Genomic DNA, 55,835 nt, shown 5'->3' on the forward strand with positions numbered 1-55,835 from the left:
CGGAGTGAATATTCGCTCGCGGGTTCCGTCCGGGTGCTGCGAGGATCGTTGGATGGGTGGGGATCTCGAAGAGCTGATCATTCGTCGCACGTGCCGTCTGCCCGCGGTCGAAGGGCCGGCGGGCGAGGGAGCGACGGCGGCGCGGCAACCGGATACGCGCTACCCGATCGCCCCGGAGTTGGTGGATCTGGTGCGGGAGATGATCGATCTCGAGATCACCCGACGTCTGCCGGTCGGTGGCCGCCTGGTCGTCGATCCCGACATCCTGGAGGTCGCGCTGCCCCTGAGCGGTAAGGGAATCGGCGGTGGCTTCGGCGTTTTGCCGCGCGGTTCCATTACCCGGGTGGAGGGTGAGCTCCTGCGCTTCTTCGTGTACTGGAAGGAGCGGGCGCGGCGCACCGACTTCGATCTCTCCGCGGTAATGCTGGACGGCACGTTCAAGGCGTGCGGGTGGCTGTCGTACACCAATCTCACCGCGATGGGCGGTGTGCACTCCGGTGATATCACCGAAGCGCCGAACGGTGCGTCGGAGTTCATCGATATCCGGCTCGACGGTGTACCGGCGCAGATGGTGCTGCCGCAGGTGAATGTCTACTCCGGGGAGGGCTTCGAGGAGGTCCTCGAATCGTTCTTCGGCTATATGGCGCGCGATGCGTATCAGCGTGGTCAGCCGTTCGAGCCGCGGACGGTGCGGGCGAAGTCGGAGTTGCGCGGTGCGGGCCGAATCGCCCTGCCGCTGGTGTTCTTCCGGGGCGCGGACGGCTGGCGGGTGAAATGGTTGCACCTGTACCTGTCCGGTGCGCCGGACTTCAATCGGGTGGAGTCCAATCATGTGACCGCCTCGATGCTGGCGCGCGCGGTGGTCGAGCGGGAGTACCTGCACGTCGGCTATCTGGTCGGCCTGATGTCGGCCGGTACGGAGTCGGCGCTGTGGGACGGCGGCCCGATCACCGAGCCGGTGACCTTCATCGGCCTGTCCCGGCCCGAGGGATTGCCCGCCGGTTCGCAGGTCATCACGCCGGAAAATCTGAGTGACTTGATCCCCGCCTGACTGTTACGGTGGCACGCGGTGAGGCCATGGAGATGCTTCCTTCTACTCTCTCTCAAAGAATCCAGTGTCTCCGCTTTCCTCACCGCTCAACGTTTTTCGCACCGCACGGGTGCGAGCCAGGGAAGGGAGCCGGATATGCGTGTCACGCGCATCGTCGCTGCCCGCCCTCGCTTCGAGGTGATCCTGGTGTCCTCGCCGGCTCGGTGCCGGCTGCGCGGCCGGTACTGAGTTACCCGGGCGACCCCGCTGTATTTCCTGTCGTTCGGGAATCGCGCTGTTCTGTTGACAAGACCAGCACGAAGGACCAAAGACCGTGCGTACCAATACTTTCCGACAGTCTCTCGACCATGTCCGCAATCTCGGCATTCTCGCGCACGTGGACGCGGGCAAGACGACGGTCCGAGCGGATGCTCTTCCTCGCCGATATGACGCATAGGACCGGTGAGGTGCACGACGGCACGACCGTCACCGATTTCGATCCGCAGGAGCGCGAGCGCGGGATCACCATCTTCGCGGCGGCGGTGGCGTGTGAGTGGAACGGTCATCGGTTCACGGTGATCGATACCCCCGGGCACGTGGACTTCTCCGATGAGGTCGAGCGGTCGCTGCGCGTACTCGACGGTGCGATAGCGGTTTTCGATGTTGTTGCGGGCGTGGAGTCGCAGAGTGAATCGGTCTGGCGGCGGGCGGACCGGTATGGCGTACCGCGGATCGCGTTCGTGAACAAGATGGATCGGGTCGGAGCCGACTTCGGGGCGGCGGTCGATTCGATCCGGGATCGATTGCATCCGGCGGGAGTCCCGATTCAGCTGCCGATCGGCATGGCGGACGGGTTCACCGGCGTGGTGGAACTTGTTCGCATGCGGGCACTCACGTGGGCGGCGGGTACGTCGACGGCCGGTGTGATTCCGGACGGGCTCGCCGAGCTGCTCGCCAGGCGCGTGTCGAGCTGGAAGAAGCTGTGGCCGAACGTCATTCGGCCGCACTCGATGAGTTCTCCGCGCGCTCGGGGCTCTCCGGCGCGACGCTCGCGCGGGCGCTGCGCGACCTCACCCTGACCGGTGCGGTGGTGCCGGTGCTGTGCGGTGCGGCGTACCGGAATATCGGTGTCGAGCCGGTGCTGGACGCTGTCGTGGACTATCTGCCCTCGCCGCTGGATCGGCCTCCGGTGCGCGGTGACGGCTTCGAGTTGGCGGCGGATCCGGCGGAATCGCTTGCGGCACTGGTGTTCAAGGTAGCGACTGCGCGAGCAGTTGCGACCCATTGCCGCACACCGGATTCCGGAGTGAATCACTTCACCAGGATGGCTCGGGTGTAGAGCAGGGAGAAGCCGCGGCGCTGGGCGTTCTGCTGGGATTTGGAGCCGGGCTGGGTGGTGATGGTGGCGATATCGCAGCCCGCCGCGGCGGCGATGGTGAGGCGGTAGGACAGCAGTGCGGATTGGATGCCTTGTCTGCGGTGGGCGGGAAGGGTGGTGGCGCCGGTGAGTTGGGCTATCCCCTGGGAGATGCGCATGCTCGCGACGCCCGCTATGGCATCGCGGCGGATGGCGGCATAGCGCTGTACTCCGGCGGCGGCGGTGAGGTCGCGCATGGCGTCGGCGAGGATCTCGCGCGGGAACTGCTCGTGCGAGACGACGCCCTGGGTGTCCGGATGTGCGAATCCGTCGGTGACGATATCGAGCCAGACCTCGAATTCCGCTGCCCCACTGGGCCTTATCTCGATGTCCTGTGCGGTGCTGGGTTCCAGCGGTGCGGTCAGGTCGAGTCCGAGGACATTCTCGTAGGAGATGAGCCGATATCCGCGCCCGGTGAGGAGTTCGGCGATTCCGGGATCGCCGAGGTGCGCGAGTTCGACCTGAACCGGGGCGTCACGGACGGCGTACTGCTTCTCCAACGACTCGAATTCGGCCGTCTCGGGGACGCCGTCGAAACCGAGTCCGGCGATCTTGTTGAGCGGGGAGCCCATGGCGGCGAAGGAGGCCACACCGCCGCCGATGGGGATGACGAATCCCGCTTCGTCGCCGAGGCGGTCGGCGGCGGCCGCACTGCCGGTGGTGATCAATTCCGTCTCGACCCGCTCGATGCGCGCGCCGAGCTCGACGCTACAGAACAGGGGACCGCGCTCGCTTGCCATGCGACCGAGCCTAGTTCGCCGGTCAACGCCTTTTCGGAGCCGAAAAAGCGGCGCTGTGTCGCGAACCGTAGGGTCGTGGCGTGGCCTTTGATCAAGTGGGCGGTGGCCCGAACGGACTGGTCGTCGGGTTCGACCTGGATATGACGCTGATCGATTCCCGCCCCGGCATTGCCGCGGTCTGGGACGCGGTCGCCGCCGAGACCGGGGTGCCGATCGACTCCGAGCTGGTGGTGTCCCGGTTGGGTCCGCCGCTGGCGGTGGAGGCGGCCGAATGGTTCCCGGAGGCGCGGGTGCCCGATGTGGTGGCGCTGTACCGCAGGCTGTATCCGGGATTGGCGATCACGCCGAGCGATGACCTGCCCGGGGTGGTGGAGTCCCTGGCGGCCGTGCACGCGGCGGGCGGCAAGGTGCTGGTGATCACGGCCAAGAACGGTCCGCACGCGCGGCTGCATCTCGATCATCTCGGCCTCGAGGTCGATGATCTGGTGGGCGGCGCATGGGCCGAGGAGAAGGGTGTGGTGCTGCGCGAGCACGGCGCGTCCATCTATGTCGGTGATCATCTCGGTGATGTGCGCGCGGCCAAGGTCGCCGATGCGGTGTCGGTCGCGGTGACCACCGGTCCCTATGCGGCCGAGGAGCTTTCGGCCGAGGGCGCGGATGTGGTGCTGGCCGATCTCACCGAGTTCCCGGCCTGGTTGCGGGCCCACTTGGATTCATCCCATCTTTGATTTCACGCTGATTAGAATGGTGTTCGCGCACCGCTGACCTCGATACCTTTGCGCTTCCACGCCCGGCAGCGGCGTCGGTGAGTGCAGAGGAATCAGATGAGCGAGCAGTGGTCCGGGTCGCGTCGGCTTCGGGTTGTGGTGGGTGTCGCGTCCGCGGCCATGGTGGCGGGGTTGGTGTCCGCGTGTGGGGGATCCGCCGAGAACAGCGGTGACACGGTGTACTTCGGTGTCTCCGGGCCGAAGTCCGGGACGTCGGCGGAATACGGGCGGCTCTGGCAGCAGGGCTTCGACCTGGCCCTGGACGAGATCAACGCCGCGGGCGGCATCAATGGCAAGAAGGTCGAATTGAAGTGGGAGGATTCGCAATCCGACCCGAAGCAGACCGTGCCGATCGCCACCAAGTTCGTCGGCGACAAGTCCATTATCGCCGAGCTCGGCGACTTCTCCTCGCCCGCGTCGATCGCCGCGTCGCCGGTGTACAACCGGGGCAAGCTGGTGCAGTACGGCTTCACCAATTCGGCGGTGGATTTCACCAAGGGCGGCGACTATTCGTGGAGTCCGTCCATCACCACGGACGTGTACCAGGAGCGCAATGCGCAGTGGGTGCTGGCCAAGGCCAAGAAGGTTTCCGTGGTCTACCTCGAAACCGACTGGGGTAAGCAGTCTTTCAAGTTCTTCGAGCAGTTCGCGCGGGAGAAGGGCATCGAGATCGCCTACTCCTCGGCGATCCTGCCGGATTCGCAGGACTTCCGGCCGGTGCTGATCAAGGGCCGCGATGCGAATCCGGAGGCGTTCGTGCACCTGGGTTACGGCCCGGACGGCGCGCTGATCGTCAAACAGTTGCGTGATGTCGGGTACGACGGTCCGTTCTTCGGCGGTCAGAACACCCCGCAGTTCATTCAGCTGGCGGGCACCTCCGCCGAGGGCGACATTGTGAACGGCATCTACTCGCCGTCGGATACCACGCCGAAGGTGCAGAGCTTCACGACCAAGTTCCGGGATAAGTTCAAGACCGATCCGGGCGATTTCAACGTGTACGCCTATGACGCGCTCAATGTGCTGGTGAAGGCCGCGAAGTACGGCGGCGCCACCCGCGAGGGCGTGCTGAAGGGGCTGCGCGAGGTCAAGGATTTCGACGGAATCGGCTTGGGCACCTTCGCATTCGACCAGCAGACGCGACGGCCGAGCGGAGTCAAGCCGATCGAACTGGTGTTGAAGAACGGCTCATTCGTGCCGACCGGCAATAAGTAGCCGGGATGTTCGACACGCTCATCGCGGGTCTGGTGCACGGCAATGCGTACGCGCTCGTCGCCGTGGGCATCACCCTCATCTTCGGGGTCGGCAATGTCATCAACTTCGCGCACGGTGCGATTTTCGCGTTCGGTTCGGTGCTGGGCTGGTGGCTGATCGCCCAGCACGGGGTGCCGCTGTGGGCGGCGCTCATCGCGGTGGTCGGCGTGACGGCGCTGGTCGGGGTCGGCATCGATGTGCTGGCGGTGCGTCCGCTGCGGCGCGCCCCGGCCATCGCGGCCCTGTTGGCCACGGTGGCCGTCGGCCTGATCATCGAGAACGTGGTGGCGCTGGTGTTCGGGCCGGATACCCGGCCGTTCCCGCAGGTGCTGTCCACCAATAACTTTCAGGTCGGCGGGGTGCGGTTCGGCACTTCCGATGTGGTCATGTTCGGCATTACCGTCTTGGTGATGGCCGGGCTGTGGGCCTTCCTGCGCTTCGGCCGCTACGGTCTCGCCATTCGCGCCACCGCGCAGGATCCCGATGCCGCCGCGCAAATGGGCATCAGCGTCGGGCGGATTCAATCGCTGGCGTTCGCCATCGCGTCCGGGCTGGGCGGGCTGGCGGGTATCTTCGTCGGGCTGTACAACTCGAATATCTCCCCGACCAGCGGCGGAGTCGTCGGTATGACCGGATTCGTCGCGGCCACCATCGGTGGGCTGGGGTCGATTCCCGGTGCGGTGCTTGGTGGTTTCGTGCTCGGCCTGGTGGAGGCGTTCGGCGTCTACACCTTCGGTGACGGTTACCGGGATCTGATCACCTTCGGCCTGCTGGTGGTGTTCCTGGTGCTGCGCCCCGGTGGCCTGCTGGCGCGGCCGCCCGCCATCGAATCCGAGCCGTTGACCGGGACCTTCCTGGGTTCCGGGCGGCAGTGGAATATCCGATGGTGGCAGGCGCTGATCGCGTTCTCCGTGGTGGGACTGCTCATTCCGGCTGTCTCGAACGACTACGGCATTTCGGTGGGCACGCAGATCGTGGCGTACGCCATCATCGCGGTGTCGATGACGCTGGTCGCCGGATCGGCGGGGCAATTGGCCATCGGTCAGGCCGGGCCGATCGCCATCGGCGCGTATACCTCCGCGGTGCTGACGGTTTCGCACGGCTGGGCCTTCCTGCCCGCGATTATCGTGGCGGGAATCGTCGCGGCCGTGGTGTCCTCGGTGCTCGCCGCGCCGCTCTGGCGACTCGGCGGGCATTACGTGGCCATCGCCACCCTGGGCATCGGCATTGTGACGGTGGCGTTGATCCGCAATTGGGAATCGGTGACGCGCGGGAGCTACGGGATCTTCGGGATTCCGGCGCCCGAACTGTTCGGCTTCGAATTCACCACGCACACACAGATTTTCCAGCTGGAGCTGGTGGTATTGGGTATCACCCTGGCCGTGATTCTCGGGGTGCAGCGCTCGCGCTTGGGCACCGCCATCCGGGCCATCGGCGCGGACGAGGTGGCGGCGCGTTCGGCCGGTGTGCCGGTGCGCGATTACAAGGCGCTGGCCTTCGCGCTGGCGGCGTTCTTCTCCGGAATCGGCGGTGCGCTGCTGGCGCACCAGTATTCGTATATCGATCCGACGGTATTCAATCTGCCGATGTCATTGCTGGTGGTGACGATTCTGGTGCTCGGCGGGACCGCATCGCCCTACGGTGCGGTACTCGGCGCGGCGGTGCTGATCGGGGTTCCGGAGGCGTTGCGGCTCGCGCCGGAACTGCGAATCGTGCTCTACGGCTTGGTTTTGCTGCTGGTCGTGCGGTTCCGGCCGCAGGGCATTCTGGTGAGGAGGGAACGTGTCCGAGTCACAGCCTGAGCCGGTCTTGACGGTCAAGGGTCTGCGACGTTCGTTCGGTGGTGTGAAAGCTGTGGATGGATTCGAAATCGCCATCGCGGCGGGCGAATTCGTCTCGATCATCGGACCCAATGGTTCCGGGAAATCGACCACGGTCAATCTGATCTCCGGGGTGCTGAAGCCGGACGGCGGCGAGATTCTGGTGCGGGGCAGGCGGATTCGCGCCGGACGCCCGGAGGCGGCGGCCGCGGCGGGGATCGCGCGCACCTTCCAGAACGGCCGGGTGTTCGGCAATATGACCGTCCGCGAGAATGTGGATGTCGGTTTGCAGACCACCCTGCGGGCGTCGCGCCCGCTGCGTGCGCTGGCGGGAATTCCCCTGCTGCGCTGGGTCTCGCTGCTCGCGGAGCTGTTCGTCGCGCTCGTCCCGACGCGGGCCGTGCGCGCCGAGCGCGTGGACTCGTCCGCGCGCATCGATGCGCAGATCACCCGCTTTCAGGAGCGGCTCGGCCCGCGCGTCGACGATCCCGCGTACACGCTCTCGTACGCCAACCGCAGGCGGACCGAGATCGCGCGCGCCCTCGCGCTCGAACCCGATCTACTGCTCCTGGATGAACCCGCGGCCGGGATGAATCAGACCGAAACCGCCGAAATCGGCAGGCAACTCGCCGAATTGAAGGCGCAGGGCCACACGGTCCTGCTGGTCGAACACAAGATGGACCTGGTGCACGATCTGTCCGACCGCGTCCTGGTACTGGACGAGGGCCGGGTCATCGCGGAGGGCACCCCCGATGAGGTGCTCCTGGATCCGCGCGTGATCGAGGCGTACCTCGGCCGCAGCCGGGCCGGGCGGACAGCCGAATCCGCGGCGGTGGCCGGTACGCCGGTCGAGGAGAAGGTGACCGCCGATGCCTGACGCCGATATCTCCGGCGCGCGTACGAGTTTCGACGCGAGCGCCGAACCCATTCTCGAATTCGACCGGGTGGTGGTGCATTACGGGGCGTCGCGCGCCTTGAACGAAGTGTCGCTGCGGGTTCGACCGGGTGAGATCGTTTCCCTGCTGGGCGGCAATGCCTCCGGGAAATCGACGACCATGAAGACGGCGCTCGGACTGCTGAAGCCCAGCTCCGGCGCGGTGCGCATCGACGGCGTGGAGGTGAGCGGTACCCCGCCGTCCACGCGCATCAGGGCGGGGCTGGCCTCGGTTCCGGAGGCGCGCCGGGTATTTCCCGCCATGACCGTCCAGGAGAACCTCTTCGTCGGAGGCTATATCCGCAAGGAACGCCGCTCGATCCTGGCGGCGCGCGCCGCGGAAATGTTCGAGCACTTCCCGCGCCTGGCCGAACGCCGAGGTCAACGGGCGGGCACGCTGTCGGGCGGAGAGCAGCAGATGCTGGCCTTCGCACGCGCGCTCATGAGCAAGCCGCGGCTCATCTGCATGGACGAGCCCACCATGGGCCTGTCGCCGAAGTTCGTGGACCGGGTGCTCGACGAAATCGCCCGGCTCAACCGGGAATTGGGCCTGGCGATCTTGATCGTCGAACAGCAGGCCGAACTGGCGCTGAGTATCGCGCACACCGCGAATGTGCTGCGCACCGGTGAGATCGTGCTGCACGGGCCCGCCGATGAACTCATCGGCGATCCGGCCGTCCGCGATGCCTACCTGGGAAAGGCGACCGTATGAAGCGCCCTTCGGCGGCGTGCGATCGCATCGCGAGGAGGTCCACGGTCGCGTGCCCGATCACCCGGATGGGCAAGCGCACCCACTCGCGCGCGGTCATCAACGCGCGCCCGGTCACCGGCACCGGTCCGCGCCCGGTCACCGGCACCGGTCCGCGCCCGGTCACCGGCCCGTATGTGGTCACCGGCCCGTACGCGGTCACCCGCACGTACGCGGTCACAAGCACGTACGCGGTCACCCGCACGCACGCGGTCACCCCGGCGTGCGGGGACGATCTCGCGCACTCAAGGCAGGAGGCGGTATGACACGGCAGCGGCTCGGTTTGTTCACTCGGCTGGTGCGCTCCGATGAGTCCGAGGATTCGGCCACCGTCTACCGGCACGCGCTGGAGCAGTTCGATCTGGCCGAGCGGCTCGGATATGACGCGGCCTGGGTGGCGCAGCATCACCTGGATCCGGCGGAGGGCGGGCTGCCGTCGCCTTTCGTGTTTCTGGCGCACGCGGCCGCGCGGAATCCGCGGCTGCGCCTCGGCACCGCGATTGTCACGCTAGCCCTGGAGGATCCGATCCGGGTCGCCGAGGATGCGGCGGTGCTCGATGTGCTCAGCGGCGGGCGGCTCGAAATCGGTGTCGGCGCGGGCGGTTCCAAGCACGCGTTCGAACTCTTCGACCTCGCCGGCACCGATCGGCAACAGGTGTACGCCGAGAAGCTGGCCGTGCTGACGGCGGCGCTGGGCGGTGCGCCGCTGGTGGGCGAGCGCGGGTTGAATCCACCGGCGGCCACGCTGCGGAATCGATTGTGGCAGGCCACCTTCTCCGCCGCGGGCGCGCATCGCGCGGGACTGGCCGGGGATGGACTGCTGCTGTCCAAGGCCCAGCCGCGCGATCCGGCGACGGCCGATGCCACGCTTTGGGAGATCCAGGAGCCGCTGGTCGCGGCGTATCTGGCCGCGCTCCCCGAGGGCGCCGCGCCTCGAATCGGTGCTTCCCGAGGCGTTTTCGTCGCCGACGACCATGACACCGCCTGGCGGCTCGCCGAGCGCGGTGCGGCCCGCTTCCTGGAGCAATTGCGCCGCAACGGCGGTCCCGAGGTCGGCGGCACCGTCGAAGAGGCGCTGCGGGACTCCTTCATCGGCACCCCCGGCGAGGTGGTCGCGAAACTCTCGGCCGACACCGCATTGCGGCGGTCCACCGATTTCATCGTGCAGGTGCATCCGGTCGATCCCGGCCACGAGGCGACCCTGCGCTCCATCGAACTCATTGCCACCAAGGTTGCGCCGCAACTGGGTTGGCGGGAAGGAATGAAGCAGTGACCGAGGCTCTACCGGCGGGGGGCGTCGCGACGCCGACCGCGACATTCGATGTGATCGACGAGGTGCTGGGCGCGCACGCGGAGCTGGTGCGCGGAATTCGGCGGCAGCGGCCCGAGGTCGTGCTGCACTCGCAGGAGGTGTACGCGGCCCTGCTCGACGGTCCGGCCACCGCCTCGGTGGGCCGCGAGCGGCTGATCGCGGCGGCCGTCGCCGTGGCCGAACTCGCCGGTGCGCCGACTTTGGCCGCGCACTATGCCGGACTGGGAACCATTCCGGCACAGGGGGATCCGGTGCTGGCGGCGATTCTGCGGCATGCGGCGCTGGTGAGCACCGCGCCCGCGACCGCCACCCGCGCCGATATCGACGCGCTGTCCGCCGCCGGGCTCTCCGAACGGGACATCGTGACGGTGGCGCAGCTCATCGGCTTCGTCCATTTCCAGGTCCGGCTGCTGGCCGGTCTCTCCCTGACCGGAGCGGAACATGAGTGAGGACACCACGACGGCGCCGCGGGTGAGCGAGGTTCGCAGTGTCGAACCGGACCGTCGCCCAGCGGGTTTCACCCAGGAGCAGCTGGATTGGGTGCCGTGGGTCGAGCCCATCCTGCTCGCCGAGGCGGATGCGACGCAGGCTCCGCTGCTGGCGGGGGATCGCGGTATCGGACCGTACTTCCGGGTGCTCGCCCGCAATGCCGAGGTACTCGCCCATCGCAGCGGCAATGACCGCGAGATCTTCTACGGGCAGGGCGGATTGTCCCGCGCCGAAAGGGAACTCGCCGCCACGGTGACCTCCCGCCACAATGGCTGCGAATACTGCGCCTCGGTGCATTCCCGGTTCACCTCGGCGCTGTCCAAGCGCGAAGCCGATGTGCAGCGGTTGCTGGACGAGGGCAATGGCGTGCGGATCGATGAAAGATGGGATGCCGTCATCGATTTCGTGGACGCGCTGGCCGCGAATCCGCCGCGCGCGCTGCCCGCGCATATCGATCGGCTCCGCGAGCATGGTTTCAGCGATCTCGAGATCGGCGATCTGGTGTTGTCCACGGCCTCGTTCTCCTGGGCCAATCGGCTTATGCTGACCCTCGGTGAGCCGGAGGTTCCCGCTGGTCGAGGGTGATCTAGGGTCCTATCGAAAAAATTCTAGATTTTTCCTTGAAAAGCTTCCGGAGGCGGGGTGCGGCTCGGTATGTTCCCGATGGCAAACAGTCAGTGACAGCACTGACCCTGTTCATCGATCGGAGCACCACCCATGACCGGCATCATCTCTGACGTTCTCGTGCAGACCATCCTGAAGCTCATCGCGACCGGCTCGGCGAGCGGTTCCGCCAAGTAGTCACGCGAGTGCCACCTTTCGGCTACTGCGCGGAAGTCGAGAAGGCGAGTGAGGGCCCGACCCCGGACGAGGGGATCGGGCCCTTCGCCATGTTCGGGGTGGGTGAGGCGTCCGCGACGGTGATGCGCTGGGTGTTCGCCGGGCCGGAAAAGTCCTCGAAATAAATCCTAAAAATCTCCTGCAAAAGTATTCCGTCCAGTTCGCCCGCTCTGTATCGTGTTGAACGGCAAACGATCAGTGACTTCCGGGCCAATGCGGCATCGGAATGCGATTCTCCCCCCGGATTCGCGTTCCGAACCCGGGGCGGTTCCCCTGCCTATATCCGCCGCTCCCAGGTGCGCCGTGGCGGTCCGAAGCACTGAGCCAACTTTCGGCTATCGCGCGGGATACCGAAGGTGCAAACGAAGGGCCCGATCCATGACGAGGGGATCGGGCCCTTCGGTATTGTCTGGCGCAATGTCTCAGGAAACGAACGCGGGAAGAATGTACGCCGGGCAGCCCGTAGAAGACCGGCAACGGCAGCGTCGTGCACGTTTTCTGGAGTCCGGGCTGACGGTATTCGCGCGAGACGGATACGCGAACAGCTCCGTCGGCGCCATCTGCAAGGACGCCGGACTCTCCTCGCGGCAGTTCTACGAGGAGTTCACCGGGCGCGAATCGCTATTGCTCGAGCTCTACGAGCAGATCGACCGCGAATCGCGGGAAGCCGTGGCGGCCACCATCGCCGATCACTCCGACGCCAATGCCATCGACATCATCGACGCCGCCGTACGCGCCTATATCGAGTCGATCGGGCGAGATCCGCGCAAGGCCCGGGTCGCGCTCGTCGAGGTCGTCGGCGCGGGGCCGAAGGTGGAGAAGTTCCGCCTGGAACTGCGCCGCGCCTGGGGCGCGCTGCTGGCCGGGGCCGCGGAGGATGCCGCGCTACACGGCGAAATCCCGCCCGGCGACTACGAAATGCGCGTGCTCGCCATTATCGGCGCGGTGAACTACGTGGTGGACGCGTGGAGCGGCTCCGAACCCCGGCAGCCCCTCGACGAGGTCATCAGCGTGCTCCGCCGCGTCATCATGGGCGCCGTCAGCGCCTGACCGTCCGAACCGCCCTCGGCCACAACGGCTTCACCATGCCGTTCGACGCCCGGGGGCGGTCTTCGTCGTGCTCTCGCACGTCGCCGGTGCGCCGTAGCGCTCCAATAGCGCGTCCGCCGATCCGAACCCGGCTGCGCGCCGCACAGGGCGGCTGCGGGTACACGGGAGGGGTAGACGGTAGCCTGCGGTCCGTGGAGACAGTGCCGATCCAGATGCCGGACGGGACGACCGTCACCGTGCGGCTGATTCCGGCGAAAGGCCCGCACCGGCATCCGATTACACCCGATACGCCACGACCGGTGGTGGTGATCGCGCCCGGGCTCGGGGTGCCGGGGGAGTACTACTCGCTCTTCGGAATCCCGCTCGCCGCACGCGGGTTCGATGTGGCGCTGCTGGAGATGCGCGGCAACGGCGACAGTCGCGCGGCGAATCGGGCCGCGCCCGGCGGGTACGGTTATCAGGAATTGGTGTCGGTGGATTTCCCGGCCATGTTCCAGGTTGTGCGCGAACGGTTTCCGGACAGCACGCCGTATCTGCTCGGGCACAGTATGGGCGGACAGCTGGGCATGCTCTACGCCTCGCGGATTCGGGGCCGCCTCGGCGGGCTCATTCTGGTCGCCTCCGGGACCCCCTATCACCGGGGCTATCGCGGACTCGCGGGAACCGGATTCCTGCTCGGCAGCGCGGCGATCTCGGTGACCGCCAACCTCGCCGGGCGCTGGGCGGGCGACACCGTCATCGCGGGCAGCTTCGGCCGCCAATCCCGGCTGCTCATCGAGGATTGGGCGCGGGTGGCCCGCACCGGCCGCTTCGCGCCCGCCGGTGCGGATATCGATTACGAGGAGCGCATCGCCCGGCTCAAACTGCCGGTGCTGTCCATCACCATGGCCGGTGACGACCTCACCCCGCCCGGATCGGCGAAGCATCTGCTCGAGAAGCTGCCCAATGCGGAGATCACCACCTGGCACAATCCGGTGCCGCACGGGCACAACGGCTGGATCAGTGATCCCGCCAACACCCTCGATCAGGTCGAGAAGTGGTTGCGGGACCACTGATTCGGCGCGTTCGGTGCCGGGCGGAACGCCTCAGAGGTCCTTCTCGATCAAGGTGCGGGTGAAGAACTCGTAAATGAGCGCGGCCTGGAAGGCGGACTGCTTATTGTCCGCGGCACCGCCGTGCCCGCCCTCGATATTCTCGTGGTACCAGATCGGGTGGCCCTGGGATTCCAAGAGCGCGGCCATCTTTCGCGCATGACCCGGGTGCACGCGATCATCGCGGGTGGAGGTGGTGAGCAGGATCGGCGGGTACTTACCCTGTGGATCGGTGTTCTGATACGGCGAGTACTTCGAGATGTACTCCCACTCCTGCGGCTTATCCGGATCGCCGTATTCGGCCACCCAGGAGGCCCCGGCCAGCAGCAGGTGATAGCGCTTCATATCCAGCAGCGGCACCTGGCAGACAATGGCCCCGAACAGCTCCGGATAGCGGGTGAGCATGACGCCCATGAGCAGCCCGCCATTGCTGCCGCCGACCGCGCCGAGCTGATCGTGGGTGGTGATACCGCGCGCCACCAGATCGCGGGCGATCGAGGAGAAATCCTCGTACACCTTGTGCCGGTTGGCCTTCTGCACGGAGGTGTGCCACTCCGGACCGTATTCCCCGCCACCGCGGATATTGGTCATCACCCAGGTGCCGCCGCGCTCCAGCCAGCCCATACCGGCCGCACCGCTGTAGGCGGGGGTGCGCGACACCTCGAAACCGCCGTAGCCGGACATGACCGTCGGGCCGGGGGTACCCAGCCGATCCCGGTGCCGCAGTACGAAATACGGGATCATGGTGCCGTCATCGGAGCGGGCGAAAAATTGTTCGGTCTGCACGCCGGCGGCGTCGAAGAATTCGGGTTCGCGCTTGAGCACCTCGGTGGGGCCGCCGACCGAACTCGACAGCAGGGTGGTCGGGCTGGTGAAACCGCTTGTGGAGAGCATGAATTCGTCACCGCCCTCCAGCGGGTCGAGATTCATGACGCTGGTGGTGGCCATGGGCGGGGCATCGGCGAGCGCCTCGCGGGTCCAGCCGTCCGGCCCCGGGGTGAGTACGTGCAGTTTGGTCTGCACATCCTGGAGCGTGATGAGCAGCAGATGGTTCTCGGTCCAGCCGTAGCCGTGCAGCGCGGTATGCGCGTCGGGGGTGAAGATCACCTCGAAATCGCGTGCGCCGGAGAGGAAGCGCTCGAAATCGATGGCGAGCAGCGCACCCGGGGGATGGGTGCGGCCATCGATCTCCCACGGCGATTTGAGCTGGATCAGCAGCCAGTCCTTGAACCAGGATTCCGACGCGTCGGTGGGCACATCGAGATGCCGCAGCGTGCCGTCCGATTCCAGGAGGTAGACCTCCTCATTGAAGAAATCCGTGGCGCGGCCGACGAAATGCCTTTCGTAGCCGGGGGTTCGGTCATACCCGGCCGAGACGGCCACATCGGTGACCTGCCCTTCGAAAACGGTTTCGGCCGCGGCGAGCTGCGTTCCGCGCCGCCAGCGCTTGGCGATGCGCGGATAACCGGAATCGGTCAGTGAGTCCGGACCGAAATCCGTGCCCACGTACACGGTGTCGATATCGATCCAGCGAATCTCCGACTTGGCCTCCGGCAGCAGGAAGCCGCCGTTCTCGGGTTCGATGAAAACCTTTGCCTCGATATCGAATTCGCGCACCACCTTGGCGTCCGCGCCACCGCGCGAGAGGCTGATCAGCGCCCGCTGCTGTTCGGGCCGCAGCACCGCGGCCCCGCCCCACACCCAGTTCTCACCCTCGGCCTCGGCGAGCGCGTCCAGATCGATGAGCACCTCCCATTCCGGCTCATCCTTGGTGTACTCCGCGAAACTGGTGCGCCGCCACAGCCCCTTGGGATGTTCCCCGTCGCGCCAGTAGTTGTAGAGCCACCGTCCGCGCCGCCCCGGATAGGCGATGCGGGTATCGGTGTCGAGCATGTCCAGAATCCGGGATTCGAGCCCGCTGAAGCGCTCCGACGCGGCGAACCGCTCCAGCACCACCTCGTTATGCGCCCGCGCCCAATCCAGCGCCCGCTCACTGGTGACCTCTTCCAGCCACAGATACGGATCCGTCACGTCGTCGCCCACACCGGTCATGCCTACATTGTCGCCGAGGCTCCGCCCGCGCGGCGGCCGGTAGTGTTGCTGTTTCGCTGCCGCACCGTGAGGAGGTCTCCGATTGCTGTGGGAACAGCACTGCTGCCTGCCATTGCTGCCCTCGGCCGATATCGCGGAGTTGGCGCGGTATCCACTCGGGTCGTATCTGTCGGTCAATGTGGGGTATGCGCCGCAGTCGACTCGCGATTCGGTGCGGTTGATCGATCAGTTCCGGCGGGATGCGCTGGCGGATGGGCGATTTCGGCTGGTGGAGACGATCGCCGATGCGGTCGATCCGGATCCGGAGACCATCGCGCTGGCCTTCGATCTGGAGGATTCCGGGCCGCTCGGCGGTGAGCTGGACACCGTGCGGATGTTCTACGACCTGGGCGTGCGGTCGTTGCTGCCCAGCTATAACTACGCGAATGCGGCGGGCTGCGGATGCCTGGATTCGGTGGACACCGGTCTGACCGGGTACGGCCGCGATCTGATTCGCATGCTCAATGAGGTCGGTGTCTTCGCCGACGGCTCGCACTGTTCGGTGCGCACCGGACTGGACATCGCCGAGATCACCTCGGTGCCGATGATCTACAGCCATTCGAATTTCGCCGCGGTGTGGGCACATCCGCGCAATATCACCGATGATCAGGCGCGCGCGTGCGCCGCCACCGGCGGGGTCATCGGCATCAATGGCGTCGGAATCTTCCTGGGCCGCAACGAGCCCGGTGCGCGCGCCGAGCGGATCGAGGCCATGGCCGATCACATCGCCTACGGCGCGGGGCTGGTCGGTATCGAGCACATCGGCTTCAGCTCCGATTTCTCCTTCGACGGTGATGATTTCAATGCGGAGGTCGCCCGCAATCCGGACATCTTCTCCGCGGAGTTCACCCGCTGGGGTCCGCTGCAATGGACGCCGCCGGAGGATCTGCTCGGCGAATCCGAGGTCCCCGGGCTGGACGAAGTCCTCGCGAGGCGCGGCTTCTCCGCCGCCGATCGGGCCGCGGTCTTCCACGGCAATTTCGCGCGCGTCGCCCGCCAGGTCTGGCGGCACTAGCCTCTGATCAGCCGCTTCGAAACCGGGCAGGCTGGATGAGTGCGACCGGCGCGGCGGGGTTAGGCTCGCAGGCGTGACTTCCCACTACGATGTCGTCGTTCTCGGCGCTGGTCCCGGCGGTTACGTCGCCGCGATCCGTGCCGCTCAACTCGGCCTGCGAACAGCGATCGTCGAGCAGAAATACTGGGGTGGCGTGTGCCTGAACGTGGGCTGCATTCCTTCCAAGGCACTGCTCCGGAACGCGGAGCTGGCCCATATTTTCCACAAAGAGGCCAAGACCTTCGGTATTTCCGGTGAGGTGAGCTTCGACTTCGGCGCTGCGTTCGACCGCAGCCGCAAGGTGGCGGACGGCCGCGTCAAGGGCGTCCACTTCCTGATGAAGAAGAACAAGATCGACGAGTTCGACGGCACCGGTACGTTCACCGATGCCAAGACGATCTCGGTCGCGCTGACCAAGGGCGGCACCGAGACCATCACGTTCGACAATGTCATCATCGCCACCGGCACCGTCACCAAGCTGCTGCCGGGCACCTCGCTGTCCGCGAATGTGGTGACCTACGAGGAGCAGATCCTCACCCGCGATCTGCCGGGTTCGATCCTGGTGGTCGGCGCGGGCGCGATCGGCATGGAGTTCGCCTACGTTCTGAAGAACTACGGCGTGGATGTGCGGATCGTCGAATTCCTGGACCGCGCACTGCCGAACGAGGACGCCGACGTCTCCAAGGAGATCACCAAGGCGTACAAGAAGCTCGGCATCACCATCACCACCGGTGCGGCCGTGCAGTCCATCGACGACGACGGCTCCAAGGTGACCGTCGCCATCAAGGACAACAAGTCCGGCAATATCGAGACCGTCACCGTCGACAAGGTGCTGCAGGCCGTCGGCTTCGCACCGCGCATCGAGGGCTACGGCCTGGAGAACACCGGCGTGCAGCTGACCGATCGCGGCGCCATCGCCATCGACAATCAGATGCGCACCAACGTGCCCGGTATCTACGCCATCGGCGATGTCACCGCCAAGCTGCAGCTCGCGCATGTCGCCGAGGCGCAGGGCGTGGTGGCCGCGGAGACCATCGCGGGCGCGGAGACGCTGCCCATCGACGACTACCGCATGATGCCGCGCGCCACCTTCTGCCAGCCGCAGGTTGCCAGCTTCGGTCTCACCGAGCAGCAGGCCCGCGACGAGGGCTATGACGTGAAGGTCGCCACCTTCCCGTTCACCGCCAACGGCAAGGCGCACGGTCTGGGTGATCCGAACGGTTTCGTGAAGCTCATCTCCGACGCCAAGTACGGCGAGCTCATCGGCGGCCATCTGATCGGCCCCGACGTCTCCGAACTGCTGCCCGAGCTGACCCTGGCCCAGAAGTGGGATCTCACGGTCAATGAGCTGGCCCGCAATGTGCACACCCATCCGACGCTGAGCGAAGCGCTCCAGGAGGCCATCCACGGCCTTGCCGGGCACATGATCAACTTCTGATCGGTTCGCCTGCGGGACAAATCAATTCGGCCCGGTACCAGCGAAAGTCGCTGATACCGGGCCGTTTTCGATCGCGGAGGGTGGATCCGGCCAAAAGCACGCGCTGAAAGACTGATTCAGAGTAGGCACCCCGTTGGCCTGTCCTACTCCATCAAAGGATCAGGCACCCAGGTGCAGGCGCTTGTGGAGGGCGTAGACCCGGTCGGTCAGCTCCGGGAATGGACCGGTGACCGGGATATTCGGGGCGACCTGGCGGATGGGCAGCGGACTCACCGGACCCGAGGGCACGCCGAATTCATTGAGCCAGGCGGTGAGCTGCTCGGTCGAGGCGGCGTAGACGATGCGGCCCAAGCCCACCCAGGCGTGGGCGGCCGAGCACATGGGGCAGTGCTCGCCGGAGGTGTAGACGGTGGCGGTGGCCCGGTCGGCGGGGGCCAGGTGCTCGGCGGCCCAGCGGGCGAGCTCGAATTCCGGATGCCGGGTGTCATCGCCGCCGGAGACCCGATTGCGATCCTCCGCGAGGACGGTCCCGTCGGCCCCCACCAGTACCGACCCGAATGGTTCATCGCCCGCGGCGAGGGCCTGCGCCGCCAGTTCGACGCAGCGTTCGAGGTAGTTCAAATCGGTGGGCACGGGCGCACTCCTTCGTGGATGGTGTTGCCGCACAGGCGATCTCGACGGGTCAGGCGCGATGGTAGTCGTGCTGGGCCGAGACGATGGCGTCGATATTGGCCTCGAGGATGCCGATGAGCCCGATGAGCTGGTCGGCGACGCGTTCACCGAGCGGGGTGAGGGTGTACTCGACGTGCGGGGGGATGGATTGCTGGACTTCGCGGTGGATCATGCCGTCGCGTTCCAGATTCTGCAGGGTCTGCGAGAGCATGCGTTCGCTGATGCCGTCTACGCGGCGGCGTAGGGCGCTGAAGCGGTAGGGGCCGTCGCGCAGGGCCGCGAGGGCGAGGGCGCCCCAGCGGCTGGCCACATTCTGCAGCACCGGCCGGGAGGCGCAGTTCCGGGCGAAGACGTCGGCCTCCAGGGTGGGGTCGACGGTCTCCGGGTCGGGCGTGCTCATGGTTCGAGATTACCTAACCTTTCGGGTTGCGGTGTGGGAATAGCATGTGCTTACTATTAGTTAGTACATATCGATAACGCAGTTCATTCCCTCGGATACCCCGAACACCCTGGAGGAAGTCATGACCGTCGCAGTCACCGGAGCAAGTGGTCAGCTGGGTCGCCTCACCATCGAGGCGCTGCTGCGGGAGGGCGCCACCCCGGTGGCCGTCGTCCGCGATGCCTCGAAGGTCGCCGATCTGGCCGAGCGCGGGGTCGAGGTGCGTGAGGCGGGCTATGACGATCCCGCCGCCCTGGATCGCGCCTTCGCGGGCGTCGATCGGGTGCTGCTGGTCTCGGGCAATGAGTTCGGCAGCCGAGTCGCCCAGCACACCAATGTGATTCGCGCCGCCGAGCGCGCGGGTGTGGAGCTGCTGGCCTACACCAGCATTCCGAACGTCGACCGCAATGAGCTGATCCTGGCGCAGGAGCACCGCGGCACCGAGGCCGTGCTGGACCAGGCGTCGGTGCCGGTGGTACGGCTGCGCAACGACTGGTACTGGGAGAACTACCTCAGTGCGCTGCCCGCGGCCGTCGAGTCCGGGGTGCTGTACGGCGCGGCGGGCCAGGGCCGGGTGGCGGGCGCGGCCCGCGCGGATTACGCCGAGGCCGCCGCCAAGGTGCTGACCACGGACGGCCACGGCGGCCGGGCATATGAGCTGGGCGGTCAGCGGCACACCTATGCCGAACTGGCGCAGGCGATTTCGGAGGCATCCGGGAAGCCGGTGCGCTACCAGGATCTGCCGCAGGCCGACTATGCCGCGGCGCTGGCGAGCAATGGCGTCCCCGCCGAATACGCCGCGGTGCTCGCGGACGCGGATGCCGGTATCGCACAGGGCATTCTCGATGTCGACAGCGGCGATCTGGAGAAATTGCTCGGCCGTCCGGCCACCCCGGCCGTCGAGGTGTTCCGCGCGGCACTGAACTGAGACACGCGGGGTCGAGCTGAGCGCGAGTACGCGCTCAGCGCACGATTCACGCTCAGTACCAGTGGTTCTGCTGCCAGAACGCCCAGGCGGCGTTCGGGCTGCCGTAGCGCTCGCACATATAGCGGTAGGCCCAGCGCAGCTGCGTCACCGGATTGATCGGCCAGTCGAAGCCGGATTCGCTCATCTTGTGCGCGGGCAGCGCCTGCGCCAGTCCGTACGCGCCGGAACTGGGATTGACGGCGAAGGTTCGCCAGCTGCTCTCATGGGTGATGATCTGGTCGAAGGACGCGAACTGGTCGAGCGGGACGATGGTGAGCGCGATCGCCTTCAGCGCCGGTTCGGGATAGATGCCCGACGGGTCGGCGATCAATCCGGTGATGGTGGACGAGGCGAACTCGGTGAGCTGGGGCAGCACCGCCATCAGTGCGGAATCGCCGGCTCCGATGGGGGCCGCGGGGGGCGTTTTGCCCGCGTCCGCGTGTGCGGCCGGGCTGCCGACGCCGAGAAGTATCGGCGCGACCGAAATCGCGATAATTCCGAGCGTTTTCGCAATCACGACTATCGGACCAAGGGTGCAATAGGGGGTAAACCGTACGCGGTCCGCACGATTCGGTGGGGGACCCGGCGCGGTGCGTCGCGCACGGATTTCCGCTGATCCGAGGCGGAACCGGCGACCCGGACGCTACCGCCGCGCGCGGATCATCGCGAGGGCGGCGTTCCGAGCCGCTCCGCCCGATCCCGCAGGAGCGCCCGCTCGGTGCCGTTCGCGGTGAGTTCGGCCGCGCGCAGCAGTGCCGCGCGCGCCTCCGGAATGCGATCCAGCCGGGACAGCAGGTCCCCGCGCACCGCGTGCAGCAGGTGATAGCCGTCCAGCGCACCGGATTGCGCCGCCTTGTCGGCCAATTCGAGTCCGGCGGCCGGACCGTGCAGCATGGCTACGGCCACCGCGCGATTCAACTCCACGATGGGTGAGGGAAACCGTTCGGCGAGAACGGAATACAGTCCAGCGATGCGCCGCCAATCGGTATCGGCGGCGGTCGGGGCCATGGCGTGCACCGCGGCGATGGCCGCTTGCAGGGTGTAGCGCCCGGGTTCCCGGCCCCGAGTGCGATTGCGGGCGTGCGCGCGTCCCAGGGCCGCGAACCCGCGCCGGATATACAGGCGATTCCAGTGCGCGCGATCCTGATCGGCAAGCAGCACCAGTTCATTGGCGTCATTGCTGCGGGCGCGCAGCCGCGACGCTTGCAATTCCAGCAGTGCGGCGAGCCCGTGCGCCTCGGCTTCGTCGGGCAGCAGCCCGGCCACTATGCGCGCCAATCGCAGGGCGTCCTCGCATAATTCGGCGCGCACCCAACGGTCCCCGGCGGTCGCGGTGTAACCCTCGTTGAAGATCAGATAGATCACTTCGAGCACCGAGTCCAGTCGCGCGGCCAGTTCCGCTCCGCGCGGCACCTCGTACCCGATGCCCTTGGCGGCGATGGTCCGTTTGGCGCGCACGATCCGTTGCGCCACAGTCGCTTCGGGTACCACGTAGGCGCGTGCGATCTCCGTGGTCGCGAGGCCGCCGACCATGCGCAGGGTGAGGGCCGCCCGTGCGGGCGGGGTGAGCACCGGATGACACGCGGTGAAGATCATCCGCAACAGATCGTCGCTGACCTCCGCGCCGTCACCCGGCCCGCCGGATCTCGTTGCCTCGGAGCCCGCCGTACCGGGGCCTCCCGCCCCGGGGTTCCCCCCGCCGGAGGCTCCCGGCCCCGGGCCGGTTCTGCCCGGGCCCCCGAGGTCGAAGCCCGGCACCCCCGCGCCCAGCGTGCCGGAGCTCAGTGCGACCGACTCCGCCGAATCGGCGTGCTGTTCGCCGTTTTCGTCGATCCGGAGTTGGTGGCCGAGCAGCGCCAATTTGCGCGCGAAGGTGGCGTCGCGCCGAATCCGGTCGATGGCACGGTGTTTCGCCGTCGACATGAGCCATCCGCCCGGATTCGGCGGCACCCCCTCGCGTGGCCACTGTTCCAGCGCGGCGACCAGCGCGTCCTGCGCCAACTCCTCGGCCGTTCCGATATCACCGGCCAGCCGCGTCAAGCCCGCGACCAGCCGCGGCCACTCGATGCGCCAGGCCGCCTCGACGGCCCGGCGTGCGCGCTGCTCGGGAGATCGGATGTCCCGGCGCGTTCCGTCGCCCGGCGGGTCGGCCGGGCGAGCGTATGGTTCGAGTGGCCGCATGCGGCCTCAGCCCTGATCGTCGAGCTGGCGTACCTCGACCTCGATCTCCCACTCCGGCCCGTGCACCCGCAGGAACCGCGAGGCCCATTCCACCGCTTCGGCATTGGAACGGGTCTGCAGCAGGCAGTAGCCGCCGATGACCTCCTTGGTTTCGGTGAACGGCCCGTCGATGACGGTCTGCTTCCCGCCGGACTGCCGCACCCGGGTGCCCTCCTCGGTCGGGCGCAGGCCCGCGGTGTCCAGCAGGACCCCGGCCTTGGTCATCTCCTCGATGAGGGTGTTCATATCCGCCATCAGCTGTTCGTCCGGGCCGCCCGCGGGGGCCTGGGAGGGGTCGAGCCGGATCAGCACCATGTGTCGCATTGTTCGATCCTGTCCTTCCATTCGGTGGGCCGCCTGTCGACCCTCACCTACTCCTCGAATGGGCGGGGCGGGAATCGACACGACTAGACCCATTTGACGAGTTGAATCACGATTCCATTGGGATCCAGGGTCTGGAAGTACCGCTCACCCCAGGGTTCGGTCTCGATCGGGGTGACAATCGGGACGCCTTCGGCCTGGATGCGCGCGTACTCGGTGTCGATGTCCTCGACGGTGAAGACGACCAGGACGCCCTGTCCGGCGCTGCCGGAGATGTTCGCCGGTTTGAACGATGCCAGCCCGGTGCGCAGGTAGATGACATTGATTCCGGCGTCCGGCCGGGTCAGCGAGACGAAGCCGTCGGCGGACATGTCCTCGGTGAAACCGAAGTGGTCGATCAGGAATCGCGCCGACGCGACCGGGTCCGGCACGTTCAGGGACAGGGCGGATGCGGTGATCTTCATGGGTTCTCCTTGCGCCAATAAATTCTGTACTAAGTACGCTGTACTTCGTACGGAAATTCCCGACGGCGCGCATTGTGATGCGTGTCACAGCTATACGATTCGCCGTGGAGGTGACGCATGGGCGCACGAGAACGCAGTGGTGCCGGGAACCCGGCGCGGACGCTGGAACTGCTGTGGCGCGAGCCCGCACAGAGCGGAACCGCGCGCGGGCCCAAACCGCGCACCACCGTCGACGCGGTGGTGACGGCCGCCCTCGAGATCGCAGACAGCGAGGGCCTGTCCGCGCTCACCATGCGCTCGGTCGCCGCGAAGCTCGGCCTGACGCCGATGGCGACCTACACCTATGTGCCCGGCAAGGCCGAACTGCTGGATCTCATGCTCGACACCGTCTATCAGCGGATGCCGCGCGCGGACCTCACCGGAATGTCATGGCGGGAAAAGGTTTCCGTCATCGCCGCTGAGAATCGCGCACTGCTGCTCGCGCATCCGTGGGTCGCCTACCTGCCGACCACCCGGCCGCCCCTCGGCCCGGGCGTCGCCGCCAAATACGACCATGAGCTCCAGGCTTTCGACGGTCTCGGCCTGGGCGATATCGAGATGGACGCCGCCCTGACCTACCTGCTCGGCTTCGTCACCTCGGTGGCCCGCATAGCCATCGACACCGCGCGGGCGGCCGCGGACAGCGGCGAATCCGATCATGAATGGTGGCAGCGCGCCGCCCCGCTCCTCGAATGCGTCTTCTCGCCCGACCGCTACCCCCTGGCGGCCAGGGTGGGCGCGTCCGCCGGTCAGGCACACGACAGCGCCTACAACGCCGACCACGCGTACACCTTCGGCCTGGCCCGCACCCTGGACGGCCTGGCCGCCATAATCGAACCTTCCTAGCGTCGAACGGAATTCGCGCCCCGGGTCCGGGCCCCGGACTGCCGATCACCGGGAACTGACGCGGATGCGCCCAGATCACCGACGTGAGTTCCCGATGATCGCGCGTTCAGCCGGATGTGGGGCGTGCGGTGCGGCGGGACGAGTGGTGATCGACGTTTCGCGCGACAGCGGTCGTGTTGGGGGGCAGAATTTCTGTTATGCCGCGCTCCATTCCGGCAATCGTTGCCGCCGAGGTCTTCACCGGATCCGCGCAGCCGGTGATTCCGGCGGGTGAGGATCTGGTGTTGCGGCCGTGGCTGCGGCGCGACGCCCCCGAAGTGTACCAGGCTTTTCAGGATCCGGCCATTCAGCGCTGGCATCGCCGCACCGCCGAAACGGTCGAGGAGGCGGAGGAGTGGGTTGCCATGTGGGCCCGGGCCTGGAGTGCCGGGGCGGATGCGAATTGGGCTGTCACCGACGGTGGTTCGGGGCATGTGGTCGGCCGGGTGTCACTGTCCCGGATCGAGTGCGGGGACGGTAAGGCCACCGTGGCGTACTGGGTGACGCCGGCGGCACGGGGGCGATCGGTGGCCTCGCGCGCTTTGGCGGCGGTGACGGCGTGGGCGTTCGAGGAGGTCGGCTTCCATCGTCTGGAACTGGTGCATTCGCTGCATAATTCGCCCTCCTGCCGGGTTGCGGTCAAGGCCGGATTCGGGCTGGAGGGGGTGCATCGCAGTGCCACGCTGCATGCGGACGGCTGGCACGACATGCATTTGCACGCGCGGGTGCGGGGCGATCACTCGCCCGAAACGGTGCCGTTCGCCATGATCGCGCGCGCCCGCCATCGCGCGGAGCCCTAGCGGACCGCGCGATGGGCGCGGACGCCGCGGTATCAGTGGTCGGTTTGGATGCGCAGGGCGGTGATGGTGCTGGCCAGGCCCTCGTACTGGTTTGTCAGCAGCACGATTTCGATGAGGCGGCGTTCGTCGTAGTGCGCGGTCAGGGTTTGCCAGGCGGTGTCGTCGAGATCGCGGGTGGTGACGAGTTGGTCGACGGCGGTCAGCAGTGCTCGTTCCCGATCGGTCCAGCCGGGGACGGACGGTCCGGTGCGAATCCAGTCGAGCTTCTCCCGGGTGACGCCCGCCCGTTTCCCGAGGCGGATGTGATGGTCCATCTCGTAATCGCATTGGCGCAGATGGGCGACGCGAAGGATGACCAGTTCGGATTCGTAGCGGCGCAGGCGACCGCCGGGCATGAGCTTGCCGGAGAAGTGCAGCCAGCCGCGGAACAGGCCGCCGGTGCGGCCCAAGGTGCTGAACAGGTGGGCGTCATCGGTACCGGCCGCGCGGGAAAGCGCCTGCCAGACAACCCAATTGATCGGACCGAGTTCCCGGAGGCGGCCGGGGGCTATGCGTGGCTGCGTCGACACCATGCCCAACGCTAACAGGCTGTCCCAGTCACTGGCCACCGGTCCGCGCCGAAGGGTTCATTCCCGCACGGCCCGTGCGAGTTTCGTGAGTTCGAGCGCGCGGCGTGCCCGGGTGAGGACGTGGGCACGCGAACTGGTGAGGTGGGCGAGCAGGGTGCGCAGCGCGGATTCCAGGTCGCCTTCGAGCAGGCTTTCGGCTATCGCTATGTGGTCCTCGGTCATGGCGGCGACGCGTTCGGCGGTGGGCATATCGATAGCGCGGACGGGCCGGACGCGGGCGTGCACGGTGGCCAGCGCATCGGCCAGGGCCGAATTGCCCGCCGCCGCCAGCAATGCGGAGTGGAACTGTTCGTCGGCGGTGATCAGCGCGGCCCCGGGCTCGGGTGGGTTGTCGCGCAGATGCCGCCACAGCTCGAGTTCACCGCGCAGCGCGGCGGTATCGTGCAGCAGGGGTGTGGACCGGTTGGCGTAGCTGATGCCGTTGCGGTGCGTATCGAGATCGCCGAGGCCCGCCGGTGTGCGCTGCAACCGCTGGATTCCCCTGGCCTCCAGCACGATTCGCAGCTCGTACAGGTCGCCGAGTTCATCCACCCGGGGCCGGTACGGATAGAGCCCGTCGGTGTGGCGTTCGAGCAGCCCGTCCGCGTAGAGCCGTGCCAGGGCCTCGCGGACGGGAGTGCGGGAGACACCGTAGGTCTCGGCGAGGCGTTCCTCGCCGAGCCGGTCGGTCGGGGCGAGCACGCCCGCCGCGAGATCTCGTCGCAGGGCCGAATAGACCCGATCGGAGAGTGGAATACGCCCCCTGCGCGCCATATGGGATCGCCTGATCAGATCGCCATGGCCAGTCGGACATCGGGCTCCGCGCCCGCGCCGCCCACCCCCGTGGAGGTGATCCGCCCCGATTGCAGTACGTAGTACTGCTGCGCGGCCTGCAGTGCGAAGCCGATGTGCTGTTCGACCAGCAGCACGCTCAAACCGCCGCGATTGGTGAGATCGATGATGGTGCGCTCGATTTCGGCGACGACGGAGGGCTGGATGCCCTCGGTGGGCTCATCGAGAATGAGCAGTTTCGGTTCGGTGATGAGGGCGCGGGCGATGGCGAGCTGCTGGCGCTGCCCGCCGGACAGCAGTCCGGCCTTGCGGGTGAGCAGTTCCCTCAACGCCGGGAACAGGTCCAGGGATTCGGCGACGAGCTCCTTGGCGCGTTTGCGGCCGTCCGCGACCACCTGGAGGTTCTCCATGGTGGACAGCTGCGGGAAGGACTGCTGGCCCTGCGGCACATAGGCGATGCCGCGCTTGACCCGGCGGGACGGGGACATCTTGGTGATGTCCTCGTCATGGAAGCGGATCTTCCCGGATTTGGCGGGCAGCAGGCCGACCGCCGCGCGCAGCAGGGAGGTCTTCCCGGCGCCGTTGTGCCCCATGACGGCAACCACACCGTCGCTCGGAACGGTCAGGGACACACCGTGAATCACCTGGGTGCGGCCGTAACCGGTGTGCAGGTCAACGAATTCAAGCATGGGCGGCTTCCTCCTTCTCGTCGATGGCGGTATCGGCCGCGGTGACCGGCGGTAGGTAGCCGGCCGCGGCGGTGCCCAGGTAGACCTGCTGCACCTTGGGGTCGGCCTGCACCTGTTCGACCGTGCCCTCGCTCAGGACGCGTCCGCCCGCGAGCACCGTCACCGAGGAGGCGAAGGCGCGCATGAAGTCCATATCGTGTTCGACCACCACCACGACGCGGTCGTCGCCGATGCGCCGCAACAGGTTTCCGGTCTCCTCGCGCTCCTCGGCGCTCATTCCGGCCACGGGTTCGTCGAGCAGCAGCACCGAGGCGTTCTGCACCAGCAGCATGCCGATCTCCAGCCACTGCTTCTGGCCGTGCGCGAGGATTCCGGCGGGGCGGTCGCGCAGTGCGGTGAGGCCGATGGTCTCCAGGGCCTCCTCGATGGCGGGCAGCACCGAGGTGCGCTTGCGCAGCAGGGTGACCGCCGAACGCCCCGCGCCCGCGGCGATATCGAGGTTCTGCAGCACAGTGAGCTGTTCGAAGACGCTGGCGGTCTGGAAGGTGCGGCCGACGCCGAGCCGGGCGATCTGATGCACCTTCTTGCCGATCAGTTCACTGCCGGACTTCCGCGCGGACCCGGTGGCCGGGGTGAGCCCGGTGATGGCGTCGATGAGCGTGGTCTTGCCCGCACCGTTCGGGCCGATCAGGAACCGCAGATCCCCCTGCAGCACGGTGAGATCCACCTCGGAGACGGCCTTGAACCCGTCGAAACTCACGGACAGGCCGCGGATTTCGAGGTACTCCTTGTCCATGGTCATGCCTTCACCTTCACTTCGTCATCGGTGTTCTTGCCGGTGGACATGACCGGGGCGACAATGGCCGCGCCCGCGCCGACTGCCGGTCCCGCCGGTTTCGCGGGCCGGAAACGTTCGGCGAATTGCTTTGCCAGCGGCCACAATCCGATCAGACCGGCGGGCAGGAAGCCGACCACGACAAGGAAGAGCGCACCCTGGATGTAGGTCCAGCCGGAGGGGAAGTTCTCCGAGAGCGTGGTCTGCGCCCAGGCGACGCCGATCGCGCCCAGCACCGGGCCGAGCAGGGTGGTGCGCCCGCCGATGGCGACGCCGATGAGGAAGGCGATGGAGGGCACCACGCCGATATCGGCGGGGGAGATGATGCCGACGATCGGGGTGAAGAGCGCACCGGCGATACCGGCGAAGAACGCGGCCACGACGTACGCGACGATCTTGATATTGGCCGGGTCGTAGCCGAGGAAGCGCACCCGCTCCTCCTGATCACGCACGGCCACAAGCAATTCGCCGTAGCGGCTGTTCATGAGTTGGCGTGCGATGGCGACCACGAGGAGCAGCGCGCCCGCGGCGATGAAGAACATCATCCGCCGGTTCACCGGATCGTCCAGGCGGAAGCCGAAGAAGGTGCGGAAGTCGCTCAGGCCGGTGAACCCGCCGATGGTCTGCTGTCCGGTGAGCAGGATCGCCAGCGCCGCCGCCAGGGCCTGGCTCAGGATGGCGAAGTACGCGCCCTTGACGCGGCGCTTGAACACACCGAATCCGAGCACCGCCGCGATGGCGGCGGGCAGCACCAGAATCCCGATGATCGCGACCGGCGCGGAGGCGAAAGGTTGCCAGTACGACGGCAATTCGGAGATACCCGCGATGGACATGAACTCCGGTACATCCTCGTGCGCCTTGGCGGCGTCGGCCATCTGCATGTGCATGGCCATGATGTACGCGCCGATGCCGAAGAACACGCCCTGCCCGAGCGTCAGCATGCCGCCGCGTCCCCAGGCCAGCCCGATGCCGACCGCGACGATGGCGAAGCAGAGGAATTTGGCGAGCAGGCTCAGCCGGAATTCGCTGAGCGCTGCGGGCGCGATCCCGAAGAGAACGATTGCGGCCAAGGCGAATCCGCCCACCGCCTGGACCGAGGAATGGGCATTGAGCCGCTGAATGAGTGTCACGCCAGGCTCCGGGTGTGAACGGTGAACAGGCCCTGCGGGCGCACCTGCAGGAAGATCACGATCACCACGAAGACGATCACCTTGGCGACCGAGGCGGTGGTCGAGTATTCGACGAAGGAATTCAGCAGGCCCATACCGAAGGCCGCGATGACGGTGCCCTTGATCTGCCCGAGGCCGCCGATGACCACCACCAGGAAGGCGTCGACGAGGTACGACTGCCCGATGGTGGGGCTGGTGGAGCCGATCAGGGTGAGCGCGACACCGGCGACGGCGGCCAGGCCGGAGCCGATGAAGAAGGTGCTGATATCGGTGAATCGGGAAGAGACGCCGGAGGTTTCGGCGAGGCTGCGGTTCTGCACCACGGCGCGGATGCGGCGACCCAGCGGCGTGGTCTTGAGCACGGCGGCCAGTGCGATGACCGCGGCGACGGCCAGCACCATGATGAAGATGCGGGTCTTGGGGACCACGGTCCCGGCAATGGAGAGGCCGCCGGTCAACCAGTCGGGGGCGACCACGTTCTTGGCCGGTGCACCGAAGATGTCCCGGGTGACCTGCTGCAGCACCAGGCCGACGCCGAAGGTGACCAGCAGGGTGTCCAGCGGACGGTCGTACATCCAGCGGATGAGCCCCATTTCCAGGGCCGCGCCGAGCAGGCCGCCGACCAGGAAGCCGACGAACAGCGACACGATCAACGCGACGCCGGTGGAGTGGATGACTTGCTGCACAACGAATGTGGTGTAACAACCGGCCATGATGAATTCACCGTGCGCCATATTGATCACGCCCATCTGACCGAAGGTCAGCGACAGACCGAGCGCGGCGAGCAGCAGGATCGAGCCGAGGCTCAAACCCGTGAACAGCTGTCCGACAGCGACTTCCATATTTTCTTGCCCTTCGCTTCGCTACGGGCGGGTTCGCGGCCCGGAGGTCCCGGTTCTTCCCTCCTGCGCTCCTCCGCTTCGCTCCCCCGCTCCGTCAGTCCAGAACCGGGACGGTCGCGAACCAAGCGGGCGGGGGAGTTGGGATTGCTTCTGTAGTTTTCCGACCGCCGTAACGGCCGGTGCGGGGATGGGGTCCCGCACCGGCCGCCCCTCATCGGCGGCTACCGAATTACTTGAGGCCCTTCGCCCAGTCGTAGGACTTCAGGTACGGGTCCGGCTTCACGGACTGGCCCGAATCCCAGACGGTGTAGATGAGGCCGTCGGCGCGGATCTCACCGATGCGGGCGGTCTTGGTGATGTGGTGGTTGGAGCCGTCGATGGTGACGGTGCCCTCGGGGGCGTCGTAGCTCACGCCGTCGGCGGCGGCCTGAATATCGGCCACGGCGAAGGACTTCGCCTTCTCGACGGTGTTCTTCCACAGGTAGACCGAGGCGTACGCGGCTTCCATCGGATCGGAGGTGGGCTTGCCGGCGCCGAAGGCGGCCTTGTACGCGGCGACGAACGCCTTGTTGGCCGGGGTGTCGACGGTCTGGTAGTAGTTCCAGGCGGTCAGCTGGCCGGTGATGTTCTGCGCACCGATACCCGCGACCTCTTCTTCGGCGATGGACACCGAAACGACAGGCATATCAGTGGCTTTCAGGCCGGCGTTGGAGTACTCGCGGAAGAACGCCACATTGGAGTCACCATTGAGGGTGTTGAAGACCGCGCCCGCCTTGGAGTTGCGGACCTTGTTGACGATTGTGGAGAAATCGGTGGAGCCCAGCGGCGCGTAATCCTCGCCCTTGATCTCGATGCCGTTGGCCTTGGCGTACGCCTTGATCTCGCGGTTGGCGGTCTGTGGGAAGACGTAGTCCGAACCGACCAGGTAGAGCGAGGTGATGCCCTTCTGCTTCAGGTAGTCCAGGGCCGGGACGATCTGCTGATTGGTGGTGGCGCCGGTGTAGAAGATGTTCTTGCTGTCCTCCAGGCCCTCGTACTGGACGGGGTAGTACAGCAGCGAGTTCAGGGTTTCGAACTTGGGCTTCATGGCCTTGCGGCTGGAGGAGGTCCAGCCGCCGAAAACCGCTGCGACACAGTCGGAGCTGATCAGCTTCTCGGCCTTCTCGGCGAAGGTCTTGGGGTCCGACGCGCCGTCCTCGAGCACCAGGTCGATCTTCTTGCCCATGACGCCGCCCGCGGCGTTGATCTGGTCCACCGCCATCTTGGTCGCATTGGCGACGGTGACCTCACTGATGGCCATGGTGCCGGTCAGCGAGTGCAGCGACCCGATCTTGATGGTGTCCTTCGAGGTGTCGACACAGGACTTGGCATTGGAGCCCGACGCGGTGTCGCTGTCACGCGACCCGCAGCCGGAGACCAGCGCGACCGACAGCACCAGCGCGGTCGGAATGGTGATGGCCTTGACCAGGCGCTGAGTTCGCTGCCGACGGTGGGAATCTTGCATGGGGCGGACCCTTCTCACTGACATCGACGCCACGTGCGTCGCTTGCGAATACGGCCGCGTATACAACCGCTGTATTCGTGAGGGGAACCGTAAACGGGAAGTATTGCGCCGGAATGACTCTCGGTGACAGTCCGATTGCCGATGTTTCGCAGGCGTGAATTTCCGCTCACCGCAAGATGATTCGGGTCGATCATATCGGCTATAACCGCAGACCGGTGGCGCATTTCGCGCGGTGGACTACTGGATGACGTAGGGGGAGATCGAGCTGCGATGCTCGCTGATGTCCAGCGATTTGCCCAGCGGCGGGAAGGCGCGCTGGGGGCAGTTGGAGCGTTCGCAGACCCGGCAGCCCGCACCGATGGGGGTGGGTTTGGGATCGTTCAGGTCGAGGCCGTCGGCATAGACGACGCGCCCGGCGTGGCGCAGTTCGCAGCCCAGGCCGATGGCGAAAATCTTACTGGGTTCGCCGTAGCGGGTGGCGCGGCGCTCCACCGTGCGGGCGATCCAGAGGTATTTGCGCCCGTCCGGCATCTGGGCGATCTGGGTCATGATCTTCGCGGGGTAGGCGAAGGTCTCGTACACATTCCACAGCGGGCAGGTGCCGCCGCTGGAAGAGAAATGGAAACCGGTGGCGGACTGGCGTTTCGACATATTTCCGGCGCGGTCCACCCGGACGAAGGAGAACGGGACGCCGCGCAGGCGGGGGCGTTGCAGGGTGGAGAGGCGGTGGCAGATGGTTTCGTAGCTCTGGGTGAAGAAGGCCGACAGGCGTTCGATGTCGTAGCGGAAATCCTCGGCCATTTCGTGAAAGTGGGTGTACGGCAACACCGTTGCGGCGGCGAAGTAGTTGGCCAGGCCCAGCTTCGCCAGTATCCGCGATTCCGGACTGGTGAAATTGCCCTCTTCGACCAGCTTTTCGATGAGGTCCCCGCACTCCAGATAGGCGAGTTCGGCGGCGAGTTTGAATACCCGCTGTCCGCCGGACAGGTGCGGGGCGATCTCCAGGCGGCGTGAATCGGGATCGTATCGGTGCAGAACCCCATCGCCCAGATCGATGCGCTCCACGATCTGCACGCCGTGCGCGGTGGTGAGGCGGCGCGCGATCTCGCGTTTCAGATCGCCGCCGTGGAATCGCATGCGGGTGGCGAGTTCCTCTGCGGCGGTATCCAATTCGTGAATGTAATTCTGCCGCTGGTAGAAGTAGTCGCGAACTTCCTCATGCGGTTTGGAGATGGCCCCGGACCCGCTGCCGTCGGAGAAGCGGTCCTCGGTGGCGGCGGCCAGCTGTGCGGTCGTATTGCGGTAGCGACGGTGCATATTCACCATGGCGCGCGCCAAACCCGGATGCGCGGAGACCATTTCGGCGATCTCCTGGGCATCGGCCTCGATACTCAACTCCTGGTCCATGACGACCTCCTGGAGTTCGGCAATGAGCCGGGTGTCGTCCTGGGAGGAGAAGAATCCCGCGTCCACCCCGAAGACCTCGCTGATACGCAGCAGGACCGGTACGGTGAGCGGGCGCACGTCATGTTCGATCTGATTGAGGTAGCTGGCCGAAATCTCCAGCTTCTTGGCGAGGGAGACCTGACTCAGCCCGCGTTCGGTGCGCAGCTGACGGAGGCGCGCGCCGACGAAAGTCTTGGCCATGCGCCCAGTTTATGGGCGGTTTCGCAGCCCTGCCAACCCGGAATTAACAACCCTGCTGAGTACTGCGTCACAAATCTCCCGGGAACTGTCGGACCGGGCGGTTACGGTCGATCGGTGCACTTGTCGCGAGTCGTTGAGGCGTTGCGGGCGGTACGCGCGACCTCTTCGCGGAAAACCAAGATAAATACCCTTGCCGAGCTGCTGGAACTGGCCGCTCCCGAGGAATTGGCGCAGGTGGTCGCGTGGGTTTCCGGTGAGCTGCTGCAGGGCCGGATCGGGACCGGCTGGCGGACGCTCACCACCATGGAGGTGGTCGCCGCCACGGAGTCGACGCTGACCATCGACCGGGTCGATCGGGCCTTCACCGAGCTCACGACGATCGGCGGCAGCGGGTCGACCGCGCGCCGGCGGGAACTGCTGGAGCAATTGTTCACCGCCGCCACCGCCGATGAGCACGACTTTCTGTTGCGCCTGCTGACCGGGGAGATGCGCCAGGGCGCGCTCACCGCGATCGTGGCCGAGGCGGTGGCCAGGGCCTTCGCGGTGCCGATCGAATCGGTGCGGCGGGCGCATATGCTGTCGGGCCGACTGCCGGTGACGGCGCTCGCGGCCTCGACCGGCGGTGTGGCCGCCCTCGACGCCTTCCGGCTCGAGGTGGGTCGTCCCATTCAGCCGATGCTCGCGTCGCCGGGTGCGGCGCTGGATGAGGCATTGGCCGAATTCGACGGTGCGGTCAGCGTCGAACACAAAATGGACGGTGCGCGCATTCAGGTGCATCGCGATGGCGAACAGGTGTGGGTGTTCACCCGCACCCTGCGCGATATCACCAAGAGCGTGCCCGAATTGGTCGGCCTGGTAAAGGAACTCGACTGCACCAGCGTGGTGCTGGATGGGGAAACGCTGGCGCTCAATGATTCCGGTCGACCGCGCCCATTCCAGGAGACCATGTCGAGGTTCGGCGCGGCCGCCGCACAGGAATTGCTCCTGCACCCGTACTTCTTCGACTGCCTGCACCTGGACGGTGTCGATCTGCTCGACGCACCCCTGCGTGAACGCCGCGCCGCGCTCACGAAAGTGGCGTGCGGACTGAGCATTCCGGCATTGATCGCACCCGATGCCGAGGCCGCCGCCGAATACTTCGACGGTGCGCTGGCGGCCGGGCACGAGGGCATCATGATCAAGGCCCTGGACGCGCCCTATGCCGCGGGCCGTCGCGGCCGCGCCTGGCTGAAGATCAAACCCACGCACACCCTGGACTTGATCGTGCTGGGCGCGGAGTGGGGTTACGGCCGCCGCACCGGCTATCTGTCGAATCTGCACCTGGGCGCGCGCGATCCGGACGGCGGTGAACCGATCATGGTCGGCAAGACCTTCAAGGGTCTCACCGATGCCCTATTGCATTGGCAGACCGCCGAATTCCCGCGGCACGAACGCGAGCGCGACGGTAATACCGTCTTCCTGCACCCGGAGTTGGTGGTGGAGATCGCCATCGACGGCGTGCAGCGAAGTCCGCGCTATCCGGGCGGTCTGGCCCTGCGCTTCGCCCGTGTGGTGCGCTATCGCCCCGACAAGGAACCCGCACAGGCCGACACCATCGGCACCCTGCGGGCGCTGCTACCCGTGACCACGTCCGGGGACTGACAAGACTCCCAGCGACTTCACAGCCGGATGGATGCCCATTCCGAGGTTGGCGGCGCACGATTCATGCTGTCGAGCTCGAGCCTGGCGGTTTCAGGTGACGGGGAACGGACACTGCCACCGCACCCCCACGCGGGTTCCGTTCCCCCGTGAACCCCGGGCGGATCTCGATGGTGGATTGCGCACGATTCACCTGTGCTGTCGACGGCGTCCCGTCCCTCGCCGGGCGCCGTCGACGACACGAAAACTCCAGTTCAGTACTCGTATTCGCGATTCCCGGTGAGATTGGGCAGGCGGCGGCGACCGGCCGCTAATTCATTGGCCAGATGCTCGTAGGCCAGCGCCAGTTCGGTGAGCCGGGTCGCCGCCTCGTGCATGGCCTCGTCCGGTGCGGAGGCCAGCGTCAGATAGGCCAGCGCCGAGAATTGCGCCAGTCGATCCACCACGGTGCCGACCGTCTCGGTGTGCAGGTGTGCGTCGCGTGCGGCCTTGGGCAGTTCCAGCGCCACCCACCGATCGATATCCAGCACCATGCGCGCCCGCTCATGATCGATATGTCCGGTGGCCCCGGCCGCCGCGGTCAAGCGCCGCTCATGCAGATCCGCCAGTAATCCCGCGCAGCGCAGTACCGGATGTCGATCTTCGGGAGGCAGGCCGCGGCAGGCCTGCAGCAGCAGATGTTTCGGCGGGAGCAGAGGCACGGCGGCCATCCTGCTATGCGAATATCTCCGATTGGCAACGGCATTCACCCGATCGGGCACTTGACGGCATGACCCGGCGTGTCATCCCAGCCGGTCGAGTATCCATCGCCCCGCCGTGGGATCGCGGGGCAATTGTGTGTGCCACGGCGCCGGGGCGCAGATCCTGGATGAACTCATTGTCGACACCGGGCTCGTCGGTGAAGGAGGCGACGCCCGCCGGGGTATTGGTGGTGTCGTCGCGGGTGGCGAGCACCGCGTAGCGGATACCGGGGACGGTGATCGGACCGGCACGCTCGGCACCGGTGTCGGCAGTGCGAATCCCGATCATGGCCGCGTACAGCACCTTCGGCCCGGTGAGCTGATCGAACATATCGTAGATGGGTCCCACCGGCAGCAGACCAATCAAACAAGATCGACACGAACTCCCGCGGTCCGCAGCGCCGCCACGACGTCCGGATCGGCGTCGGAATCGGTCACCAGCACGTGAATCTGATCGATCGGGCAGATGCGCGCCAGCGCGGTCCGATGCAGTTTGTCCGAGGTCGCCACCGCGATGACATGCTGTGCGCGCCGGACCATCTCGGCATTCACCCCGGACTCGTCCAGATGCGTGCACTGCGCCCCGCCCTCGACCGAAATGGCGTTGACGCCGAGAACCACCGTGTCCAAACGCAATTCGGCCAGTGAGCGCTCGGCCAGCGGCCCGTGCAGCTCATAGGATTCGCGCCGCGCCATACCGCCCAGGCAGATGGTGCGCAGGTACGGCCGCAACACCAGTTCGGCGGCGATATTCAGGGCATTGGTGACAATGGTCAGCCGCTCATCGGTGGCGGTGGCCAGATCCGGGCGCACCGCCAGCGCGCGGGCGACCGCCGTGGTGGTGGTGCCGCCGTTCAATCCCACCACCGCGTGCGTATCGATAAGTCCCGCGGCGTGTTCGGCAATGCGCTGCTTGGCCTCATCGCCGTGCCGGTACCGGGCGGGCAGATCGTAGGCGACCGAGGTCGCCACGATGCCGCCGTGCGTGCGCGTGGCCAATTGCTGTTCGGCCAGCGCGGTGAAATCCCGGCGCACGGTGGCGGGGGAGACGCCGAGTCGCTCGGCCGCCTCCTCCACCGAGAGTCGTCCGGCCTCGGCGAGTAACTCCAGCAGCCGATTCCAGCGCATGGGTCGGTCAGCCGCGGCGGTCACTTCACGCTTCCAGCGGTGAGACCTGCGACAAGACGTTTCTCGATCACGGCGAAGAGGATGACGACCGGCACGATACCGACCGTAGAGATGGCGAAGACGTATTGCCAAGCCGTGTCGTACTGGCCGATGAACTTGGTCAGGGCCACCGACAGCGGCTGGTTCTCCGGGGTGGTCAGAATGACCAGGCTGGCGGCGAATTCGTTCCAGCAGGCCACCACCGTGAAGATGGTCGCGGTGACGATGCCGGGCCAGACCAGCGGCAGACTCACCCGGGTCAGGATCTGCCAGCGGCTCAACCCGTCCAGCTGCGCGGCCTCCTCGATCTCCACCGGGACCGAGGCGAAGAAACTGTGCAGGATCCAGACGGCGAAGGAGAGGTTGAAGGCCGAGTTCACCAGGATCATGGCCAGCCAGGTGTCATTGATGCCGAGGGTGAAGAACTCCCGGATCAGGCCCGTCACCAGCACGGTGGGCTGCAACATCTGGGTGATGAGCACCAGGCCGAGGAAGGCGACGCGGCCCGGAAACCGCCGTCGCGCCGTGTAATACGCGGCGGGGATGGCCACCAGCAGCACCAGCAGGGTCGCGGCGGTGGAGATGACGATGGTGCTGACCATGTTGAACGACAGCGGTGTCTCCGGGGTGTTCCACATGGTGGAGTAGTTGTCCGGATGCCACTGCTCGGGCAGATAGGTTGGCGGGATGCGCAGGATCTCGGCGCGCGATTTCAACGAGCCCAGCAGCATCACGCCGTAGGGGATCAGGAAGACCGCCGCCAGCAGCACCCCCACCGCGGTGAGCTCCCAGCGTCGCCGTTTACGCCGGGGCGCACGGGATTCGGAGTCGGCGGGCGGTTCGTTCAACAGCACGGGAACGGTCGTGGTCACGAGTCCACCTGCTCGGTCGGGCGGATCACCTTCACATAGATCGCGATGATCACCACGATCAGCACGAAGTTCAGCACGCTCATCGCCGCGGCGGTGTCGACCTGCTGATTCTGCCTGATCAGCTTGAAGGTCAAGGTCGTCGTGGTGTCGGCGGAGAATCCGGCGATACTGCCGGTGAGCACCTGCAGGATCGGCAGTGAGTTGAAGACATTGATGATGTTGATAATGGTCGCGACCGCGATGGCGGGGCGCAGCTGCGGCAGTGTGATGTACCGGTAGCGCTGCCACGAATTCGCGCCGTCCACCCGGCCCGCCTCCTGAACCTCGGCCGGAATCGATTGCAGCCCGGCCAGAATCGTGTACGTGGTGAACGGGATCGAGACGAAGACGCCGACCACCACGGCCACCACGAACGCCGGTCCCGGCTGTTTGGTGAAGCCGTAGCCGCGATCGAGCACCCCGATATCGACCAGGAACCGATTGGCGATGCCGACATCGGGATCCAGCATGTAGTAGAAGATGGTCGTGGTCATCACCACCGACGCCGCCCACGGCACCAGGATCGCCATGCGCACCGCGGTCCGGCCCGGGAACTCCTTGTTCAGGAATTGCGCCAGCGCCGCCGAGAGCAGCAGCGTCGACCCGACCACGGCAACCACCCAGATCACCGTGTGCGCCAGGATCGGCCCGAGTTCGGGGATGGCGAAAAGCCTGCGGTAGTTGGCGAATCCGGCCGCACCCTGGTCCTGCCCGTACGGGCTCAGCGCCCGGGTGCTGGTCCACAGCATGTATCCGGCCGGGAAGACCACGATCGCCGCGATCAGCACCAGCACCGGGCCGATCCACGGCAGGGCGGCCAGCCCCGCCGTGAATCGTGTTGCGCGCCTGCTCAACTCGCCGCCTGCGTGATCTTCTTCAGTACATCGGCCGGATCCGCGCCCTGGGCGATGGTGCCCATCTGCTGTTTGATCGCGCCCTGCACCGCACCCCACTTGGGATTGTTGCTCGGGTAGAACTTGGCGACCGGGAGGGTGGCCGAGAAGATCTTGGTCACCGGATCGTCGGCGAGCACCGTGACCGCGCTCTTGGTGATCGGAATGAAGTGCTCGTTCTTGACGAAGTTGGCGTACACGGCCGCGGTGTAGAAGTAGTCGATGAACTTCCTGATCGCGTCCTGCTTCTTGCCGTCCTTCTTGAACGCCATCAGGTGATCGGCCACGCCGAGCGTGACGGGCGTGCCGGTCTCGGTGGGCGTGGGCGCGGTGGCGTACTTCAGCGCCGGGTTCTTATCGCTGATCATGCCGATCACCGGCGGCAGGCCCTCGATCATGCCGATCTTGCCCTGGATGAAGGAGTTGATCACGTCCTTGCGATCGGTGGCACCCGGATTCGGCTGGGTCACACCGGCGTTGGCGATGGCCTGCATGGCCTCGAGGCCATTGAGGTTCTGCGGGGTGTCGATGGTGAGATTGCCGCCATCGGACCAGTTGCCGCCCGCGCCGAAGGTCCAGATGGAGGTCTCGCCCTGCGCCTCCTCGCTGCCCAGGGGCAGGCCGTAGCCGGACACGCCGTTGCCGAGCGCCTGGATCTTCTTGGCGTCATCGGTCAGCTCGGCCCAGGTCTTGGGCGGGGTGGTGATACCAGCCTTCTCGAAGAGCTCGGAGTTGTAGAAGAGCGTGCGGGTGGAGGCGAAAAGCGGTAGCGCCCACTGGGTTCCGTCGATGGTGGCGTTCTGCGCGAAGGCGGGCTGGATATCGGCGATGGTGCTGTCGGAGGCGATCTCCTTGGCCGTGTAGAGCAGCTTGTCCTTGGCGAAGGTGGAGTAGGCGTCGATATTCAGGATGTCCGGGGTGCTGGACTGCGACTGCAGTTTGGTGCGCACCACGTCATTGATGTTGTTCCAGGATTCGATCTGCAGGTCGACCTTGATATCGGGATTCTTGTCGTGGAAACCGGCGATGATCGCGTCCCAGAGCGCCTTGGTGCCGTGCGCGCCATCGCTGTAGGAGGGGACCAGCATCTTGATGGTGTTCGGATCATTGTCGTCCGAACTCTTCGAACCGAAGCCGCAGGAGGAGGCGGCGAGCACCGCCGCGGTGAGCACCGCTACACCGGTGAGGGTCCGTTGGAGACGTCTTTTCACTTGTCGAACCTTTCGATACACACACCCGGGCCAAAGGGGGGATGATGAGGTCGACCGGGTGATCGTTGTCGAATCTAACCCAGCCGTGATTGATTGTGACTACTTTGGCTGTAAATTTGACATGAACGATCACTGGGCGCACGCTGGGCTGGTGCTGCCCTCCGCCGAACAAACCCCAGCCACTTTCCTCGCCTCCGAGATCGCCTCCCAGCCCGACAATTGGGCGCGAGCACAATCGATCGCCACCCGACATCGCGCACTGCTGCCCGGCATCGGTGAGCGTGTGGCGGCGATAGGTTGCGGTACATCGCTTTTCATGGCGCGTGCGTACGCCGCCCGGCGCGAGCTCGCGGGCTACGGTCCGACCGACGCCTGGCCCGCCGGGCAGATTCCGAACGGCCGCCGCTACGACCGCTACGTGGTGATCTGCCGCTCCGGCACCACCACCGAGGTGATCGCGGCGCTGCGCGCGCTGCCCGCCGAGACGCCGCGCACGATCATCTGCTCGAGTCCGGGCACACCCGTGCTCGCACTGGGTGATTCGATCCTCATCGACGAGGTGGACGAGCGCTCGGTGGTGCAGACCCGGTTCGCCACCACCACCCTGGCGATTCTGCGCTGGAGCCTGGGCGAGGACCTCACCCCGGTGATCGCGCAGGCCCGCGCGGTGCTCGCCGAGGATCCGGCCGAATCGCTCGCCGCGGTGCGCCGGGCGGACCAGATCACCTTCACCGGAATGGGATTCGCCGCCGCACTCGCCGAGGAGGCCGCGCTCAAACTGCGCGAAGCCTGCCAATCCTGGACCGAGTCCTATCTGGCCACCGAATATCGGCACGGGCCGATCAGCATTGCCGCGCCCGGGCGCGCGGTCTGGGCCTTCGGTCCGCTGCTGCCCGGTTTGGCCGCCGATATCGCCGCCACCGGCGCACACCTGGAGCATCGCGATATCGATCCGATGGCGGATCTGGTTCGCGTACACCGGCTCTGCGTACTGCGTGCGGCCGATCTCGGGCTGGATCCCGATCATCCGCGTAGCCTGACTCGCTCAGTGGTTCTCGATTCCTGAGCAGTCCTAGTTTTCCTGAGCGGAGCCCGATCATGAACCTGCAACCCGTCATCGGACTCGGCGCGGACGCGCTCGTACTCGGCCTGGACGTCGGCGGCACCACGGTGAAAGCCGAGATCACCGATGCCACCGGAGCGGTGCTGGCCAGCGGAGACCAGCCCACTCCGCGCGGTGCGGCGGCCTTCGACGCCATGCTCGAGCTCGGAGACGCGCTGCTGGACAAGCTCTCCGAGACCGATCGGGCGCGGGTGCAGCGGGCGGCGGTGCTGCTGCCCGGCGTGGTCGACACCGCAAATTCCGTCGCGGTGTTCAGCGCCAATATCGGCTGGCGCGATATCGAGGTGGGCTCGCGCTTCACCGACCGGTGGGGCATGCCGGTCCTGCTCGAACACGATGTGGCCGCCGCCGGCTGGGCGGAATGGCGCTTCGGCGCGGGCAATGACCGGGAATCGGTGTGCGTGGTGATCATCGGCACCGGCATCAGCGGAACGCTCTCCGTCGGTGGACGATTCGTGCGCGGCGGTATCGGACAGGCCGGGGAGTACGGCCATATCTCGGTGCGCCGGGGCGGACTGCCCTGCCCCTGCGGCAATGTCGGCTGCGTGGAGACGGTGGCCTCGGCCGCCGCCATCGCGCGCGCCTACACCCGGCGCACCGATATCGAATGTGACAGCGCGGCAATGGTATTCGACCGGGTCGGCTATGACGAGGATGCCCGCGCCGTGGTCGCGGACGCCGTCGACGCGCTGGCCGACGGTCTGCTCGGCGTCATCCACGCCGTCTGCCCCGAACGGGTCGTACTCGGTGGCGGGCTCGCGGGCGCGGGGGACGCCCTGGCCCAGCCCCTGCACCGCGCACTCACCGATCGGCTGCGCGTGGTGCCGGTCCCCGAGGTCGTGATCGGAACCTTCGGCGCGCGTGCGGGACTCACCGGTGCGGCCCTGTTCGCCAGATACGGGGTGCTGGCATGACGCGCCGGTCGCGCCGGAGCGCCGCGGCGCAGGCGGGCGGTGTCGCGGCGGCCGTCGGCCCGGATTTCGGCGTCGATGCGGGCGTGCACATCCGGGGGCGGATCTTCGCGCCGAGTCACGTGGTCGAGGATGGGGTGGTCTCGGTCCTGGGTGAGCGCATCATCGCGGTACGCACGAATGAGCAATGGACGGTGACGCATCCGGGATCGGGGGAACTGCCCTTCGAGGGGATGCTGTTGCCGGGGCTGGTGGATATCCACGTGCACGGCGGGGCCGGACATCGGTTCGACACGGTGGATCAGGCCGATGCCGCCGGGGCGGCCGCCTATCACCGGTCGCGGGGCAGTACCACCGTGCTCGCCGGGATCGTCACCGCCGCACCGGAGGATATGGTGGCCCAGGCGGGCGCGCTGCGCGAACTCGCCGACGACGGGGTGATCGGCGGGATCTACGCCGAAGGACCCTTTCTGTCCGAGACCCGCTGCGGTGCACAGGATCCGCGCTATCTCACCGATCCGGATCCGACCCTCACCCGGCGATTGATCGACGCCGCGGGCGGCCATCTGCGCGTCATGACCCTGGCTCCTGAACGCGCCGGATTCGAGCAGGTGGCGCGCCTGCTCACCGAGCACGGCGTCACGGTCTCGCTCGGCCACACCGATGCCGAGTTCGGGGTACTCCGGGACGCCTTGCGGCCCATCGGTTTCGCGAGTTCGGTCACCCATCTGGCGAATGGCATGCGGCCCATGCATCATCGCGCCGCGGGACCGGTCGCCGCCGCGGTCGCCGCCGCCGCGCGCGGTCACGCCACGGTGGAGCTCATCGGCGACGGCGTACACGTCGACTCCGGTTTCGGGGCGCTGGTCTTCGCCGCCGCGCCCGAGCGGGTCGCCCTCATCACCGATGCCATGGCCGCCGCCGGAATGCCGGACGGCAGCTATCACCTCGGTCCGCAGCAGGTCCAGGTCAGCGGTGGCGTGGCCCGGGTGGCGAGCGGCTCCATCGCCGGCGGCACCTCGCACCTGCTGCGCTGCCTGGCCTGGGCGGTGCGCGAATGCGATGTGTCCCTGGCCGATTCGGTGCGCGCGGCGACCATGACACCGGCCGCGTCCGCCGGGCTCACCGATATCGGCGATATCCGGCCGGGCGGCTTCGCCGACCTGATCGCCGTCGACGACGACTTCGGACTGCGCCGCGTACTGCATCGAGGGAAGTGGCTCTCGTGATCCTCACCGTCACGCTGAACCCCGCCTACGATCTCACCTATCGCCTACCGAAGTTCGAATATGGTGCGGTGCAACGTATTCCGGCCCTCGAACAGCGGGTCGGCGGTAAGGGAATCAATGTCGCCCGCGTGCTGACCCAGCTCGGACACGACTGTGTGGCAATGGGATTCGCCGATGCGGCATTCGCGGAGGAGGCCGGGCGGGAGTTGCCCGTCGACATCGTCACCGCGCTGCCGCGGGTGCGCCGCACCGTGGTCATCAGCGAGGCCGACGGCACCACCACCGGACTCTGGGAACCCGGTGCGACACTGGACGATCCGCATGCCGCCGACGTACTGCGGCAGCGGATCGCCGATCGGCTGCCGCGGGCGCGCGGCCTGGTCATCTCGGGGTCGCTACCCGGCGGGGTCGATCCACGACTACCCGCCGATCTCGCGAAACTCGCCATCGCCGCCGATGTGCCCGTCATCTGCGATGTGGACGGACCGGCCCTGATCGCGGCCGCGAAAGTCTCGGGCGTGGTGCTCATGCCGAATGAGGATGAGCTGCAAACGCTCACCGGTTTCCCCGCGCGATCGGCGCAGGATGTCGTCGATACCGTACAGCCCTCGCTGAAATCCGGTGTGGGCGCGATCATCGCCACCCGGGGGCGCGACGGCCTGGTCGGGGCCGTGCGCGGGGCGGCCTGGAGTGCCGCGCCGAGCGAATCGGTGACCGGAAACCCCACCGGCGCGGGCGATGCGGCAGCCGCGGCCCTCATTGCCGGATTGGCGGCGCTGCCCAAGATTCCGCGCGATTTCCCCGCACAGCTGGAATGGCCGAATGTGGTGTTGCCCGGCTGGCTCCGTGCGCCCGAACTCGATTGGCCCGCCCTGCTCGCCGACGTGGTCGCGACCTCCGCCGCCGCGGTGGCCCGGCCGGTGGCGGGCGAGATCGATATGGACCTGCGCACCGCGCTCATTCCCGAGGTGCGGTTGCTGCCGGTGCACAACTGGCTCTACTAGGAGAATTCATGCCCCTCACCCCGATTCCGAGGTTGATCGAGTTGGCCGGGCCCGGCGGTCTCGGCGCGTTCAATGTGATCACCCTCGAACATGCCGAGGCCATCGCGGCCGCCGCCGAAGCCACGCGAAGACCCGCGATTCTGCAGATCTCGGAGAATACGGTGAAGTATCACGGCGCGCTGAAACCACTCGCTCGCGCCTGTTTGCAGATCGCGGCGGACAGTTCGGCCGCGCTCGCGGTACACCTGGACCACGCCACCGAGACCGAATTGATCAGGGAGGCGGTCGAGGTGGGGCTCACCTCGGTCATGTACGACGGTGCGGCCCTCGACTACGCCGACAATGTCGCCGCCACCGCGGAGATCACCCGCTGGTGTCATGAGCGCGAGGTCTTCGTGGAGGCCGAATTGGGTGAGGTCGGTGGGAAGAACGGTGCGCATGTACCGGGCGTGCGCACCGATCCGGACGAGGCCGCCGCCTTCGTCGCCGCCACCGGAGTGGACGCGCTCGCGGTGGCGGTCGGGTCGGTGCACGCCATGCAGACCCGGGCGGCGACCCTCGACACCGAACTGATTGCGAGTTTGGCGAAGGCGCTGGCGGTGCCGCTGGTGCTGCACGGCTCCTCCGGGGTTCCGGACGAGGGGTTGCGGGCTGCGGTGCGGCACGGCATGGTCAAGATCAATATCGGCACCCGGCTGAATATCGCGCTGACCGAGGCGGTGCGTATCGCGCTGGCGGCGGGGCCCGGGATCACCGATCCGCGAAAGTATCTGGGTCCCGGACGGTTCGGCGTCCAGCAGGATGTGCAGCATCATCTGCGGGTGCTCAGCGCGCGGGCGCTGCGGGCGGTGCCGAACTGATCCGCTGGCGAATTGCTGACTTTGCGAATCTTTTCGCTGCCCATTCGCGAGGTTTGGGGCTTGCGCCCACCCAGCCGACATGAACTAGTTGTACGGGTGATCCTCACCGTGACCATGAACCCCGCCTACGACATGACCTATCGGGTCGAGCATTTCGAGCGGGGCCGGGCACACCGGGTGCGGTCGGTGGATCAGCGGCTCGGCGGCCGCGGGATCAATGTCAACCGGGTGCTGAACCAACTGGGCAAATACGCGCGCGCCACCGGATTCTCGGACCACTCCTTCGCCGCGGCGGCCGAACTCGAGATGCCCGTCGACTTCGTGCACGCGCTGCCGTGGGTGCGGCGCACCGTGGTGATCAGCGAATCCGACGACGGCACCGCCACCGCGCTGTGGGAGCCCGGACCGCGCATCTCCGAACCGCATGCGGTGGATCAACTGCGAGTGCGGGTGGCCGGGATGCTCTCGGATATGAGCGGCATGGTCATCGCGGGCTCACTGCCCGGCGGTGTCGATCCGGGCCTGCCCGCCGAACTCGCGCGCACCGCCGCGCGCGCCGGGGTGCCCACCATCTGCGATCTCGACGGTCCGGCGCTGGAACTCTCCGCGCGCGTGCCCGGCGTGGTGCTCACCCCCAATATCGAAGAGCTGGAACGACTTACGGGCCGACCCGCCGCCACCATCTCGGAGATCCTGGCGGCCGTGGAACCGCTCATGACCGCGGGGGCGGGCGCGGTCATCGTCACCCGGGGCGGTGCGGGCATGGTCGCGGTGACCGGCGAGCGGGCCTGGTCCGCCGCGCTGCCGCAGCCGCTGGCGGGCAATCCCACCGGGGCCGGGGACGCCGCGGTGGCCGCGATCATCGCGGGCCTGGCCGCCGGGCCGAATCCGAACTGGCCCGCGCTGCTCACCGATGCGGTGGCCACCTCCGCCGCCGCGGTGGTGATTCCGGTCGCGGGTGAGATCGATCGAGCCCTGCGCGATCGGCTCACCCCTACCGTTCGCGTCACCGAACTGGAGCCGGTGGCGGCTCGCCCGTAGCGGACGTGGCACACCGCACTCGTGCACGGCGGCGTGTTTCCGGGTTCGTGCGGCGTGGCGGGGTAAATTCGGCGGGATGTCGGACCTGCGAGTGCCGCCCGATCCGGGGTCGGGCGTGGACGACACGTATCGGATGCCGCAGGCGGTGCGCGCGGCGCAGGTGATCGCGGTGCTGCTGGCGCTGATCGGACTGCTGTGCACGCTGTCTTCCGGATGGTTGCTGGGCAGCCGGTCCGCGATCCAGACCGCCGTGCCGTTCGTGCCCGGCTGGCTGCTCGGCCTGGTGGCCCTGACCTTTCAATCCGAGGGACAGTCGGTGCGGATCGGCGCGATTCTGCTGGCCGTGCTCAATATGCTGTGGACCGTCCCGTCCATTACCGACGGGCATCCGCCCGGACCGCTCGGACCCGTCGCCTCACTCGTGATGATCGTGCTGCTGTTTCGCCGGGAAGCCCGCGACTGGTTCGAACCCTCGGGTTGGTGAGTCGCCGGTAACCGAATTCGACCGTCGCCGGTAACACGGTCGAAATCCAGTCTGCCGATTCGCAATCTCGGTGCAATTCCCTGCTCCTATCGTGACCCTATGAGTTCGGAAGTCGCGGCCGCGGGAACAGGCATTCATATCAGCGGTCTGAGCAAGACCTTCCGATCCGGGCGGCGCAGCGTCACCGCCCTGGACGCGGTCGAATTGCATACCGAGCAGGGCGCGTTCCTGTCGCTGCTCGGACCCTCCGGATGCGGGAAATCCACCATCCTGCGCATACTCGCCGGGCTCGACACCCCGGGCGCGGGCACCGCCCGCATCAATGGCGAGACCCCCGCCGAGCTGCGCCGCAGGCATGAATTCGGCATCGCGTTCCAGGATTCGGCGCTCCTGCCCTGGCGCAGTGTGGAATCCAATATCAAACTGCCATTGCAGGTCGCCGGATTGCCCGCCGATCCCGCGCTGATCGCGGACCTGATCGCGCTGGTCGGACTGGAGGGTTTCGAGAAGGCCAAACCCGCACAGCTCTCCGGCGGTATGCGACAACGGGTTTCGATCGCGCGGGCGCTGGTGGTCAAACCCAAGATCCTGCTGCTGGATGAACCGTTCGGCGCGCTCGACGATATGACCAGGCAGCGGCTGAACCTGGAATTACTGCGCATCTGGACCGAGAAGCCCGCCACCACCCTGATGGTCACGCACGGCATCGCCGAGGCGGTCTTCCTCTCCGACGTGGTCGCGGTCATGAGCCCGCGGCCGGGACGGGTGGTGGAGATGGTCGATATCGACCTACCCCGGCCGCGCATCCCGGAGATGATGCGCACCTCCGAGTTCCACAAACTCTGCGACTATCTCTCCGAACTGCTCTTCGGGCGCACCGGACACGGCGGGGTGGTGGCGGAATGACCGGCGCGACAACGGATTCCGTAGTAGAGGAACGGCGCAGCCTGCGCGGCGGCCTGACCGCCCTGCGCGCCGGACTGCACATCTCCACACTCGGCGGGCTCGCGGGCATCGCGATACTGCTGGTGGCCTGGGCCGTCGCGGCGGCCCTGCACATCGCCAACGGCACCGTGCCCGGACCCTGGCAGGTGCTGCATACCATGTACACCGACGGCTGGTCGCTGTACGGGCCGAACTTCAAGGTGACGGCCTGGGGCGCGCTCCAGGGCTTCGCCTGGGGCAATGCGCTGGCCATTGTGCTGGCCCTGCTCGTGGTGCTGATTCCGCCGATCGAAATGCTCGTCACCCAGCTGGCCATCCTCAGCTACTGCACACCGTTGCTGGCACTGGGGCCGATCATCCTGGTGGTGTTCGGCGGGCGCACGCCGACGGTATTCCTGGCCGCCATGTACTGCTTCTTCCCGACGATGGTGGGCGCGGTCTCCGGTCTGCGCTCGGCGGACGGCGCCAGCCTGGATCTGGTGCGCGCCTACGGCGGCGGTCGCGGGCAGCGCATGCGCCGGGTGCAGCTCATCTCGGCGCTGCCGAATACCTTGGCGGCGTTGAAGATCGCCGCGCCCTCGGCGGTGCTGGGCGCGATCATCGGGGAGTACCTCGGTGGCGTGGACAGCGGGATCGGGGTGGCATTGACCGCCGCGCAGAGCGCCTACAACGTGCCGCGTACCTGGGGTATGGCCCTGGCCGCCGCGGCACTCGCCGGACTCGGCTACGCGGTGGTCGCGCTGATCGCCCGCCTGGCCCTGCCCTGGACCCGAGCCGAGGTGCGATGAAAACCCTGAACGTCCTGCGACCCATCGGCAAATTCCTGCTGCCGCTGCTGGTTTCGCTCATCCTGCTGGTCGTGCTCTGGTACGGCTTCCTACAGCTCTATCCCCAGGTCGGGCTGGTCGGCAAGAGTCCGGGCGAGGTGTGGAAGTACCTGGTCACCGGGCCGACCTCCGGCACCGCCCGGCACGCCATCTTCGCCGAGATGCGAATCACCCTGCGCGACGCCGGAATCGGCTTCCTCGCGGGCCTCGGCGGCGCACTCGTGGTGGCGGCGCTGTTCGTGGGCGTCCCCGCCATCGCCCAGGCGTTCCTGCCGGTCGCCATGCTGCTGCGCTCGGTCCCCCTGGTGGCGCTCACCCCGATCATCGTGCTCGTCTTCGGTCGCGGTCTGCTCGGCGTCACCGTCATGGCCGCCATCGTCGTCTTCTTCCCCGCCCTGGTCATGATCATGACCGCGCTGCGCAACGCTCCCACCCAGGCCATGGAACTCGTTGCCGCCTACGGCGGTTCGCAGTGGACCGCCATGCGCATGGTCTCGGTCCCCGCCGCCCTGCCCTCGGTCTTCGCCGCCGCCCGGGTTTCGGTGCCGGGAGCCCTGATCGGCGCTCTGCTGGGCGAATGGCTGGGCAGCGGAACGGGTTTGGGCGCGGGCCTGATCCGCGCCATACCCACCTTCCAGTACAACCGCCTCTGGGCCTCCATCGCCCTGGTCACCGTCGTCTCCGTCTTCGCCTACGCGGTGGTCGGCGTCCTGGAGAACCTGGTCCTGGCCCGCTTCGCCCCCGAACAGGGCCGCGACTGACCGGAGCTCATACTCCGATGATCGGCGACACAGTGGTGGTTAGTTAACCTGGCGCACACAAATACGTCCGTGAAAGCAAAATAATTGAAACTGAAAGCCTTTAGATTCGGCGAATGAGTTCTTTGCACCGGCCGGGTTCGGCCTCTCCGCTGTCCATGGATCGGCGATCCTTTCTTCGGTATGCCGGGTTGACCGGGGCTGTGCTCGCCGGGGGTTCGCTGCTCGCCGCCTGTGGGAAGGATTCCTCGGGGGGTGGGAACGGGACCACCGATGACGGGTCGAAGTACGGGACCGTCGCGGTGCAGTTGTCATGGTTGAAGAACATCGAGTTCGCGGGGGAGTACTTCGCCGATTCCAAGGGATATTTCAAGGAGGCCGGATTCGGATCGGTGAATCTGGTCGCCGGCGGCGCGGCCAGCACCTCGGTGGAGGCCGGGCTCGGAACCGGGAAGATCTGGATCGGCATGTCCGCACCGCAGACCACCGCGCCCGCGATTCTCGAGGGCCTGGACGCCAAGATCGTCGGCGCCACCTATCAGAAGAATCCGTTCTGCATCGTGAGCTCGGCGGCCAAACCCATCAATTCGCCGCAGGATATGAAGGGGCGCAAGATCGGTGTGCAGGACACCAATCAGCTCATCTTCAACGCGCTGCTCACCGCCAACGGTATGACGCCGAACGACGTCACCATCGTGCCCGCGCAATTCGATCCCACCCCGCTCGCCAACGGTGAGGTCGACGGCTGGGTCAGCTATGTGACCAATGAGCCGATCACCTTGGCCAGCAAGGGATTCGCCAATACCAACTTCCTCTTCGCGGATTTCGGGCTACCGCTGACCGCCGAAACCCTCACCGTCAGCCGGCACACCATCGACAATGAGCGGGAGAAATTGAAGGCGTGGCTGGTCGCCGATATCAAGGGCTGGAAGGACGCGGTCGCGGATCCGGCCGAGGCCGCGCGCCTGGCCGTCGAGGTGTACGGCAAGGATCAGCGCCTGGATCCGGAAGAGCAGAAGAAGGAAGCGCTGGCGCAGAACACCCTCGTGGTGTCACCGGCGACCCAGGTCAACGGCCTGTTCCTGATGTCCGACGAATTGATCGCGCACAATATCACCGCCCTGGCCAAGGCCAAGATCGATATCACGGCCGAGAAGCTCTTCGATATGTCGATCCTCAAAGAGGTCTATGCTGAGCATCCGGAACTCAAGGCGGGCTGAACGCCCCGGGGTAGTGAACGCCCCGGGGTAGTGAACGCCCCGGGGTAGTGAACGCCCTAGGACACCAGCGTCGAGCGATGATGCAGCGAGTCCCCCAGACTCGACAGCGGCTCGGCGGTGGTGCCGTTCCGATAGGCCAGCAACTCCGCCGCGATCGATACCGCGGTCTCGGCGGGGGTGCGCGCCCCCAGATCCAGTCCGGCCGGGGCATGCAGCCGCGAGAGCGTCTCGTCATCGAAACCGCCCGCCTGCAACGCCTCCATCCGATGCGTGTTCGCGGCCCGGGATCCCAGTGCGGCAAGGAATCCCAGCTCGGGTAGTCGCAGTGCGATGGTCAGCAGCGGGATCTCGAACTTTGCATCGTGCGAGAGCACCACAACCGCTGTGCTGGAATCGATCTCACCCGCCGCAGCGATGGTGTTCAGATAGCGGTGCGGCCAGTCCACCACCACCTCGCAGCCGGGATAGGCATCGGCATTGGCGAAGGTCGGGCGGGCATCGCAGACGGTCACCCGATAGCCCAGCAGTCGCGCCTGAACGGCCAGCGCACCCGCGATCGCGTTGGCGCCCACAATGATCAGGCGCGGCGGCCGGGTGAACGAGGACACGAACACATCCGAATCCGGCAGCGAGACCAGTTCGGTGCCGTGCTTGCGATCGGTGATCAGATGCTGGCCGATCACATCCGGATCCGAATGCCACACCACCGTGAACACCGTGACCTGCCGCTGCGCCGCGATATCGGCCGCCACATCCGGGAATTCGGGAAAATGCCTGCGCGAGAACGGTTCGGTGAACACATCCAGGGTGCCGCCGCAATCCATTCCGGCATCCAAACCGCTACCGGGCGTGAAACGATTCAGGCCCCGGCGGCCGGTGCGCGCCGCCTCCACCGCGGCCTCGTAGGCGGCCGCCTCCGCACACCCCGCGGAGACCGAGCCGAAAGCCCGGCCGTCGGCATCCACCACCATCGCCGCGCCGATCGGAAGGGGAGTCGCACCGACCGTTCGCACCAGGGTGGCAAGTCCGCCGGTCCGCCCGCTGTGCCACACCCGTAGAAGGTCGTCGACGATATCGCGCATCACTAGCTCCCGATCACCGTGTGCCGCACGGGTAATCCCGATCGATACCCGTCGCAAGGTCATCACACGTGACGCACACCATATCCGTTCGGCCGCGTAAATAAGTCCCCGCCCCATAATTTCCCGATGCGTTCGCCATCACCTCGGCCCAATGCGCACGACCCAGCAACACCGGATGGCCCGGCACATTTCCGAAATAGGCGCGTGCCAAACCACTCTCGCTCGCCCGGGCCGCATCGATCACCCGGCGCACCACCTCCGGGCCGACATCGGGGGTATCCACCGGCATGATCGCGACATAGCCGGGGAGTTCGACGGTAATACCGTCGCGGGAATTCCTGGCGCGGGAAATCCCCGGCGCAATATTCCGTTCGGCAGTAATCCGTGCGGCGAGCTCATGGCTCGCCACCGCCGCCAATCCGGCGCGCAGTGAAGCGCTCAATCCCGTCGCCCATTCCGAGGCCCACACCGGATGCGCCCCGGCCGGAATCTCGATGCGAGGGGTTTGCGAGACCAGCCATCTCGGCGCCGAATCCGAATCCCGATCGGGCAGCGCCGGTCCGGTCGCCCCCAGCACCACGAAGACCCGCGCACACCCGCCCGCGCGCAGCGCGTGCACCGCCGTCCGCAGCCACACGCCATCCTCGGCCAGGGCTTTCGGCATGCCGTAGCGGGTGCCGGCGCCCGCGGCCAGCACCAGGCCATCGCAGCGTTCGGGGGTCATGCAGGGCAGGGTAACCGCGCGCGCTGATCTTCGCCCCTCGAGTGGCGGGCGTGGTTGCCATCGCCGATGCTGGAGAGGATGACCGAGAACCGGATCGACCTCGAGGAATTCGCCACGCTGCCCGAGGCGGCCGCGGTGCGACTGCTACTCACCTGCTGCGCCTCGCCCGCCTGGGCGCGCGCCCTGGCCGCGCGCAGACCCTTCGCGAGCATCGAGGAACTGCTGCGCGCCGCCGATGCCGAACTCGGCGTGCTCTCCGAAACCGAGATCGATCAGGCCCTGGCCGGGCACCCTCGTATCGGCGATCGGCCGGACAGCGCCGACTCCGCGCGCGAACAGGCCGCAATGGCCACCGCCGAGGCCGGGGTACGTGCCGCGATCGCCGCCGGTAACCGCGAATACGAGGCAAAATTCGGGCATGTGTATCTGGTGTGCGCCACGGGGCGGTCACCGGAGCAGCTCCGGGCCACGCTCACCGAACGGCTGGGGAACGATCCGGCCACCGAAAGGCGCATCGTGCGAGAGGAATTGACGAAGATCAATCGAATCCGGCTACGGCGACTACTGAATTCGGGAGGCACCCAATGAGCTCGCTGAGCACGCATGTTCTGGACGCGGTACACGGCGCACCCGCCACCGGCGTCACTGTGACGTTGTTCGATTGGAGCGGAGCCGAATTGGCCTCCGCCGTCACCGACGCCGACGGTCGCGTCGGCGACCTCGCCGAGATCGCACCCGGCGACTACCGCCTGCGCTTCGACACCGGAACCTGGTTCACCGCACAGGGCGTCGACGCCTTCTACCCCGAGGTGAGCATCGCGTTCAGCGTCACCGGGGAGCGGCACTATCACGTACCGCTGCTGCTCTCACCCTTCGCCTTCTCCACCTACCGAGGCAGTTGATCCCCATGCGCGATGCGGCGGAAGTCACCCTGGTCATCGACGGCTGCGCCATCGCCACCGTGGACGCGACCGGCGCCGAATACAGCGACGGGCATATCGTGGTGCGCGGCAATCGAATCGAGGCCGTCGGGGCTGGTCGCGCGCCCGAGACGCCCGGGGCCGTCCGCATCGACGGGCGCGGCTGTCTGCTCACGCCGGGCCTGATCAATACCCACCACCACCTCTACCAGTGGGTGACGCGCGGGCTGGCGCCCGATGCCACGCTGTTCGAATGGCTCACCACGCTGTATCCGATCTGGGCGGGTATCGACGCGGACGCCACCCGGATCGCCGCCACCGGCGGGCTCGCCTCGCTGGCGCGCAGCGGCTGCACCACGACCACCGATCACCACTACGTCTTCCCGCGCGACGCCGGTGATCTGCTCACCGCCGAGATCGATGCCGCCGCGCAGGTCGGGCTGCGTTTCCACCCCTGTCGCGGTTCGATGGACCTGGGTGCCGGCGCGGGCGGACTGCCGCCCGATTCGGTGATCGAAAGCCTCGACGACATTCTCACCGCGAGCGCCGAGGCGGTATCGCGCCATCACGACGACTCCTTCGACTCCATGCTGCGCATTGCGCTCGCGCCCTGCTCACCGTTCTCGGTCACGGCCGATCTGTTGCGCGAATCCGCCGCGCTGGCAAGGGAACTCGGGGTTCGACTGCACACCCATGTCGCCGAGACCCTGGACGAACAGGAGTACTGCCTCGAGACGCACGGTGTCACGCCCGCCGCATACCTGGAGCAGCTGGGCTGGATCGGCCCCGACGTCTGGTGGGCGCACGCCATCCACCTCGACGACACCGCCATCGCGACCATGGCGCGCAGCGGCACCGGTGCGGCGCACTGCCCCACCTCCAACGGACGGCTCGGCGCCGGAATCGCCCGCACCGCCGACCTGCTCGCGGCGGGCGTCGCGGTCGGGCTCGGCGTGGACGGCGCGGCCAGCAATGAGGCGAGCTCACTCATCGAGGAGCCGCGCAACGCTCTGCTGTTCGCCCGCCAGCGCGGCGGACCCCAATCCCTGTCCGTGCGTACGGCTCTCGATATGGCCACCATGGGCGGCGCGCGAATCCTCGGCCGCGCCACCGAGATCGGTTCCCTCGAACCCGGCAAACTCGCCGATCTCGCCCTCTGGAACCTGTCCACCCCGGCGCACGCCGGTATCGACGACCCCGTCACCGCACTCATACTCGGCGCGGCTCCACCCCTGGCGGCACTGGTGGTGAACGGGCGAATCGTGGTGCGCCACGGCGAGATCCAAACCATCGACGAAGCCGCCGTCGGCCGCGACGTCGCCCGCGCCCAAGCCGCCCTGATAGCCAAGGCCGGATAGGTCCCCGCACCCCGATGGTGAACCTCTCGTCCGGACAGTAGGCGTACGACCGCGGCCCCGCACCGCAGGTGCGGGGCCGCCGGAATTCCGAGGGGTCAGAACAGCGCGATGGCGGTGCCCAGCGCGGCCAGCGCGACGGCCTGCAGGCCGACCCGCAAGGGCAGGACGCTCTCCCAGCGATCCTGCAGCGCACGGGCATTCGCGGGAATCACGCCGGACCGCGCGGCCGCGGTCTGGGCGGTATTGATCGGCTTGGCGACCCGGACGTAGACGCCGAGCCAGCTCACCAGCGCCAGCACCGCGACACCCGCCGCGACGGCCGCACCGACCTGTCCGGCGACCGCGGCGACCACGGTCGTCAGCACCGCGGTGATGACGCCGCCCGCACCGAACACCGGCATCCGCCTATCGCCGTAGTAGTGGCCCCAGCCGGCGGAGACGGTCACGGCCGCATCGTCCAGATGCTTGTTGACCGAGCGGGTGATGACCGCGGCCGACATATCGGCGCCGTAGACCGCGCCATTGGCGAGCACGGCGGCGATGGCGAGGATCTGGCCGATGGTGATGAGCATGTCGTTGCCTCTTCCGTTTTGAAATCTAGCATCGCTAGGAGCTGAAGCAACCATAGCGGTGACGCTACTAGCTTGTCTAGCGATGCTAGATTCGTGCCGGAAAGGCGGCCCGATCAGCCGAAGAGATTGCGCACGAACGGAACCGAGTCCGGCAGCGAGGCATTCACCGTGCCATCGTGATTGGTCGGATAGGTATGCAGCGTGACCGGCTGCCCATCGGCCTGCAACTTGGCCGCGAACGCCAGCGTCGCCGGAGTGGCGACATCGGTGTCCAGCAGTCCCTGGCCCAGGAAAAGCGGCTTGTCATAACCCGATTCGGGCAGGCCCATCACCCGCGCCAGCATTCCCTGCAGATCCGGGATCTGCGCCAGCGGGCGCGCGAACAGGTCGCCGACCACCACATTGTTCGCGGTCAACTCCTCGCCGAGGGACTCCAGGCAGGAGGAGTTGGCGTGCTCGAGCCAGTACCGCCCCGAATCATTGAGATAGGACTCGATATTCAGCTCCGGATAGGTCGTGCGCAGGCCGTTCAGGATGTACAGCACATAACCGGTGGTGTGCGCGGGCAGCTTGATCGGCGGCACGCCCGGTCCCAGCGGCAGCAGAATGTCCTCGATATAGGCCGGTACGCCGGTTCCGACCGCACCCCGGTAATCGAGGCCCGGTCCACCGAATTCGGTCGCGTAGCGCGCGGTGAAGACCGCGGCGCCGCCGCCCTGGGACTGGCCGACCACCACCCATTTGTTCGACAGCGCGGAGTAGTGGCCGGTCGCGGCCTTGACCGCGTCCACGACGTTATGCGCCTCGACCGTGCCATTGAGGTACGGATGATCGCCGGGCGTGCCCAATCCCGCGTAGTCGGCGGCCACGATGGCGTAGCCCTGCTTCAGCCAGGTGCCCAGGTAGGCCCAATCCCGTTCGCGCGCGGCCGGTCCGGCGATGGAGTATGCGCAGTCGTCGCCGAGGCCGATGGTGCCGTGCGCCCAGGCGATCACCGGCCAGCCGCCGGCGGGTGCGTCACCGGGCGGGAAGTACACCGCCGCACTCGCGGTTGTCGGTTGGTCGTTCGCGGTGGTGCTGCCGTAGAGGATTCGCTCCGCGCGCGCCGATCCCGGGAGCGTCGCGGCCGGTGCGAGTGGTTCGACCGCGCTCACCGCCCCGATTGTCACGGCAGGCCCCGCCATTACGCTCGGCGCGCTGACCAGCGCGGCGAGCGAGGCGGCGGCCAGCGCCGTCGTGCACAGCATTCGTT

The 55,835-nt window shown here is 67.0% G+C and carries 61 protein-coding genes (1 of these 61 running past the window's edge); 35 read left to right on the forward strand and 26 right to left on the reverse strand.

All coding sequences use genetic code 11. The features are described 5' to 3' along the window. Nucleotides 1–52: 52 nt before the first annotated feature. From NA10_RS15665 to NA10_RS38165, 3 genes are all read left to right on the forward strand, one after another. On the forward strand, nt 53–1,051 hold the full coding sequence (locus tag NA10_RS15665) for a TerD family protein (protein WP_067568576.1): 999 nt from the start codon (nt 53–55) through the stop codon (nt 1,049–1,051). A 347-nt stretch (nt 1,052–1,398) separates the two neighbouring features. Further along, nucleotides 1,399–2,109, forward strand: a complete 711-nt coding sequence (locus NA10_RS38160) for a GTP-binding protein (protein ID WP_218021527.1) — start codon at nt 1,399–1,401, stop codon at nt 2,107–2,109. Further along, on the forward strand, nt 2,013–2,369 hold the full coding sequence (locus tag NA10_RS38165) for a hypothetical protein (RefSeq protein ID WP_218021528.1): 357 nt from the start codon (nt 2,013–2,015) through the stop codon (nt 2,367–2,369). Before NA10_RS38160 ends, NA10_RS38165 begins: the two co-directional genes overlap by 97 nt. Here the strand turns inward: NA10_RS38165 and NA10_RS15675 are convergent. Then, on the reverse strand, nt 2,342–3,166 hold the full coding sequence (locus NA10_RS15675; protein ID WP_067568667.1) for a GNAT family N-acetyltransferase: 825 nt from the start codon (nt 3,164–3,166) through the stop codon (nt 2,342–2,344). The two genes, NA10_RS38165 and NA10_RS15675, sit on opposite strands and share 28 nt — an antisense overlap. A 101-nt stretch (nt 3,167–3,267) precedes the next feature. Between NA10_RS15675 and NA10_RS15680 the strand changes: the two genes are divergently transcribed. From NA10_RS15680 to NA10_RS15730, 12 genes are all read left to right on the forward strand, one after another. Beyond that, a complete protein-coding gene (locus tag NA10_RS15680; protein ID WP_067568577.1) occupies nt 3,268–3,915 on the forward strand; it encodes an HAD family hydrolase in 648 nt (215 codons plus the stop codon). Between the two features lie 96 nt (nt 3,916–4,011). Beyond that, entirely contained in the window at nt 4,012–5,166 is a 1,155-nt protein-coding gene (locus tag NA10_RS15685; protein ID WP_067568578.1) for an ABC transporter substrate-binding protein, read from the forward strand. A gap of 5 nt (nt 5,167–5,171) precedes the next feature. Beyond that, nucleotides 5,172–7,007 carry an ABC transporter permease gene (locus NA10_RS15690; RefSeq protein WP_067568579.1) on the forward strand — a complete coding sequence of 612 codons (1,836 nt, stop codon included), beginning with the start codon at nt 5,172–5,174 and terminating at the stop codon, nt 7,005–7,007. Continuing rightward, the gene (locus NA10_RS15695; protein ID WP_067568580.1) at nt 6,988–7,902 is read left to right on the forward strand and encodes an ABC transporter ATP-binding protein; all 915 of its coding nucleotides are present in this window, start codon (nt 6,988–6,990) and stop codon (nt 7,900–7,902) included. Before NA10_RS15690 ends, NA10_RS15695 begins: the two co-directional genes overlap by 20 nt. Further along, a complete protein-coding gene (locus NA10_RS15700) occupies nt 7,895–8,671 on the forward strand; it encodes an ABC transporter ATP-binding protein (protein WP_067568581.1) in 777 nt (258 codons plus the stop codon). Before NA10_RS15695 ends, NA10_RS15700 begins: the two co-directional genes overlap by 8 nt. Continuing rightward, on the forward strand, nt 8,668–8,973 hold the full coding sequence (locus NA10_RS15705; RefSeq protein WP_157556535.1) for a hypothetical protein: 306 nt from the start codon (nt 8,668–8,670) through the stop codon (nt 8,971–8,973). The genes NA10_RS15700 and NA10_RS15705 overlap by 4 nt, the downstream gene beginning before the upstream one ends. Continuing rightward, entirely contained in the window at nt 8,970–9,980 is a 1,011-nt protein-coding gene (locus NA10_RS15710; RefSeq protein WP_067568583.1) for a putative FMN-dependent luciferase-like monooxygenase, read from the forward strand. The genes NA10_RS15705 and NA10_RS15710 overlap by 4 nt, the downstream gene beginning before the upstream one ends. Continuing rightward, nucleotides 9,977–10,468, forward strand: coding sequence for a hypothetical protein (locus NA10_RS15715; RefSeq protein ID WP_157556536.1), 492 nt, complete (start codon nt 9,977–9,979; stop codon nt 10,466–10,468). Before NA10_RS15710 ends, NA10_RS15715 begins: the two co-directional genes overlap by 4 nt. Then, complete coding sequence (locus tag NA10_RS15720; RefSeq protein ID WP_084514743.1) at nt 10,461–11,093, forward strand: peroxidase-related enzyme; 633 nt, start codon at nt 10,461–10,463, stop codon at nt 11,091–11,093. The genes NA10_RS15715 and NA10_RS15720 overlap by 8 nt, the downstream gene beginning before the upstream one ends. A 224-nt stretch (nt 11,094–11,317) precedes the next feature. Then, a complete protein-coding gene (locus NA10_RS36745) occupies nt 11,318–11,473 on the forward strand; it encodes a hypothetical protein (RefSeq protein ID WP_157556537.1) in 156 nt (51 codons plus the stop codon). A gap of 292 nt (nt 11,474–11,765) precedes the next feature. Continuing rightward, complete coding sequence (locus NA10_RS15725) at nt 11,766–12,398, forward strand: TetR/AcrR family transcriptional regulator (RefSeq protein ID WP_245677334.1); 633 nt, start codon at nt 11,766–11,768, stop codon at nt 12,396–12,398. 191 nt (nt 12,399–12,589) lie between these two features. Then, nucleotides 12,590–13,453: an alpha/beta fold hydrolase gene (locus tag NA10_RS15730; protein WP_067568586.1), complete on the forward strand. Its 864-nt coding sequence runs from the start codon at nt 12,590–12,592 to the stop codon at nt 13,451–13,453. A gap of 30 nt (nt 13,454–13,483) precedes the next feature. On the opposite strand, the gene NA10_RS15735 is transcribed toward NA10_RS15730, so the two are convergent. Continuing rightward, nucleotides 13,484–15,541: a prolyl oligopeptidase family serine peptidase gene (locus NA10_RS15735; protein ID WP_067568587.1), complete on the reverse strand. Its 2,058-nt coding sequence runs from the start codon at nt 15,539–15,541 to the stop codon at nt 13,484–13,486. 82 nt (nt 15,542–15,623) lie between these two features. Here NA10_RS15735 and NA10_RS15740 point away from each other — a divergent pair, with 82 nt between their 5' ends. Together NA10_RS15740 and lpdA are read left to right on the forward strand one after the other, a co-directional pair. Further along, the gene (locus NA10_RS15740; protein WP_084514746.1) at nt 15,624–16,595 is read left to right on the forward strand and encodes a dipeptidase; all 972 of its coding nucleotides are present in this window, start codon (nt 15,624–15,626) and stop codon (nt 16,593–16,595) included. A 73-nt stretch (nt 16,596–16,668) separates the two neighbouring features. Further along, the gene (gene lpdA / locus NA10_RS15745; RefSeq protein WP_067568589.1) at nt 16,669–18,072 is read left to right on the forward strand and encodes a dihydrolipoyl dehydrogenase; all 1,404 of its coding nucleotides are present in this window, start codon (nt 16,669–16,671) and stop codon (nt 18,070–18,072) included. A 159-nt stretch (nt 18,073–18,231) separates the two neighbouring features. On the opposite strand, the gene NA10_RS15750 is transcribed toward lpdA, so the two are convergent. Both NA10_RS15750 and NA10_RS15755 read right to left on the reverse strand, forming a co-directional pair. After that, nucleotides 18,232–18,705, reverse strand: coding sequence for a nucleoside deaminase (locus tag NA10_RS15750; protein WP_067568590.1), 474 nt, complete (start codon nt 18,703–18,705; stop codon nt 18,232–18,234). A 49-nt stretch (nt 18,706–18,754) separates the two neighbouring features. Then, nucleotides 18,755–19,144, reverse strand: a complete 390-nt coding sequence (locus tag NA10_RS15755; RefSeq protein ID WP_067568591.1) for a winged helix-turn-helix transcriptional regulator — start codon at nt 19,142–19,144, stop codon at nt 18,755–18,757. A 121-nt stretch (nt 19,145–19,265) separates the two neighbouring features. Between NA10_RS15755 and NA10_RS15760 the strand changes: the two genes are divergently transcribed. Next, nucleotides 19,266–20,111, forward strand: coding sequence for an SDR family oxidoreductase (locus NA10_RS15760; RefSeq protein WP_067568592.1), 846 nt, complete (start codon nt 19,266–19,268; stop codon nt 20,109–20,111). Between the two features lie 52 nt (nt 20,112–20,163). Here NA10_RS15760 and NA10_RS15765 read toward each other — a convergent pair whose 3' ends face one another. The 4 genes from NA10_RS15765 to NA10_RS15780 form a co-directional block, all read right to left on the reverse strand. Next, nucleotides 20,164–20,667 (reverse strand): aggregation-promoting factor C-terminal-like domain-containing protein, encoded by a 504-nt coding sequence (locus tag NA10_RS15765; RefSeq protein ID WP_067568593.1) that lies wholly within the window; start codon nt 20,665–20,667, stop codon nt 20,164–20,166. A 143-nt stretch (nt 20,668–20,810) separates the two neighbouring features. Next, a complete protein-coding gene (locus tag NA10_RS38660) occupies nt 20,811–22,331 on the reverse strand; it encodes an RNA polymerase sigma factor (protein ID WP_067568594.1) in 1,521 nt (506 codons plus the stop codon). Nucleotides 22,332–22,337: 6 nt separating this feature from the next. After that, a complete protein-coding gene (locus tag NA10_RS15775; protein ID WP_067568595.1) occupies nt 22,338–22,694 on the reverse strand; it encodes a YciI family protein in 357 nt (118 codons plus the stop codon). Nucleotides 22,695–22,777: 83 nt separating this feature from the next. Beyond that, on the reverse strand, nt 22,778–23,155 hold the full coding sequence (locus NA10_RS15780) for a VOC family protein (RefSeq protein WP_067568596.1): 378 nt from the start codon (nt 23,153–23,155) through the stop codon (nt 22,778–22,780). Between the two features lie 117 nt (nt 23,156–23,272). Here NA10_RS15780 and NA10_RS15785 point away from each other — a divergent pair, with 117 nt between their 5' ends. Both NA10_RS15785 and NA10_RS15790 read left to right on the forward strand, forming a co-directional pair. Continuing rightward, nucleotides 23,273–24,040, forward strand: coding sequence for a TetR/AcrR family transcriptional regulator (locus NA10_RS15785; RefSeq protein WP_067568597.1), 768 nt, complete (start codon nt 23,273–23,275; stop codon nt 24,038–24,040). A gap of 197 nt (nt 24,041–24,237) precedes the next feature. Continuing rightward, nucleotides 24,238–24,879 (forward strand): GNAT family N-acetyltransferase, encoded by a 642-nt coding sequence (locus NA10_RS15790; RefSeq protein ID WP_067568598.1) that lies wholly within the window; start codon nt 24,238–24,240, stop codon nt 24,877–24,879. Nucleotides 24,880–24,911: 32 nt separating this feature from the next. On the opposite strand, the gene NA10_RS15795 is transcribed toward NA10_RS15790, so the two are convergent. The 8 genes from NA10_RS15795 to ramB all read right to left on the reverse strand — a co-directional run bounded on the left by NA10_RS15795 (nt 24,912) and on the right by ramB (nt 32,965). Beyond that, nucleotides 24,912–25,451, reverse strand: a complete 540-nt coding sequence (locus tag NA10_RS15795; protein ID WP_067568599.1) for a carboxymuconolactone decarboxylase family protein — start codon at nt 25,449–25,451, stop codon at nt 24,912–24,914. A gap of 54 nt (nt 25,452–25,505) precedes the next feature. Beyond that, complete coding sequence (locus NA10_RS15800; protein ID WP_067568600.1) at nt 25,506–26,261, reverse strand: GntR family transcriptional regulator; 756 nt, start codon at nt 26,259–26,261, stop codon at nt 25,506–25,508. A 14-nt stretch (nt 26,262–26,275) separates the two neighbouring features. Further along, nucleotides 26,276–26,968, reverse strand: a complete 693-nt coding sequence (gene urtE / locus NA10_RS15805) for an urea ABC transporter ATP-binding subunit UrtE (protein WP_067568601.1) — start codon at nt 26,966–26,968, stop codon at nt 26,276–26,278. Continuing rightward, the gene (urtD, locus tag NA10_RS15810; RefSeq protein WP_067568602.1) at nt 26,961–27,770 is read right to left on the reverse strand and encodes an urea ABC transporter ATP-binding protein UrtD; all 810 of its coding nucleotides are present in this window, start codon (nt 27,768–27,770) and stop codon (nt 26,961–26,963) included. The genes urtE and urtD overlap by 8 nt, the downstream gene beginning before the upstream one ends. Further along, nucleotides 27,767–28,933, reverse strand: coding sequence for an urea ABC transporter permease subunit UrtC (gene urtC / locus NA10_RS15815; RefSeq protein WP_373862380.1), 1,167 nt, complete (start codon nt 28,931–28,933; stop codon nt 27,767–27,769). The genes urtD and urtC overlap by 4 nt, the downstream gene beginning before the upstream one ends. Beyond that, entirely contained in the window at nt 28,930–29,814 is an 885-nt protein-coding gene (gene urtB, locus NA10_RS15820; RefSeq protein ID WP_067568603.1) for an urea ABC transporter permease subunit UrtB, read from the reverse strand. Before urtB ends, urtC begins: the two co-directional genes overlap by 4 nt. Nucleotides 29,815–30,043: 229 nt before the next feature. Next, nucleotides 30,044–31,318, reverse strand: coding sequence for an urea ABC transporter substrate-binding protein (gene urtA / locus NA10_RS15825; RefSeq protein ID WP_067568604.1), 1,275 nt, complete (start codon nt 31,316–31,318; stop codon nt 30,044–30,046). A 237-nt stretch (nt 31,319–31,555) separates the two neighbouring features. Beyond that, on the reverse strand, nt 31,556–32,965 hold the full coding sequence (ramB, locus tag NA10_RS15830; RefSeq protein WP_067568605.1) for an acetate metabolism transcriptional regulator RamB: 1,410 nt from the start codon (nt 32,963–32,965) through the stop codon (nt 31,556–31,558). A gap of 114 nt (nt 32,966–33,079) precedes the next feature. Between ramB and NA10_RS15835 the strand changes: the two genes are divergently transcribed. Beyond that, nucleotides 33,080–34,606, forward strand: a complete 1,527-nt coding sequence (locus NA10_RS15835; RefSeq protein ID WP_067568606.1) for an ATP-dependent DNA ligase — start codon at nt 33,080–33,082, stop codon at nt 34,604–34,606. A gap of 251 nt (nt 34,607–34,857) precedes the next feature. On the opposite strand, the gene NA10_RS15840 is transcribed toward NA10_RS15835, so the two are convergent. Genes NA10_RS15840 through NA10_RS15865 form a run of 6 tightly spaced genes read right to left on the reverse strand, consistent with a single transcriptional unit; the run spans nt 34,858 to nt 39,525 of the window. Then, the gene (locus NA10_RS15840; RefSeq protein ID WP_067568607.1) at nt 34,858–35,313 is read right to left on the reverse strand and encodes a DUF4254 domain-containing protein; all 456 of its coding nucleotides are present in this window, start codon (nt 35,311–35,313) and stop codon (nt 34,858–34,860) included. A gap of 4 nt (nt 35,314–35,317) precedes the next feature. Continuing rightward, nucleotides 35,318–35,692, reverse strand: coding sequence for a BTB/POZ domain-containing protein (locus tag NA10_RS15845; RefSeq protein WP_157556538.1), 375 nt, complete (start codon nt 35,690–35,692; stop codon nt 35,318–35,320). Nucleotides 35,693–35,706: 14 nt separating this feature from the next. After that, entirely contained in the window at nt 35,707–36,495 is a 789-nt protein-coding gene (locus tag NA10_RS15850) for a DeoR/GlpR family DNA-binding transcription regulator (protein WP_218021529.1), read from the reverse strand. Next, nucleotides 36,492–37,382: a carbohydrate ABC transporter permease gene (locus tag NA10_RS15855; protein ID WP_245677340.1), complete on the reverse strand. Its 891-nt coding sequence runs from the start codon at nt 37,380–37,382 to the stop codon at nt 36,492–36,494. The genes NA10_RS15850 and NA10_RS15855 overlap by 4 nt, the downstream gene beginning before the upstream one ends. After that, entirely contained in the window at nt 37,379–38,275 is an 897-nt protein-coding gene (locus tag NA10_RS15860; RefSeq protein ID WP_067568610.1) for a carbohydrate ABC transporter permease, read from the reverse strand. The genes NA10_RS15855 and NA10_RS15860 overlap by 4 nt, the downstream gene beginning before the upstream one ends. Beyond that, entirely contained in the window at nt 38,272–39,525 is a 1,254-nt protein-coding gene (locus tag NA10_RS15865) for an extracellular solute-binding protein (protein WP_067568611.1), read from the reverse strand. Before NA10_RS15865 ends, NA10_RS15860 begins: the two co-directional genes overlap by 4 nt. Nucleotides 39,526–39,646: 121 nt before the next feature. Here NA10_RS15865 and NA10_RS15870 point away from each other — a divergent pair, with 121 nt between their 5' ends. From NA10_RS15870 to NA10_RS15920, 11 genes are all read left to right on the forward strand, one after another. Beyond that, a complete protein-coding gene (locus NA10_RS15870; protein ID WP_067568612.1) occupies nt 39,647–40,591 on the forward strand; it encodes an SIS domain-containing protein in 945 nt (314 codons plus the stop codon). 32 nt (nt 40,592–40,623) lie between these two features. Next, nucleotides 40,624–41,562, forward strand: a complete 939-nt coding sequence (locus NA10_RS15875) for an ROK family protein (RefSeq protein WP_067568613.1) — start codon at nt 40,624–40,626, stop codon at nt 41,560–41,562. Further along, a complete protein-coding gene (locus NA10_RS15880) occupies nt 41,559–42,788 on the forward strand; it encodes an N-acetylglucosamine-6-phosphate deacetylase (protein ID WP_084514748.1) in 1,230 nt (409 codons plus the stop codon). The genes NA10_RS15875 and NA10_RS15880 overlap by 4 nt, the downstream gene beginning before the upstream one ends. Then, on the forward strand, nt 42,776–43,792 hold the full coding sequence (locus NA10_RS15885) for a hexose kinase (protein WP_245677341.1): 1,017 nt from the start codon (nt 42,776–42,778) through the stop codon (nt 43,790–43,792). Before NA10_RS15880 ends, NA10_RS15885 begins: the two co-directional genes overlap by 13 nt. Before the next feature lie 8 nt (nt 43,793–43,800). Next, complete coding sequence (locus NA10_RS15890; RefSeq protein WP_067568615.1) at nt 43,801–44,652, forward strand: class II fructose-bisphosphate aldolase; 852 nt, start codon at nt 43,801–43,803, stop codon at nt 44,650–44,652. Between the two features lie 108 nt (nt 44,653–44,760). After that, the gene (locus NA10_RS15895; protein WP_281180185.1) at nt 44,761–45,693 is read left to right on the forward strand and encodes a hexose kinase; all 933 of its coding nucleotides are present in this window, start codon (nt 44,761–44,763) and stop codon (nt 45,691–45,693) included. A gap of 76 nt (nt 45,694–45,769) precedes the next feature. Further along, nucleotides 45,770–46,177, forward strand: coding sequence for a hypothetical protein (locus NA10_RS15900; protein ID WP_067568617.1), 408 nt, complete (start codon nt 45,770–45,772; stop codon nt 46,175–46,177). Between the two features lie 99 nt (nt 46,178–46,276). Further along, complete coding sequence (locus NA10_RS15905; RefSeq protein WP_067568618.1) at nt 46,277–47,083, forward strand: ABC transporter ATP-binding protein; 807 nt, start codon at nt 46,277–46,279, stop codon at nt 47,081–47,083. Further along, on the forward strand, nt 47,080–47,910 hold the full coding sequence (locus NA10_RS15910) for an ABC transporter permease (protein WP_084514750.1): 831 nt from the start codon (nt 47,080–47,082) through the stop codon (nt 47,908–47,910). Before NA10_RS15905 ends, NA10_RS15910 begins: the two co-directional genes overlap by 4 nt. After that, nucleotides 47,907–48,710 (forward strand): ABC transporter permease, encoded by an 804-nt coding sequence (locus tag NA10_RS15915; RefSeq protein WP_067568619.1) that lies wholly within the window; start codon nt 47,907–47,909, stop codon nt 48,708–48,710. Before NA10_RS15910 ends, NA10_RS15915 begins: the two co-directional genes overlap by 4 nt. Before the next feature lie 113 nt (nt 48,711–48,823). After that, nucleotides 48,824–49,927, forward strand: a complete 1,104-nt coding sequence (locus NA10_RS15920; protein ID WP_067568620.1) for an ABC transporter substrate-binding protein — start codon at nt 48,824–48,826, stop codon at nt 49,925–49,927. A gap of 56 nt (nt 49,928–49,983) precedes the next feature. Here the strand turns inward: NA10_RS15920 and NA10_RS15925 are convergent, their stop codons facing one another. Together NA10_RS15925 and NA10_RS15930 are read right to left on the reverse strand one after the other, a co-directional pair. Beyond that, entirely contained in the window at nt 49,984–51,009 is a 1,026-nt protein-coding gene (locus NA10_RS15925) for an XdhC family protein (protein WP_067568672.1), read from the reverse strand. A 13-nt stretch (nt 51,010–51,022) separates the two neighbouring features. Further along, on the reverse strand, nt 51,023–51,733 hold the full coding sequence (locus NA10_RS15930; RefSeq protein ID WP_067568621.1) for a nucleotidyltransferase family protein: 711 nt from the start codon (nt 51,731–51,733) through the stop codon (nt 51,023–51,025). 78 nt (nt 51,734–51,811) lie between these two features. Between NA10_RS15930 and uraD the strand changes: the two genes are divergently transcribed. Genes uraD through NA10_RS15945 form a run of 3 tightly spaced genes read left to right on the forward strand, consistent with a single transcriptional unit; the run spans nt 51,812 to nt 54,011 of the window. Beyond that, nucleotides 51,812–52,321 (forward strand): 2-oxo-4-hydroxy-4-carboxy-5-ureidoimidazoline decarboxylase, encoded by a 510-nt coding sequence (gene uraD / locus NA10_RS15935; protein WP_067568673.1) that lies wholly within the window; start codon nt 51,812–51,814, stop codon nt 52,319–52,321. After that, complete coding sequence (gene uraH, locus NA10_RS15940) at nt 52,318–52,635, forward strand: hydroxyisourate hydrolase (protein WP_067568622.1); 318 nt, start codon at nt 52,318–52,320, stop codon at nt 52,633–52,635. Before uraD ends, uraH begins: the two co-directional genes overlap by 4 nt. A gap of 5 nt (nt 52,636–52,640) precedes the next feature. Then, entirely contained in the window at nt 52,641–54,011 is a 1,371-nt protein-coding gene (locus NA10_RS15945; RefSeq protein WP_067568623.1) for an 8-oxoguanine deaminase, read from the forward strand. Nucleotides 54,012–54,106: 95 nt separating this feature from the next. Here the strand turns inward: NA10_RS15945 and NA10_RS15950 are convergent, their stop codons facing one another. Together NA10_RS15950 and NA10_RS15955 are read right to left on the reverse strand one after the other, a co-directional pair. Continuing rightward, entirely contained in the window at nt 54,107–54,583 is a 477-nt protein-coding gene (locus tag NA10_RS15950; protein WP_067568624.1) for a DUF1772 domain-containing protein, read from the reverse strand. A gap of 113 nt (nt 54,584–54,696) precedes the next feature. Then, nucleotides 54,697–55,835 carry the 3' portion of a lipase family protein gene (locus NA10_RS15955; RefSeq protein ID WP_067568625.1) on the reverse strand. Its footprint extends 7 nt past the window's final position, so the window shows 1,139 of its 1,146 coding nt (coding positions 8–1,146); its start codon lies beyond the right edge, outside the window; the stop codon is at nt 54,697–54,699.

This window comes from Nocardia acidivorans NBRC 108247 (assembly GCF_001625085.1).
Taxonomy (GTDB): domain Bacteria; phylum Actinomycetota; class Actinomycetes; order Mycobacteriales; family Mycobacteriaceae; genus Nocardia; species Nocardia acidivorans.

Excerpts from the sequence above, each read along its gene's own strand:
- NA10_RS15785 (WP_067568597.1), top strand. The coding sequence starts at position 23,273 with ATGGGCGCACGAGAACGCAGTGGTGCCGGGAACCCGGCGCGGACGCTG.
- NA10_RS15930 (WP_067568621.1), bottom strand. The coding sequence starts at position 51,733 with ATGACCCCCGAACGCTGCGATGGCCTGGTGCTGGCCGCGGGCGCCGGC.
- NA10_RS15690 (WP_067568579.1), top strand. The coding sequence starts at position 5,172 with ATGTTCGACACGCTCATCGCGGGTCTGGTGCACGGCAATGCGTACGCG.
- NA10_RS15795 (WP_067568599.1), bottom strand. The coding sequence starts at position 25,451 with ATGGTGTCGACGCAGCCACGCATAGCCCCCGGCCGCCTCCGGGAACTC.
- NA10_RS15840 (WP_067568607.1), bottom strand. The coding sequence starts at position 35,313 with ATGGCCGCCGTGCCTCTGCTCCCGCCGAAACATCTGCTGCTGCAGGCC.
- NA10_RS15790 (WP_067568598.1), top strand. The coding sequence starts at position 24,238 with ATGCCGCGCTCCATTCCGGCAATCGTTGCCGCCGAGGTCTTCACCGGA.
- NA10_RS15720 (WP_084514743.1), top strand. The coding sequence starts at position 10,461 with ATGAGTGAGGACACCACGACGGCGCCGCGGGTGAGCGAGGTTCGCAGT.
- urtB (WP_067568603.1), bottom strand. The coding sequence starts at position 29,814 with ATGGAAGTCGCTGTCGGACAGCTGTTCACGGGTTTGAGCCTCGGCTCG.
- NA10_RS15875 (WP_067568613.1), top strand. The coding sequence starts at position 40,624 with ATGAACCTGCAACCCGTCATCGGACTCGGCGCGGACGCGCTCGTACTC.
- NA10_RS38160 (WP_218021527.1), top strand. The coding sequence starts at position 1,399 with ATGTCCGCAATCTCGGCATTCTCGCGCACGTGGACGCGGGCAAGACGA.
- NA10_RS15880 (WP_084514748.1), top strand. The coding sequence starts at position 41,559 with ATGACGCGCCGGTCGCGCCGGAGCGCCGCGGCGCAGGCGGGCGGTGTC.
- NA10_RS15910 (WP_084514750.1), top strand. The coding sequence starts at position 47,080 with ATGACCGGCGCGACAACGGATTCCGTAGTAGAGGAACGGCGCAGCCTG.
- NA10_RS15685 (WP_067568578.1), top strand. The coding sequence starts at position 4,012 with ATGAGCGAGCAGTGGTCCGGGTCGCGTCGGCTTCGGGTTGTGGTGGGT.
- uraH (WP_067568622.1), top strand. The coding sequence starts at position 52,318 with ATGAGCTCGCTGAGCACGCATGTTCTGGACGCGGTACACGGCGCACCC.
- NA10_RS15925 (WP_067568672.1), bottom strand. The coding sequence starts at position 51,009 with ATGCGCGATATCGTCGACGACCTTCTACGGGTGTGGCACAGCGGGCGG.
- NA10_RS15780 (WP_067568596.1), bottom strand. The coding sequence starts at position 23,155 with ATGAAGATCACCGCATCCGCCCTGTCCCTGAACGTGCCGGACCCGGTC.
- NA10_RS15735 (WP_067568587.1), bottom strand. The coding sequence starts at position 15,541 with ATGACCGGTGTGGGCGACGACGTGACGGATCCGTATCTGTGGCTGGAA.
- NA10_RS15915 (WP_067568619.1), top strand. The coding sequence starts at position 47,907 with ATGAAAACCCTGAACGTCCTGCGACCCATCGGCAAATTCCTGCTGCCG.
- NA10_RS15890 (WP_067568615.1), top strand. The coding sequence starts at position 43,801 with ATGCCCCTCACCCCGATTCCGAGGTTGATCGAGTTGGCCGGGCCCGGC.
- NA10_RS15755 (WP_067568591.1), bottom strand. The coding sequence starts at position 19,144 with ATGAGCACGCCCGACCCGGAGACCGTCGACCCCACCCTGGAGGCCGAC.
- NA10_RS15665 (WP_067568576.1), top strand. The coding sequence starts at position 53 with ATGGGTGGGGATCTCGAAGAGCTGATCATTCGTCGCACGTGCCGTCTG.
- uraD (WP_067568673.1), top strand. The coding sequence starts at position 51,812 with ATGACCGAGAACCGGATCGACCTCGAGGAATTCGCCACGCTGCCCGAG.
- NA10_RS38660 (WP_067568594.1), bottom strand. The coding sequence starts at position 22,331 with ATGCGGCCACTCGAACCATACGCTCGCCCGGCCGACCCGCCGGGCGAC.
- NA10_RS15700 (WP_067568581.1), top strand. The coding sequence starts at position 7,895 with ATGCCTGACGCCGATATCTCCGGCGCGCGTACGAGTTTCGACGCGAGC.
- NA10_RS15710 (WP_067568583.1), top strand. The coding sequence starts at position 8,970 with ATGACACGGCAGCGGCTCGGTTTGTTCACTCGGCTGGTGCGCTCCGAT.
- NA10_RS15950 (WP_067568624.1), bottom strand. The coding sequence starts at position 54,583 with ATGCTCATCACCATCGGCCAGATCCTCGCCATCGCCGCCGTGCTCGCC.
- NA10_RS15775 (WP_067568595.1), bottom strand. The coding sequence starts at position 22,694 with ATGCGACACATGGTGCTGATCCGGCTCGACCCCTCCCAGGCCCCCGCG.
- NA10_RS15920 (WP_067568620.1), top strand. The coding sequence starts at position 48,824 with ATGAGTTCTTTGCACCGGCCGGGTTCGGCCTCTCCGCTGTCCATGGAT.
- NA10_RS15900 (WP_067568617.1), top strand. The coding sequence starts at position 45,770 with ATGTCGGACCTGCGAGTGCCGCCCGATCCGGGGTCGGGCGTGGACGAC.
- NA10_RS15760 (WP_067568592.1), top strand. The coding sequence starts at position 19,266 with ATGACCGTCGCAGTCACCGGAGCAAGTGGTCAGCTGGGTCGCCTCACC.
- NA10_RS15945 (WP_067568623.1), top strand. The coding sequence starts at position 52,641 with ATGCGCGATGCGGCGGAAGTCACCCTGGTCATCGACGGCTGCGCCATC.
- NA10_RS15905 (WP_067568618.1), top strand. The coding sequence starts at position 46,277 with ATGAGTTCGGAAGTCGCGGCCGCGGGAACAGGCATTCATATCAGCGGT.
- urtA (WP_067568604.1), bottom strand. The coding sequence starts at position 31,318 with ATGCAAGATTCCCACCGTCGGCAGCGAACTCAGCGCCTGGTCAAGGCC.
- NA10_RS15725 (WP_245677334.1), top strand. The coding sequence starts at position 11,766 with ATGTCTCAGGAAACGAACGCGGGAAGAATGTACGCCGGGCAGCCCGTA.
- NA10_RS15870 (WP_067568612.1), top strand. The coding sequence starts at position 39,647 with ATGAACGATCACTGGGCGCACGCTGGGCTGGTGCTGCCCTCCGCCGAA.
- NA10_RS15705 (WP_157556535.1), top strand. The coding sequence starts at position 8,668 with ATGAAGCGCCCTTCGGCGGCGTGCGATCGCATCGCGAGGAGGTCCACG.
- ramB (WP_067568605.1), bottom strand. The coding sequence starts at position 32,965 with ATGGCCAAGACTTTCGTCGGCGCGCGCCTCCGTCAGCTGCGCACCGAA.
- NA10_RS15800 (WP_067568600.1), bottom strand. The coding sequence starts at position 26,261 with ATGGCGCGCAGGGGGCGTATTCCACTCTCCGATCGGGTCTATTCGGCC.
- urtE (WP_067568601.1), bottom strand. The coding sequence starts at position 26,968 with ATGCTTGAATTCGTTGACCTGCACACCGGTTACGGCCGCACCCAGGTG.
- urtD (WP_067568602.1), bottom strand. The coding sequence starts at position 27,770 with ATGACCATGGACAAGGAGTACCTCGAAATCCGCGGCCTGTCCGTGAGT.